Source organism: Fodinicola feengrottensis (assembly GCF_010993775.1).
GTDB lineage: Bacteria > Actinomycetota > Actinomycetes > Mycobacteriales > HKI-0501 > Fodinicola > Fodinicola feengrottensis.
Genome location: NZ_WOTO01000046.1, coordinates 1 through 55,556, shown reverse-complemented (window position 1 = coordinate 55,556; position 55,556 = coordinate 1). Strand labels below are relative to the sequence as shown.

60 protein-coding genes, 12 pseudogenes and 1 riboswitch (1 of these 73 running past the window's edge) are annotated in these 55,556 nt (G+C 66.6%); of the genes and pseudogenes, 24 read left to right on the top strand and 48 right to left on the bottom strand.

Annotated features, from left to right (window positions below; all coding sequences use genetic code 11):
* From GNX96_RS57250 to GNX96_RS57235, 24 genes and pseudogenes are all read right to left on the bottom strand, one after another.
* Positions 1-802: pseudogene (locus tag GNX96_RS57250) on the bottom strand (LLM class flavin-dependent oxidoreductase); it reaches 490 nt to the left of the window's first position.
* Positions 709-999: pseudogene (locus GNX96_RS57245) on the bottom strand (methyltransferase); the annotation flags it as partial. The pseudogenes GNX96_RS57245 and GNX96_RS57250, both read right to left, overlap by 94 nt.
* 76 nt (positions 1,000-1,075) lie before the next feature.
* Positions 1,076-1,390 (bottom strand): annotated as a pseudogene (locus GNX96_RS65485) (methyltransferase); the annotation flags it as partial.
* Positions 1,312-1,623, bottom strand: coding sequence for a methyltransferase family protein (locus GNX96_RS34055; RefSeq protein WP_163572030.1), 312 nt, complete (start codon positions 1,621-1,623; stop codon positions 1,312-1,314). The pseudogene GNX96_RS65485 and the gene GNX96_RS34055, both read right to left, overlap by 79 nt.
* Positions 1,624-1,696: 73 nt before the next feature.
* Positions 1,697-2,170, bottom strand: coding sequence for an SRPBCC family protein (locus GNX96_RS34050; RefSeq protein ID WP_163572029.1), 474 nt, complete (start codon positions 2,168-2,170; stop codon positions 1,697-1,699).
* The gene (locus GNX96_RS34045; RefSeq protein ID WP_163572028.1) at positions 2,170-2,418 is read right to left on the bottom strand and encodes an acyl carrier protein; all 249 of its coding nucleotides are present in this window, start codon (positions 2,416-2,418) and stop codon (positions 2,170-2,172) included. The genes GNX96_RS34050 and GNX96_RS34045 overlap by 1 nt, the downstream gene beginning before the upstream one ends.
* Positions 2,419-2,448: 30 nt before the next feature.
* Positions 2,449-2,532, bottom strand: a complete 84-nt coding sequence (locus GNX96_RS65480; RefSeq protein WP_390624206.1) for an SDR family oxidoreductase — start codon at positions 2,530-2,532, stop codon at positions 2,449-2,451.
* Positions 2,520-3,209 (bottom strand): SDR family NAD(P)-dependent oxidoreductase, encoded by a 690-nt coding sequence (locus tag GNX96_RS34040; protein WP_279582189.1) that lies wholly within the window; start codon positions 3,207-3,209, stop codon positions 2,520-2,522. Before GNX96_RS34040 ends, GNX96_RS65480 begins: the two co-directional genes overlap by 13 nt.
* 19 nt (positions 3,210-3,228) lie before the next feature.
* Positions 3,229-4,449, bottom strand: coding sequence for a ketosynthase chain-length factor (locus GNX96_RS34035; RefSeq protein WP_163572027.1), 1,221 nt, complete (start codon positions 4,447-4,449; stop codon positions 3,229-3,231).
* On the bottom strand, positions 4,442-5,710 hold the full coding sequence (locus tag GNX96_RS34030; RefSeq protein ID WP_163572026.1) for a beta-ketoacyl-[acyl-carrier-protein] synthase family protein: 1,269 nt from the start codon (positions 5,708-5,710) through the stop codon (positions 4,442-4,444). Before GNX96_RS34030 ends, GNX96_RS34035 begins: the two co-directional genes overlap by 8 nt.
* Positions 5,703-5,996 carry a cupin domain-containing protein gene (locus GNX96_RS34025; protein WP_279582188.1) on the bottom strand — a complete coding sequence of 98 codons (294 nt, stop codon included), beginning with the start codon at positions 5,994-5,996 and terminating at the stop codon, positions 5,703-5,705. Before GNX96_RS34025 ends, GNX96_RS34030 begins: the two co-directional genes overlap by 8 nt.
* 136 nt (positions 5,997-6,132) lie before the next feature.
* Complete coding sequence (locus GNX96_RS34020; protein WP_163572025.1) at positions 6,133-6,456, bottom strand: TcmI family type II polyketide cyclase; 324 nt, start codon at positions 6,454-6,456, stop codon at positions 6,133-6,135.
* Positions 6,457-6,601: 145 nt separating this feature from the next.
* Complete coding sequence (locus GNX96_RS34015; protein ID WP_163572024.1) at positions 6,602-7,954, bottom strand: acetyl-CoA carboxylase biotin carboxylase subunit; 1,353 nt, start codon at positions 7,952-7,954, stop codon at positions 6,602-6,604.
* Positions 7,955-7,957: 3 nt separating this feature from the next.
* Complete coding sequence (locus GNX96_RS34010; protein WP_163572023.1) at positions 7,958-8,398, bottom strand: acetyl-CoA carboxylase biotin carboxyl carrier protein; 441 nt, start codon at positions 8,396-8,398, stop codon at positions 7,958-7,960.
* A gap of 98 nt (positions 8,399-8,496) precedes the next feature.
* Complete coding sequence (locus GNX96_RS34005; protein ID WP_279582187.1) at positions 8,497-10,056, bottom strand: acetyl-CoA carboxylase carboxyltransferase subunit alpha/beta; 1,560 nt, start codon at positions 10,054-10,056, stop codon at positions 8,497-8,499.
* Between the two features lie 50 nt (positions 10,057-10,106).
* Positions 10,107-10,424 carry an antibiotic biosynthesis monooxygenase family protein gene (locus GNX96_RS34000; RefSeq protein ID WP_163572022.1) on the bottom strand — a complete coding sequence of 106 codons (318 nt, stop codon included), beginning with the start codon at positions 10,422-10,424 and terminating at the stop codon, positions 10,107-10,109.
* Positions 10,425-10,467: 43 nt separating this feature from the next.
* Positions 10,468-10,833 carry an antibiotic biosynthesis monooxygenase family protein gene (locus GNX96_RS33995; RefSeq protein WP_279582186.1) on the bottom strand — a complete coding sequence of 122 codons (366 nt, stop codon included), beginning with the start codon at positions 10,831-10,833 and terminating at the stop codon, positions 10,468-10,470.
* Positions 10,823-11,548: a SchA/CurD-like domain-containing protein gene (locus GNX96_RS33990; RefSeq protein ID WP_163572021.1), complete on the bottom strand. Its 726-nt coding sequence runs from the start codon at positions 11,546-11,548 to the stop codon at positions 10,823-10,825. Before GNX96_RS33990 ends, GNX96_RS33995 begins: the two co-directional genes overlap by 11 nt.
* Complete coding sequence (gene dapF, locus GNX96_RS33985; RefSeq protein ID WP_163572020.1) at positions 11,545-12,375, bottom strand: diaminopimelate epimerase; 831 nt, start codon at positions 12,373-12,375, stop codon at positions 11,545-11,547. The genes GNX96_RS33990 and dapF overlap by 4 nt, the downstream gene beginning before the upstream one ends.
* A complete protein-coding gene (locus GNX96_RS33980) occupies positions 12,266-12,997 on the bottom strand; it encodes an amidohydrolase family protein (protein WP_279582185.1) in 732 nt (243 codons plus the stop codon). Before GNX96_RS33980 ends, dapF begins: the two co-directional genes overlap by 110 nt.
* Before the next feature lie 13 nt (positions 12,998-13,010).
* Complete coding sequence (locus tag GNX96_RS33975) at positions 13,011-13,412, bottom strand: amidohydrolase family protein (protein WP_163572018.1); 402 nt, start codon at positions 13,410-13,412, stop codon at positions 13,011-13,013.
* Positions 13,413-13,443: 31 nt separating this feature from the next.
* Positions 13,444-13,830: a SchA/CurD-like domain-containing protein gene (locus GNX96_RS33970; protein ID WP_163572017.1), complete on the bottom strand. Its 387-nt coding sequence runs from the start codon at positions 13,828-13,830 to the stop codon at positions 13,444-13,446.
* Positions 13,831-13,968: 138 nt separating this feature from the next.
* Entirely contained in the window at positions 13,969-14,511 is a 543-nt protein-coding gene (locus GNX96_RS57240) for a hypothetical protein (RefSeq protein WP_279582184.1), read from the bottom strand.
* Complete coding sequence (locus GNX96_RS57235; protein ID WP_279582183.1) at positions 14,508-14,990, bottom strand: ParB/RepB/Spo0J family partition protein; 483 nt, start codon at positions 14,988-14,990, stop codon at positions 14,508-14,510. Before GNX96_RS57235 ends, GNX96_RS57240 begins: the two co-directional genes overlap by 4 nt.
* A 471-nt stretch (positions 14,991-15,461) precedes the next feature.
* Here GNX96_RS57235 and GNX96_RS33960 point away from each other — a divergent pair, with 471 nt between their 5' ends.
* Both GNX96_RS33960 and GNX96_RS33955 read left to right on the top strand, forming a co-directional pair.
* A complete protein-coding gene (locus GNX96_RS33960) occupies positions 15,462-17,159 on the top strand; it encodes an AfsR/SARP family transcriptional regulator (RefSeq protein WP_163572016.1) in 1,698 nt (565 codons plus the stop codon).
* Complete coding sequence (locus GNX96_RS33955) at positions 17,101-18,549, top strand: tetratricopeptide repeat protein (RefSeq protein ID WP_163572015.1); 1,449 nt, start codon at positions 17,101-17,103, stop codon at positions 18,547-18,549. Before GNX96_RS33960 ends, GNX96_RS33955 begins: the two co-directional genes overlap by 59 nt.
* Before the next feature lie 4 nt (positions 18,550-18,553).
* On the opposite strand, the pseudogene ettA reads toward GNX96_RS33955, so the two are convergent.
* Positions 18,554-20,235: pseudogene (ettA, locus tag GNX96_RS33950) on the bottom strand (energy-dependent translational throttle protein EttA).
* A 160-nt stretch (positions 20,236-20,395) separates the two neighbouring features.
* Between ettA and GNX96_RS33945 the strand changes: the two are divergent.
* The 6 genes from GNX96_RS33945 to GNX96_RS33930 all read left to right on the top strand — a co-directional run bounded on the left by GNX96_RS33945 (position 20,396) and on the right by GNX96_RS33930 (position 23,787).
* Positions 20,396-20,851, top strand: coding sequence for a GNAT family N-acetyltransferase (locus GNX96_RS33945; RefSeq protein ID WP_279582182.1), 456 nt, complete (start codon positions 20,396-20,398; stop codon positions 20,849-20,851).
* Positions 20,852-20,985: 134 nt separating this feature from the next.
* Entirely contained in the window at positions 20,986-22,416 is a 1,431-nt protein-coding gene (locus tag GNX96_RS33940) for an alpha,alpha-trehalose-phosphate synthase (UDP-forming) (RefSeq protein ID WP_163572013.1), read from the top strand.
* On the top strand, positions 22,413-22,547 hold the full coding sequence (locus tag GNX96_RS61630) for a hypothetical protein (RefSeq protein WP_313885844.1): 135 nt from the start codon (positions 22,413-22,415) through the stop codon (positions 22,545-22,547). The genes GNX96_RS33940 and GNX96_RS61630 overlap by 4 nt, the downstream gene beginning before the upstream one ends.
* 16 nt (positions 22,548-22,563) lie before the next feature.
* Positions 22,564-22,830, top strand: coding sequence for a trehalose-phosphatase (locus GNX96_RS61625; RefSeq protein ID WP_313885843.1), 267 nt, complete (start codon positions 22,564-22,566; stop codon positions 22,828-22,830).
* Positions 22,785-23,075, top strand: coding sequence for a trehalose-phosphatase (locus GNX96_RS61620; protein WP_313885842.1), 291 nt, complete (start codon positions 22,785-22,787; stop codon positions 23,073-23,075). Before GNX96_RS61625 ends, GNX96_RS61620 begins: the two co-directional genes overlap by 46 nt.
* A gap of 67 nt (positions 23,076-23,142) precedes the next feature.
* Entirely contained in the window at positions 23,143-23,787 is a 645-nt protein-coding gene (locus GNX96_RS33930; RefSeq protein ID WP_313885841.1) for a flavin reductase family protein, read from the top strand.
* Here the strand turns inward: GNX96_RS33930 and GNX96_RS33925 are convergent.
* The 6 genes and pseudogenes from GNX96_RS33925 to GNX96_RS33900 form a co-directional block, all read right to left on the bottom strand.
* The gene (locus GNX96_RS33925) at positions 23,736-24,023 is read right to left on the bottom strand and encodes a lactonase family protein (protein ID WP_279582199.1); all 288 of its coding nucleotides are present in this window, start codon (positions 24,021-24,023) and stop codon (positions 23,736-23,738) included. The genes GNX96_RS33930 and GNX96_RS33925 overlap by 52 nt on opposite strands.
* Positions 23,966-24,808 (bottom strand): lactonase family protein, encoded by an 843-nt coding sequence (locus tag GNX96_RS33920; RefSeq protein WP_163572052.1) that lies wholly within the window; start codon positions 24,806-24,808, stop codon positions 23,966-23,968. Before GNX96_RS33920 ends, GNX96_RS33925 begins: the two co-directional genes overlap by 58 nt.
* Positions 24,809-24,893: 85 nt before the next feature.
* Positions 24,894-25,487 (bottom strand): annotated as a pseudogene (locus tag GNX96_RS33915) (lactonase family protein); the annotation flags it as partial.
* A 43-nt stretch (positions 25,488-25,530) separates the two neighbouring features.
* On the bottom strand, positions 25,531-25,926 hold the full coding sequence (locus GNX96_RS33910; RefSeq protein WP_163572011.1) for a lactonase family protein: 396 nt from the start codon (positions 25,924-25,926) through the stop codon (positions 25,531-25,533).
* A 32-nt stretch (positions 25,927-25,958) separates the two neighbouring features.
* Positions 25,959-26,534, bottom strand: a complete 576-nt coding sequence (locus GNX96_RS33905) for an FG-GAP repeat domain-containing protein (protein WP_279582181.1) — start codon at positions 26,532-26,534, stop codon at positions 25,959-25,961.
* Complete coding sequence (locus GNX96_RS33900; protein ID WP_279582180.1) at positions 26,438-27,376, bottom strand: GDSL-type esterase/lipase family protein; 939 nt, start codon at positions 27,374-27,376, stop codon at positions 26,438-26,440. The genes GNX96_RS33905 and GNX96_RS33900 overlap by 97 nt, the downstream gene beginning before the upstream one ends.
* Positions 27,377-27,684: 308 nt before the next feature.
* Here GNX96_RS33900 and GNX96_RS57230 point away from each other — a divergent pair, with 308 nt between their 5' ends.
* Entirely contained in the window at positions 27,685-28,098 is a 414-nt protein-coding gene (locus GNX96_RS57230; protein WP_279582179.1) for a peptidoglycan recognition protein family protein, read from the top strand.
* Positions 28,095-28,286 carry a peptidoglycan recognition protein family protein gene (locus tag GNX96_RS57225; protein WP_279582178.1) on the top strand — a complete coding sequence of 64 codons (192 nt, stop codon included), beginning with the start codon at positions 28,095-28,097 and terminating at the stop codon, positions 28,284-28,286. The genes GNX96_RS57230 and GNX96_RS57225 overlap by 4 nt, the downstream gene beginning before the upstream one ends.
* Before the next feature lie 46 nt (positions 28,287-28,332).
* Here GNX96_RS57225 and GNX96_RS33890 read toward each other — a convergent pair whose 3' ends face one another.
* A complete protein-coding gene (locus tag GNX96_RS33890) occupies positions 28,333-29,292 on the bottom strand; it encodes a GlxA family transcriptional regulator (protein ID WP_163572051.1) in 960 nt (319 codons plus the stop codon).
* Between the two features lie 94 nt (positions 29,293-29,386).
* Between GNX96_RS33890 and GNX96_RS33885 the strand changes: the two genes are divergently transcribed.
* Positions 29,387-29,863, top strand: coding sequence for a DJ-1/PfpI family protein (locus tag GNX96_RS33885; RefSeq protein ID WP_163572008.1), 477 nt, complete (start codon positions 29,387-29,389; stop codon positions 29,861-29,863).
* A complete protein-coding gene (locus GNX96_RS33880) occupies positions 29,860-29,997 on the top strand; it encodes a hypothetical protein (protein WP_163572007.1) in 138 nt (45 codons plus the stop codon). The genes GNX96_RS33885 and GNX96_RS33880 overlap by 4 nt, the downstream gene beginning before the upstream one ends.
* A 256-nt stretch (positions 29,998-30,253) precedes the next feature.
* On the opposite strand, the gene GNX96_RS57220 is transcribed toward GNX96_RS33880, so the two are convergent.
* From GNX96_RS57220 to GNX96_RS33850, 6 genes and pseudogenes are all read right to left on the bottom strand, one after another.
* Entirely contained in the window at positions 30,254-30,508 is a 255-nt protein-coding gene (locus GNX96_RS57220; protein WP_279582198.1) for an HNH endonuclease signature motif containing protein, read from the bottom strand.
* Positions 30,509-30,556: 48 nt separating this feature from the next.
* Positions 30,557-31,455: pseudogene (locus GNX96_RS57215) on the bottom strand (DUF222 domain-containing protein); the annotation flags it as partial.
* Between the two features lie 369 nt (positions 31,456-31,824).
* Complete coding sequence (locus tag GNX96_RS33865) at positions 31,825-32,928, bottom strand: aromatic ring-hydroxylating oxygenase subunit alpha (protein WP_163572005.1); 1,104 nt, start codon at positions 32,926-32,928, stop codon at positions 31,825-31,827.
* Between the two features lie 14 nt (positions 32,929-32,942).
* Positions 32,943-34,091 (bottom strand): annotated as a pseudogene (solA, locus tag GNX96_RS33860) (N-methyl-L-tryptophan oxidase).
* 16 nt (positions 34,092-34,107) lie between these two features.
* A pseudogene (locus tag GNX96_RS33855) lies at positions 34,108-36,538 on the bottom strand (GcvT family protein).
* Positions 36,539-36,654: 116 nt separating this feature from the next.
* Positions 36,655-37,398, bottom strand: a complete 744-nt coding sequence (locus tag GNX96_RS33850) for an IclR family transcriptional regulator (RefSeq protein WP_279582177.1) — start codon at positions 37,396-37,398, stop codon at positions 36,655-36,657.
* Between the two features lie 167 nt (positions 37,399-37,565).
* Here GNX96_RS33850 and GNX96_RS33845 point away from each other — a divergent pair, with 167 nt between their 5' ends.
* Together GNX96_RS33845 and GNX96_RS33840 are read left to right on the top strand one after the other, a co-directional pair.
* Complete coding sequence (locus tag GNX96_RS33845; RefSeq protein ID WP_163572003.1) at positions 37,566-37,904, top strand: bifunctional 3-phenylpropionate/cinnamic acid dioxygenase ferredoxin subunit; 339 nt, start codon at positions 37,566-37,568, stop codon at positions 37,902-37,904.
* Positions 37,901-39,085, top strand: coding sequence for an NAD(P)/FAD-dependent oxidoreductase (locus GNX96_RS33840; protein ID WP_163572002.1), 1,185 nt, complete (start codon positions 37,901-37,903; stop codon positions 39,083-39,085). The genes GNX96_RS33845 and GNX96_RS33840 overlap by 4 nt, the downstream gene beginning before the upstream one ends.
* Here GNX96_RS33840 and GNX96_RS33835 read toward each other — a convergent pair.
* Positions 39,060-39,281, bottom strand: coding sequence for a hypothetical protein (locus GNX96_RS33835; protein ID WP_163572001.1), 222 nt, complete (start codon positions 39,279-39,281; stop codon positions 39,060-39,062). The genes GNX96_RS33840 and GNX96_RS33835 overlap by 26 nt on opposite strands.
* A 1-nt stretch (position 39,282) precedes the next feature.
* Entirely contained in the window at positions 39,283-40,314 is a 1,032-nt protein-coding gene (locus tag GNX96_RS33830; RefSeq protein ID WP_279582176.1) for a hypothetical protein, read from the bottom strand.
* Positions 40,315-40,832: 518 nt separating this feature from the next.
* On the opposite strand from GNX96_RS33830, the gene GNX96_RS33825 reads away from it, so the two are divergent.
* On the top strand, positions 40,833-41,240 hold the full coding sequence (locus GNX96_RS33825) for a YciI family protein (RefSeq protein ID WP_163571999.1): 408 nt from the start codon (positions 40,833-40,835) through the stop codon (positions 41,238-41,240).
* A gap of 5 nt (positions 41,241-41,245) precedes the next feature.
* Positions 41,246-42,398 (top strand): annotated as a pseudogene (locus GNX96_RS33820) (RNA polymerase sigma factor).
* A gap of 72 nt (positions 42,399-42,470) precedes the next feature.
* On the opposite strand, the gene GNX96_RS57210 reads toward GNX96_RS33820, so the two are convergent.
* From GNX96_RS57210 to GNX96_RS33810, 4 genes and pseudogenes are all read right to left on the bottom strand, one after another.
* On the bottom strand, positions 42,471-42,755 hold the full coding sequence (locus GNX96_RS57210) for a hypothetical protein (RefSeq protein ID WP_279582175.1): 285 nt from the start codon (positions 42,753-42,755) through the stop codon (positions 42,471-42,473).
* Positions 42,730-42,867, bottom strand: coding sequence for a hypothetical protein (locus GNX96_RS57205; RefSeq protein WP_279582174.1), 138 nt, complete (start codon positions 42,865-42,867; stop codon positions 42,730-42,732). The genes GNX96_RS57210 and GNX96_RS57205 overlap by 26 nt, the downstream gene beginning before the upstream one ends.
* Positions 42,868-42,880: 13 nt before the next feature.
* Positions 42,881-43,264 (bottom strand): hypothetical protein, encoded by a 384-nt coding sequence (locus tag GNX96_RS57200; protein WP_279582173.1) that lies wholly within the window; start codon positions 43,262-43,264, stop codon positions 42,881-42,883.
* Positions 43,265-43,334: 70 nt separating this feature from the next.
* Positions 43,335-44,676: pseudogene (locus GNX96_RS33810) on the bottom strand (aminotransferase class V-fold PLP-dependent enzyme).
* Between the two features lie 32 nt (positions 44,677-44,708).
* Positions 44,709-44,824: riboswitch (SAM riboswitch) on the bottom strand.
* Between the two features lie 70 nt (positions 44,825-44,894).
* Between GNX96_RS33810 and GNX96_RS33805 the strand changes: the two are divergent.
* Both GNX96_RS33805 and pgm read left to right on the top strand, forming a co-directional pair.
* Positions 44,895-45,188 carry a hypothetical protein gene (locus tag GNX96_RS33805; RefSeq protein ID WP_163571998.1) on the top strand — a complete coding sequence of 98 codons (294 nt, stop codon included), beginning with the start codon at positions 44,895-44,897 and terminating at the stop codon, positions 45,186-45,188.
* Positions 45,189-45,245: 57 nt separating this feature from the next.
* Positions 45,246-46,886 carry a phosphoglucomutase (alpha-D-glucose-1,6-bisphosphate-dependent) gene (pgm, locus tag GNX96_RS33800; RefSeq protein WP_163571997.1) on the top strand — a complete coding sequence of 547 codons (1,641 nt, stop codon included), beginning with the start codon at positions 45,246-45,248 and terminating at the stop codon, positions 46,884-46,886.
* 435 nt (positions 46,887-47,321) lie between these two features.
* On the opposite strand, the pseudogene GNX96_RS61615 reads toward pgm, so the two are convergent.
* Positions 47,322-47,444, bottom strand: a pseudogene (locus GNX96_RS61615) (hypothetical protein); the annotation flags it as partial.
* A 46-nt stretch (positions 47,445-47,490) separates the two neighbouring features.
* Complete coding sequence (locus tag GNX96_RS61610; protein ID WP_313885840.1) at positions 47,491-47,991, bottom strand: alcohol dehydrogenase catalytic domain-containing protein; 501 nt, start codon at positions 47,989-47,991, stop codon at positions 47,491-47,493.
* A gap of 35 nt (positions 47,992-48,026) precedes the next feature.
* Here GNX96_RS61610 and GNX96_RS33790 point away from each other — a divergent pair, with 35 nt between their 5' ends.
* The 4 genes from GNX96_RS33790 (at position 48,027) to GNX96_RS33775 (ending at position 51,414) form a co-directional block, all read left to right on the top strand.
* Positions 48,027-48,752 carry an MBL fold metallo-hydrolase gene (locus GNX96_RS33790; RefSeq protein WP_163571996.1) on the top strand — a complete coding sequence of 242 codons (726 nt, stop codon included), beginning with the start codon at positions 48,027-48,029 and terminating at the stop codon, positions 48,750-48,752.
* 26 nt (positions 48,753-48,778) lie between these two features.
* Positions 48,779-49,198, top strand: a complete 420-nt coding sequence (locus tag GNX96_RS33785; protein WP_163571995.1) for a hypothetical protein — start codon at positions 48,779-48,781, stop codon at positions 49,196-49,198.
* A 132-nt stretch (positions 49,199-49,330) separates the two neighbouring features.
* Positions 49,331-50,338 carry a sensor histidine kinase gene (locus GNX96_RS33780; RefSeq protein ID WP_163571994.1) on the top strand — a complete coding sequence of 336 codons (1,008 nt, stop codon included), beginning with the start codon at positions 49,331-49,333 and terminating at the stop codon, positions 50,336-50,338.
* Positions 50,339-50,592: 254 nt separating this feature from the next.
* A complete protein-coding gene (locus tag GNX96_RS33775) occupies positions 50,593-51,414 on the top strand; it encodes an LLM class flavin-dependent oxidoreductase (RefSeq protein ID WP_313885846.1) in 822 nt (273 codons plus the stop codon).
* Between the two features lie 120 nt (positions 51,415-51,534).
* Here the strand turns inward: GNX96_RS33775 and GNX96_RS33770 are convergent, their stop codons facing one another.
* Positions 51,535-52,260, bottom strand: coding sequence for an SDR family oxidoreductase (locus tag GNX96_RS33770; protein ID WP_163571993.1), 726 nt, complete (start codon positions 52,258-52,260; stop codon positions 51,535-51,537).
* A gap of 70 nt (positions 52,261-52,330) precedes the next feature.
* Positions 52,331-53,319, bottom strand: a pseudogene (locus GNX96_RS33765) (sigma-70 family RNA polymerase sigma factor).
* 241 nt (positions 53,320-53,560) lie between these two features.
* Between GNX96_RS33765 and GNX96_RS33760 the strand changes: the two are divergent.
* Together GNX96_RS33760 and GNX96_RS33755 are read left to right on the top strand one after the other, a co-directional pair.
* A complete protein-coding gene (locus tag GNX96_RS33760) occupies positions 53,561-54,517 on the top strand; it encodes a carbohydrate ABC transporter permease (protein ID WP_163571992.1) in 957 nt (318 codons plus the stop codon).
* A gap of 5 nt (positions 54,518-54,522) precedes the next feature.
* Positions 54,523-55,353, top strand: coding sequence for a carbohydrate ABC transporter permease (locus tag GNX96_RS33755; RefSeq protein WP_279582172.1), 831 nt, complete (start codon positions 54,523-54,525; stop codon positions 55,351-55,353).
* The last annotated feature ends 203 nt before the right edge of the window (positions 55,354-55,556 follow it).

Below are 55,556 nucleotides of genomic sequence, written 5' to 3'. Positions count from 1 at the left end.
GGCACCAGCTCCCACGGATACCAGCCGTCCGCGTACTTTCCAGTCAGGCAAGCATTCGTGGACCGTTGGCTCCCAGCCACAGCTGAGGTGCTCGGTCCGGACGCGGCGGACGCAGGTCCATGACCGCCTTGTCCAGCTGGAAGAACTTCCCGTCGAAGTCGACCGAACCGTCCGCGTCGAGGCAGGCACGGAGAACTTGCAGTGCCTCCTCGACGCGGCTCACCGGCTGACTGTGCTCGATTCCGTACGGGTCCAGGTTTTCCCTTTCACCAGCTCCCAGCGCGAGGATCGGGGCCCTTTTTGTCAGGTGTGACAGCGTGAGGAAGGTCTGGGCCAGCAGTGCCGGATGCCGGCGATGTGGGTCGGTGACGCCCACGCCCAGGCGCATCCGGCCGGCCTTGCCGGCCAGATGCCCCAACATGGTGGCGAAGTCGTACGCCTCGTCCGGCGTCGACGTTTTCTTCGCCAGGAAGGTGAAGTCCGGGTCCCACACGGCTTTCGGAAACGGGCTGATCAGGTGGTCGACGGCCCAGAAGGAATCCAGCCCACCGGCCCGCGCGAGGCCCAGCTGGGCCCGGCCGGCCGGGATCGGCGCGCTGGTGCTCCACACGATGCCGGCGGACACCCGGGGTCGGGTCATACCGGCCTGCACTCGAGAATGTTGTTCGGTGGCACCGCCCGGGTCACCTTGACCAGCTCGAATCCACTGGCCGCCAGCAAAGTCGCCCAGCCGCGCTGGGTGCGCTCCTGGCCACCGACGTTGACCAGCATCTCCAGGTCCAGGATCCGGCTGAAGTCCCAGACGTTGGCCTCGGTCATCACGGCCTCGATCAGGAACAGCCGAGCATCGGTGTTTTCGCCGATGGCCTTGCGCACATTGCGCAGGATCGTGCCGCATTCGCCGTCGTCCCAGTCGTGCAGGACGCTCTTCAAAATGTACGCGTCCGGACCTTCGGGCACATTGCTGAAGAAGTCGCCGGAGACCACGGTCGTACGATCGGCGACGCCCGCCTTTTTTCAGCAGGGCCGGCGCTCCCGGGGTGACCTCGGGACGGTCGTAGAGCAGGCCGCGGACATTGCTGTGGTGCTTGAGAATCTCGGACAGCATCAGGCCGTGGCCGCCGCCGAGATCCGCCACCACACTGAAGTCGCCGAATGGGCCAAGCTTCGCGAGCTCCGTCGCAGCGTGCCCGGAGAAGGAGGTCATCGCCCGGTTGAACGGCGCCGAAAGCTCCGGCTTGTCCGCGAAGTAGTCAAAGACCGGCTGTCCGTGTACCCGGTTGAAGGCCGTCTCGCCGGTCCGTACGGTGTTCAGCAGCTCACCGTACGAGTGCAGGCGGCTGACGTTTCCGATGTGGACGGCGAAGTCCTTAACGCTGCCCCGGAACATCTGAGCGGAGGAACTCCGCCTCGGCGGTCATCTCGTACTTGCCGTCCGGCTGCAGCCGAAAAAACCCCGACCGCGGTCGCCGCATCCAACACCCGGGCCAGCGCGGCCGTGTCCGTACCGGTCTCGTCGGCCAACTCACCACCAGCGGTCTGCGGCTTGGCCGCCACCTTGTCGGCGATGCCCAGCTCCGCGATCACGTGCATGACGTGGGAAATGTGGTGCGCGGTGACCATCGTCAACATCCGCACCCGCGGCGGAAGCTGAGCCAGGTGGGGAAAACAGCCTGCGGGGTTGGCGGAGCCTGAGTCATCGGAAAGCCCCTTCAGACAGCTCTGCGGCGCGCTTTTCGACCGCCCGCTTGATGTGGTTCATCTGGATCACCGTGTTGGTGTTGAGCCGGTTGGTCATCGCCTCGTCGTCCACCGGGGCGGTGTCCAACATGTGAAAGTCCTGCACCCAGCGCATCTGAACGCCATCGGAAAGCTCGGTATATTCCCAGAAGATGTCCATGAACTCGAAGTTGCCGGTCTCCACACGGTGTGCACGGACCGTGCGGGTGGCCGGATTGGACGTACGATCGGAAACCCAGCTCCACGCGGTGCCGTTCTGGTCCGGCTTCAGGGTGAGCCGGAATCGTACGGTGGGACCAATCCGGCGCAGGACCTCGACAGATGCGTACTCGGTGAACAGAGCCGGCCACGACTCGATGTCGTTGGTCATGTCCCACACCAGGTCCAGCGGGGCCTCGATGACGACACTGTTTTCGGTGTGCCCAGCCATTATCGCTTCGCCTTCTGCTGCTCGTTGACGTAGTCCATCAACTCGGCCGGCGTGGACAACCCGTTTTCCGGAATGGTGACGTGATACTCGGTTTCGATCCTGGCCTTGACCTCGATCAGACCAAGGGAATCGCAGCCCAGCTCGGCAAAGTCGGTGTCCCGCTGCTCGCCGTCCAGCGGCGGCGGATCGGTGACCCCGGCATACTGCCGCATGATGCGTGCCAACTCGTCCGCGGTGAACTCACTCATCGCACTTCTCCCTTCTAGAACCGGCGACGACTACATGCCGCCGTCGACGTTGATGGTTTCGCCGGTGACATACCGGGAGAGATCGCTGGCCAGGAAGAGCACTACACCGGCAATCTCATCCGGGGTGCCGAGCGGCCCAGCGCGGCCATCTTCTTGTAGTGCGCCAGCCGCTGTTGCATTTGCTCGTACTCCTGCGGGGTGGTCCGCTCAGCGAGATCCGCGGCTTCGATGATTCCCGGTGCGATGACGTTGACGCGGACGCCGCGCGGGCCCAGTTCTTTGGCCAGCGAACGGGTAAGTCCGATCAGACCGGCCTTCGCGGCGGTGTAGTGCGCGCGCATCGGCACCCCAACCAGGGCGACCTTCGAGCCGATATTGATCACCGAGGCTGACTCGCCCAGCAGCGGCAGGGCGCGCTGGATGACCAGAAAACTCGCGGTCAGGTTGGTGTCCAGCACCAGCCGCCAGTCGTCGAGGCTGAGCTTCTCGAACGGGATGTGGCTGATCGCGCCGGCATTGTTGACAATCACATCCAGTGCACCAAAACGCGTACCGGCCTCGTCCACCAGCCGCTGCACCTGGTCCGGCTGGCTGATGTCGGCGCGGATCACGTGGTGCTCGCCGGGGGTGTCCTTGAGCTCTCGGATCAGACTCTCGACCGAGTCGGATTCGTTGCGGTAGCAGGTGATCAGGTTGGCACCGGCCTGCGCCAGCGACAGCGCGATGCCACGACCGATACCCCTGGTGCCGCCGGTGAGCAGGATCTTCTTGCCAGTCAGGTCGATTTCCATAAATTCCTCCGAAAGAGTGTTAGATCGCACGTACCACAAGCGCGGCGTTGAATCCGCCATATCCACGGGCGACGATCAGGGCGGTACGCACCCGCGCCGGCCGGGTTTCGGTGACCAGGTCAATCGGACAACCGGTCGCCACCTCGCCGACATTGACCGTCGGCGGGATGACGTTGTCGCGGATGCTCAGCAGGGCGGCCGCGAGGTCCAGCGAGGCGCCACCGGCATAGAGCCGGCCGGTCATCGTCTTGGGCGCGGTCACCGGCACCGCGTACGGACCGAAAACCGCCGCGATCGCACCGGCCTCGATCCGATCCAGCTCGGGATCTCCCGCCGCGTCAGCGAAAACCACGTCCACGTCGGCCGAGGTGAGGCCGGCGTCGGCCAGCGCACCCTCGATCGCGCGCCGCAGCGACGGCGGCCGCGGCGAGCCGGGCGGCGGGTCGAAGGTCGCCGCGTAACCGAGAACTTCGCCATATCGCTGCGAAGCCCCGCGCGCTTTCGCCTCATCCGCGCGCTCCATCACGAAATGCGCGCCGCCCTCACCCGGCACATATCCAGCGGCGTCCGCCGTGAACGGTTGGTACGCCCGCTCCGGATCGACCGCCTTACTGAGCCGTCCGGTGCTCGACTGGGCCACCATTCCGTACGGGCAAAGGGCATGGTCGGCGCCCCCGGTCAACACGGTCGTGGTGTCCGGCCGCCGCAACAGCCGGCGGGACTGCGCGACCACGTCCAACCCACCGGCCTGCTCGGAGGCCAGCACGCCACAGGCGCCACGCATTCCGTGCATAATCGACAGTTGGCCAGTGGAAGCCGCATAAAACCAGGCAATCGACTGGTACGCGCCCACGTGTTGCGGACCGTTGCTCCAGAGCTTCTGGATCTCCCGCTGGCCGAACTCGCTGCCGCCAGACGAACTGGCGGTCACCACGGCCATCTCGTATTCGCGCATACCAGCCGGATCCAAACCTGCGTCGGCCAGTGCCATCGCCGCGCCGGCGAGCGCCAAATGCGTCCACCGGTCGGTCTGCACCATCACTTTCGCCGGGACATATTGGGTCGCGACGAACTCCGGCACCTGGCCAGCGACCTGGGTCGTGTAGTTCGCCGGGTCGAAACTCTCGATTTCCCGGATACCACTCTTGCCGTCGAGCGTCGCCGCCCAGTACGCCTCGGTGCCGAGCCCGTTCGGCGCGGTGGCACCAATTCCGGTGATGATCGCGCGGTCGTCAGACATGAATCTCACCCGCCGGTTTGCTCAACACCATCGCGGACTGGAATCCACCGAAGCCGCTGCCGACGGTCAGAATCGTCTCCAGTTCCCGCTCGCGAGCGACTTTGGGGACATAGTCCAGATCGCATTCGGGGTCGGGCTCTTCCAGGTTCGCCGTCGGCGGCACCACCTGGTTCTGCAACGCCAGCGCACATGCCGCGATCTCCAGCGACCCGATGGCGCCCAACGAATGGCCGATCATCGACTTGATCGAGCTGACCGGCACCTGGTGGGCTCGTTCTCCCAGCGCTCGCTTGAAAGCCGCCGTCTCATGCCGGTCGTTCTGCTTGGTTCCCGAGCCGTGCGCGTTGACGTAGTCGATGTCCTCGGGGTTGGCGTGCGCCCGGTCCATCGCCACCGCGATCGCCTCGCTGAGCTCCCGGCCGTCCGGTTTCAGGCCGGTCATGTGGAAAGCATTGCTGCGGGTCGCGAAACCACCGATTTCGACGTACCCACGCACACCACGGCGGCGAGCGTGTTCGGCGCTCTCCAGGACGAAAATCGCCGCGCCTTCACCGAGGACGAAGCCGTTGCGGCGCCGGTCAAACGGTCTGAGGGCGTGCTCGGGGTCCTCGTTGTTTGGCGAAGTCGCTTTGATGGCGTCAAAACACGCGACCGTGATCGGGGAGATCGGCGCGTCCGTCGCACCGGCGAGGACGATATCGGCGGTGCCCTCCTCGATCAGCCCGACCGCGTGACCGACAGCGTCCAATCCGGACGTGCAACCGGTCGACACCACGGCGACCGGACCTTCCGCGCCGACTCGCCAGGCCACCTCGCAGCCCAGCGAACTTGGCGCCATGTACGAATAGAGGTGCGGCACCTGGTACGTCTCGTCCACCAGCCAGTTCTTGCCGGTGTCGCTGAGCACGACATACTCACGCTCGAGGCTGACCGTGCAACCGACCGCGCTGCCAATCGACACGCCGATCCGGCCAGGGTCGATGCCGGCGAAGTCGAGGCCACTGTCAGCGATGGCTTCGTCCGTACACACCGCGGCGAACTGTGCGGCGCGGTCCATCCGGCGAGTTTCCTGATGGGTGAGCCCGGAATCGGCCGGATCGAAGTCGACTTCGGCGCCGATCCTGGACCGGAAGCCGGTGGTGTCGAAATGGGTGATCGCACGGGTAGCCGTCCGGCCGGAGGACAGCAGGTCCCAGAACGCCCTGGTGCCAATCCCGCCCGGCGCGACCACGCCGATCCCGGTGACGACAGCTTTACTCATGGGAGACCGACAACTGGGGCTCCTGCTGGTTCGGCTGCTCTTCGGTGTCGACGTGCCCCAGCTCCGGCCGGGGCGCCAGTGGGCTGAGGAAGAACACGCCTTCGGCCGGCTCGGTGCCACTGTTTTCCAGCCGGTGCCGGGCATCGATCGGCACCATCAGCGACTCGCCCGGCCCGAGGTCGATTTTCTCGTCGTCCAAACGCATCTGCAGATGGCCGCTGACCACGTACAGGAACTCCTCGGAATACGGGTGGTAGTGCTCGGAAATGGACTCTCCCGGCGCCAACCTGACAACGCCCATGAATCCGGAGGTGGAAGCGGCCGTTTTGGGGGCTCAGCAAACACCCGCAGTTCGCCACCGCGGCGGCGGTTCGGCTCAACACTGTCAACGTGGATTTTCGGCATGATCGTACGACTCCCGACTACTCGGCGTGCCATGAATAGAACTGCTCGGCCATGGCGTCTTTGGGCTCTTTCCAGTTCGGGTCGTACGGCCGCATGTATTTCGCCAGCCCGCTGTTCAGCTGCTGGTAGAGCGGGTGGCTGCGGGCCTGGTAAAGCCGCGGGGCGATGTTCTCCTGCGCTTCCACCAAGTGAAAGTAGAGGCCATGGAACCGGAACAGCGAACGGCGCTGCACACCCACCATATGCGGTAGTTCGGTCGCGTCCGACTCCGCGAACAGGTCCGCCACCGCGTCGGTGTCGGCCGGATCCATATGCGCGACAATCAGTGTTCTATGCGCCACTGTCCCGCTTTCCTTTCCTCAGATTTATCAGAATCAAAAGGCATTTACATCGTGGCAATAACTTTAACCCGGTGCGATCCCTGTACAACACCCGCGACTTTTCCTTGAATGTAACGAAACAGCTCACAGGAGACGTAACCGTTCGTCACATTCGGGTGAGGTGATCGATGAGGGCGGTGGTGTGTTTGGCCCCGACAAAGAGCGGATCGGCGAGGACGCCGCGGAGAAACTCGATGGTGGTGCAAAGGCCGGGACCGGTGACGCGGAATTCGCCGAGGGCGCGGTCCATGCGTGCGATGGCGGCGGCCCGAGTTGGCGCCCAGACGACGACTTTTGCTAGCAGCGAGTCGTAATCCGGGCCGAGCGACCAGCCAGGATAGCCGTGGGTGTCGACGCGTACGAACGGACCGCCGGGCGGTTCGAATTCGGTCAGCGTCGCCGGCGTGGGCAGGAATCCACGGGCCGGATCCTCGGCGACCACCCGGCATTCGATGGACACCCCGCGTGGCACCACGTCCTGCTGCCGCAGAGCCATTCGCCGGCCGGCGGCGATATTCAGTTGTTCGGCGACGATGTCGACGCCGGTGACCATCTCGGTGACCGGATGTTCCACTTGAATCCGGCCGTTGATTTCCATGAAGAAGAAATCACCGCGTTCGTCGACCAGGAACTCGAACGTGCCGGCGCCGATCAGGCCGGCGGCCGCCGCACCACTGACCGCGGCCCGGCCCATTCGCGCCAGCAAGTCGGCCGGCAGATCCGGAGCGGGAGTCTCCTCGATGAGTTTCTGGTGCCTACGCTGGACGGAACAGTCACGCTCACCGAGCGAGACCGCATGTCCGAACGCATCCCGCAACACCTGGATTTCCACATGCCTTGCCTGGTCGAGAAACCGTTCGACATAGACCCGGCGGTCGCCGAAGACGGCTTGTGCGTTGGCCTGGCAGTCCAGATACGCCCGCGAAAACGAGCCCGCATCGCGTACGATCGCCATCCCCCGGCCACCGCCACCCGCGGCCGGCTTCACGATCACCGGAAATCCCACCGACTCGGCGAAACGCAGAGCCTCATCGGCGCTGTCGAGGGTTTTTTTTCGGCTGCCTGGCAGCAGCGGAAGACCCGCGTCGGTCATCAACGCACGCGTACGCGCCTTGTCGCCCAGCAACGCCATGCTCTCAGGCGGCGGTCCGACGAAGGCGATGCCGTTCTGGGCGCAGATTTCCGCGAAGTCCGGATCCTCGGACAGAAAACCATAGCCGGGATGGATCGCCTCCGCGCCAGTACACAGCGCTGCCTCGATAATGGCCGGCACGTTCAGATAGCTGCGCCGATGCGTGGGCGGTCCAATGTGGACCGCTTCGTCGGCGAACCGGACCACGGCGGTGTCCCGGTCCGCTGTCGAATAGACCGCGATGACCCGGATTCCCAGCTCTCGGCAGGTACGCGCGACCCGCAGGGCGATCTCGCCGCGGTTCGCGATCAGGACGCTGCTGAACATCGCCTACGCTCCGGCCGGCGCGAGCAGCACCAGCGGCTGGTCGTACTCGACGAAAGTGCCGTCCGGTACCACGATTTCCAGTACCCGGCCGGCGATGATGTCCGCCTCGACCGGGTTCATCAGCTTCATCGCCTCCAAAATCCCGACCGGCTGGCCGATCTCGATGACGTCACCCTCGCCGATGAAAGGCGCGCTGTCCGGAGTCGCCGCGTGATAGAAGGTGCCGACCATGGGCGAACGCAGATAGCGGAGCTCGGCCTCGGCTTCGGTGGGACCGGCAGGGATTTCCGGCGCGGCGGTCGTCGTAAGAGCCCACTCCAGCTCGACGACGGTCTCGCCAGTACGTACGGTCAGCCGGCTGAGCGGCCGGCCGGATGCCTGGGCGAGCTCGGCCGCGTGGGCGCAGAGCTGCCGAAGGATCTCGGGGTCGTCATGCGGTGGCATCCAGCCTCCTGCTTTCGGTGGTGGGCTTCGGGCGGCCGACGGCTCGGAACCGCTCTCGCCGGCGGCGGACGATTTCGGCCGGAGACAACGGAAGAAGCTCATCCAGTGCTGCGCACAGAGCGTCGCCGAGCCAGCCGCTGGCCAGCGCCGGATCCTCGTGTGCACCCTCCGGCGGGCTCTCGTACGACCCCGTCGGCCACGCCGAATTCCAACAGTGCGCGGGCATCCACCCGCAACGCCTGCGCGGCTCGCGGCGCATGTGCCCGGCTCTTCCAGAGAATCGCCGCACATCCTTCCGGGCTGATCACCGAGTAGACCGCGTTTTCGGCCACCAGCAGGCGATCCGAGACTGCCAGTGCGAGGGCGCCGCCGCTGCCGCCCTCACCGGTCACCGCCGCCACGATCGGCACCGGCAGGCCGGACATCAGTCGCAGGTTCTGCGCGATCGCGACCGCCTGGCCGTGTTGTTCGGCGGCCACGCCGGGATGCGCGCCCGGAGTGTCCACCAAGGTCACCACCGGCCGGCCCAGTTTGGCGGCCAGCCGCATCAACCGGGCCGACTTGCGATAGCCCTGCGGCGACGCCATCCCGAAGTTGCGGTCCACCAACTCGCGGGTGCTGTGCCCCTTCTGATGGCCCATCACCACCACCGGGCGGCCCCGCAGCAGTCCCAGGCCACCAACAATCGCCGGACAGTCGCCGGAGGCACGATCGCCATGCAGTTCCACAAAACCATCTATCAGCTGGCCAATGTGGTCCACAGTGGACGGCCGATCGAGATGGCGAGCCAACTGCACGACATCCCACGCGAGTCGGGCCGGCAACTGGTCGGCCTGGGTGACAACCGGCTCGCCCGTACGACGCGGTACGGCCCGACCGGGGCGGCCGGCTTTGCCACTGTCCGCCACCGCGAGAAGTTTCCCGAGCGTCGCCCGCATCAGGGCCCGTGGACGTACGTCGTCAATCAGCCCGTTGGCCAACAGAAACTCGGCGGTCTGGAAACCCTCGGGCAGCGTTTCCCCGACCGTCTCGGCGATCACCCGCGGACCGGCGAATCCCAGCCGCGCGCCCGGCTCGGCCAGGATCACGTCCGTGAGCGTCGCGAAAGAGGCCGCCACGCCGCCATACGTGGGATCGGTGATGACCGAGACGGTCAGCAGGCCGGCTTCGTCCAGCTCAGCCAGCGCCTGGCTGGTACGTGCCATCTGCAGCAGGGAAATCACGCCCTCCTGCATCCGCGCGCCGCCGCCGCCGGCGGTGACGATCACGAACGGCACTCCGTCAGCCAGCGCGCGGGCCGCCGCGGCGACGATCAGCTCGCCGGCACCGGCGCCAAGGCTTCCGCCCAGAAAGCGGAAATCCATCGCCGCGACGACCACCGGCCAGCCCTGGATCCGGCCGCGTACGCACACCACGGCCTCGGCCAGCCCGGTTTTGCGCCGCGCTGCTTCCAAACGTTGCGGATAGGGCATCGAATCAACGAAACCAAGCGGATCCGCGGCCCCGATGGGTCCCGCCAACACCGGCTGCGCACCCGGGTCGACCAGCAGGTCGAGCCACTGCGGCGCGGTGAGCCGGTGATGCGACCCGCAGTCCGGGCAGACGTGCAGGTTCCGCTCCAGCTTTTTCGCATAGATGAGCTCATTGCAGGACGGCACCGGTGCCACGGTGTCGAAGTTTTGGTCAGTGCTGCCACCATGACTCCTCCTCAGCCGCTGACGAACGACTCGGCGACCTCGTACAACTCGTACTGCGGGTCACGGTCGAGGTCTCGGTACGGCCGCAGGCCCGCCGTGGTGCCCCGATGATCGGGCCCCTGCTCCCAAGCCAGAAACGCGTCCATGTCACGCCATTCGCTCATCACCGCGACGGTTCCCGGGCGGGACCTGGAATAGAGCAGCTCGTTGGCCAGCAATCCGGGCGTACGTGCCAAATCCTCGCTGATGCCGCGATAGATCTCCGGAATGCGGTCGGGGCCGTCCTGCGCGATGCGGTGCCAGACCAGCACTCGAACCCGGTTGCTCACCGCGCCGCACACCCCTGCAGCGCATACACCACGTTGACGGTCGTCATGGATCCGCCGGAACGGAACGGGTGGAGCTTTTGCCGGTGCTCGATGTGCTGGTCGGACCGCTCAAAAGCACGGAACCGCGCGGCTCGTCGATCCAGTCACTCATCACGTGGTAGACGTTTTCCTCGTCGGCGCTGCGCATCAGCCACTGCCCGAGGTTCGCCGGGTGGTCGGTGATGACCTTCCCGACCTCCAGCCAGGTCTGCTCGAAGCCCGCTGTCATGCCGGGTTTGATCTCGAACCGCAGCATCACCCGGAATGCTTCCGCCATCGTTATTTCCCTTTCCAGATCATCGATATGCCAGACCCCACCGAGGTGTCGCAGAGAGGCCAGCCAGGTCAGAAGAAGTGCGTTAGTCGCCACCGGCCGTCCCCACCCGGTCGGCCACCGAAAACTGCGAGATCGACGGCATCACTCTGGTCGCCAGGGATTTGCCCCGACCGGGCTCGGCCAGCAGGTCACTCAGTTCACGCTCCAGGTCCCTGCGTCCAGGAAGCGCCAGCAATTCCTCAATCGCCGCGGCCGGCTCACCCTCGTGCTGAATAACCTCGACAAGGTCGCCGTCCCGTACGAAAGCCGCCACCGCGTGCAGGCGCTCAGGCTCGCCGATACCGGTTTCCGTTGCGAACAAAGCACAAACACGGTCATCCCCGCCCGGTCGTAACCGGCGGTGGACGGCGGTGATCGCGGACACTCGGTCCTGGTACGTCCGGTTGGCCACTGGAGTCATGGTGTTTCGCCGGAAGTTGGCCAAAAACTCGTCCGGCGTGCCGCCGCAGCGGCGGCCCGGTTCGTCCAACCAACCGGCCAGCGCCTCCTCTGCCCGCCGCGCTCCCGGCAGCCGGGCGATGTGCCGGCCAAGGTCGTCGAATTCCCCTTCGTACTGGGAAATACGCACCATGGTGGTGTCCTTGAGAAAAAGCGCGGTGGCGGCCATGTAGCCGACCTCCCGGCCAGCGGCGTCCACCACCGCGGGCGAAGCGGCCCGTTGGAAGCCCTGCGGCGAGAAGATCCGCCGTACCTGGTCGGTGGCGCCGGCCCGGACCCGATAGCTCAGCGCCGCGAATCGCAGGCTCACCGGGCCGCCGCCGTCGCCAGCCGGTCCAGCCACCGCTGGTTCACCACACCCTGCGCGACCAGTGCCGCGGTGCTGCTGAACCGGGTCCGCTCGGCGGTGAACTCGACCTGCACGGTGCCGCCGACCGCGTCAACTTGCGTTGTCTTCGCGGGCAAAGCGCCACCGAGGCGACGGACAACCCCGGCCGCCGCGCAGACCGCGGTGGCACAGGACCGGTCCGCGCCAATGCCCGCCTGGTGCACCCGTACGGCGATCCGGTCCGGCCCGATCTCGTTGACGAACGTGACGTCCAGGTCGGCACCGAAGCGATCCTGGTCGAACTCCGGCCGGCGGCTCAGATCCAGCTCGGCCACCGGGGTGTCGATGACGCAGACCAGATGGGTGTTGCCCAGGGCCACAATCTCGCCGTCGTAGCCGACGCCGTCCACGCTTGCCTTGGCGGTGTCCAGAAAACGCGGCGACCGTAGCTCTACCGACACCGCGTCGCCGTCGACGAAGGCGCGAGTTGTGCCGCCAGGGGTGGCAATCCACACCTCCCCCGGTTCAGTACGCCGTTGATCGACCAGATATAATGCGGAAAGTCCGAAACCGGTGCCGCACATCGGCGACGCGGAGCCGTCGGCGTTCCGGCAGTCCATAAACCAGGCTGCCGCGGAATCCGTTGACTCCACTGGGACCAGACGCAGGATGCCGTCGGCGCCGAGGCCGGTGAAACGGTCACAGATCGCGCGTACGGCAGCTGCGGTCAGCTCGATCCGGGCGTCCTGGTCGAGCAGCAGGAGGAAGTCGTTGCCGCCGGTGTGCCCTTTGGCATAACGGATTTCCATTACCGGCTCGCAGCGGTGACCGGCTCGGTCGCCGTGATGTCCTGGATGTCGAACATTTCCAACGCGTTGCCGCTGAAAATCCGCTCCTGCTCGGCGACCGTGATGGGAAGCGCCCGGATGGAAGCCACCTTGTCCCTGAACACGGTGGGCATCGGCGGCGCGTCGGTGCCGAAAGAATGTGCTCCGGACCGAAAACACGCAGGTTGGCCAGGTGCAGCTCGGGGCCGTCCGCGGTGGTGTCGACGAAAAGCTTGCGCACCATTTCACTCGGGGCGGTGTTCGTACGCCCGCCGACGCCGAGCCGGGCTGGCGGACCACTGGGCAGGTCGCTGGTCTTCTTGCTGCGGCGCTGGGCGCCGATCCAGTCGTCCCAGTGCGCCGGCTTCCAGGCGAAGTCGATCCGGTCGGCGAGCGCGCTGGTGGCGCCACCGCTGCCGGACGAAATGAACCTCAGGTTCGGATATTGCTCCAACCGCCCGGAAAGCACGATCGCCGCGAGGCCGAGGGTCGCGTCGCAGGACCGCGCGACCATTTCCAGCATGCCGTAGTCGGTGACCCCGTTGCCGCAGGCCGGTGTCGGCCCGGCGTGCAGCAACACCGGCACGTCGACCTCGGCGAGCATCGCGAAGAAGTCGTCACAGCGAGACGAGTCGAGATACCCGTCGGCACCCACTGAAGTTCGCAATGATGCCGACAAAAGCCGGGTCCCTGAGGATTTCCGCGGTGCTCTCCAACGACTTCTCGTCGGCGTAGACATCGCAGTACGCGTACGCGCGAAGGTTGCGCGGATAGCTTTGGACGGTGCCGCCGAGCCAGTCGTGATACGACCGCAGTTGGTCGAACGGCCGCTGGTATCCGTCCACGCAGTCAGCCGGCACCATCGTGCTGGCGCCGCTCGGGCTGCCGACAATGGTCAGGTCGATGCCGGCGTCCTGCTTCGCCTCGATCGCGCCCTCGATGTCGCCGAGGCTGGCCGGCATCGGCGATCGGCGGACGATCTCCGGCGAGATGATATGGCTGTGTACGTCAATGATCACGGGAAAATCTCCTGGTCAGGCGGTGACAGCGTCAGCGGCGCTGCGGACGTAGAGCATCTCCATGGCGGACTCCCCATAAAAACTGTCGGAATCCGTCCGGAGTGGTCAGGTCGACCGGGTGCTCCAGGTATCCAGGTATTTCCTGTAACGCGATGTCGACGCTGAAGTCGCGGTTTTCGGTCGACTTCTGCTTGAGCAGCGCGTGCAGCGGGCCGGTGAACTCCATGATCCGGACCACCTGGTTGTCCCGTACGAAGACCGCGGTCCGCACCATTGAGCCAACCACAGTGCCGGCCTCGTCCCGAATCTGCGCGGACTCGGGTCGCGGATACTGCAGCAACAACTCCCGGACCTCCCGCGCACAGCCGGGCCGGAACCGCCAGGAAATAACCGCCAGTTGGGTGTCCGTTGCAGACAAAGGTCTTCCCCTTCGCATTAATTTCGGCAGTAGAACATGAAAAGGGTCTGGCCAGAATCTACCCTGGCCAGACACTTTTACCGCTAACTGCGTGTCAGGAGGCCGAAAACGCGAACATATTCGTCGCTGAATTCGACCCTACAGGACGCGCTCCATTTCGACTTGCCGCTGTTCCACCTGCTCGGCGAAAGACAACCAGGACTGGGAAAGCCGGCGGGCCACCGACGCGACAATGTCGCCGCAGTGACTGGGCACCGCGTCGGCCAGCCTGCGCCAGCCATCGACGGACAGCGAATGCGCGTCGAACAGCCGGAGCAACATCCGGCCGGACTCGGAGAACCGCAGCGACGGATCTTTCTTCAGATCCTGCAAAAAGGCCGAGAGATCGACCGGCAGCACGACCTCCCGCGGCCGCGGCACCGGGCTCACCATCGGCGCCGCCGGCCGGACCGCACCCCCCTGCCGATGCTCGGAGGTGCGCTGCTGCGGCGGCACCGGATCCTTCCCCGCCTCCACCCGCATCCGCACATCTCTGGCCGTGCCCAACGAAATTCCCGACTCCCTGGCGATTTGCCGCAGGCTCGCACCGGGCCGGGCACGAATCAGGTCACTCGCGACCCGGCGCCCATGCGCCGTACTCAACGGCCGAGCACACCCGTCCTTTCCGGTTCGCACGTTCAACCGGGGAATGTCCTCAGTCGTACGCCGGCGAATCGCGCACCGACTGTCTTCGCTGACAAACCGGCAAAAGATGCGATCGAGCGGTCCGACCACTCTGGATGCGTACGAATAATCCGGGCCGCGGCCGCACTCCGGTCGGCTTGCGAAAGCGGCAGGCCATGCCGGGAATTCAGCTCGACCGCGAGAACGAAGGCCTCCCGCTCGTCACCGTCGAAGAAGCGAACCTCGATCTGATCCGCTCCACGCAGCACCGCCGCCCGCAGCCGATGCATGCCGTCGATCACCGTCATCGTCGAACGGTGCACGACAATCGGCGGCGCCTGCGCCTCGGATTCGACGAGCGCCTGAATATGCGCCTGATCCTCACCGTCCACCCGCAATGAGTTCGTCATCGACAGCGATCCCATCGCTACCCACTCCGTAGGGCAGGTCTCCAGGCCGAACCCGCCAACCAGCGGGAAATCGATTATCTCGGTCATTCTTTCCCCTCGCTATCGGAACGGCGGCGAGTGTGAGCCAGCCGTCCCCGCACCACCGGAACTAGCCCTCAACAACTGGAGGGCACGAAGAACACGCGTTGTCGGGTCATTACAAGCTGCGAAAATTTCCTACGAGACGACCACAACGCTAGCCAGAGACTTACCGAGCGGCCATCCGACTTAAGTCGCCTATTTTGCCGCTATATAAAGAGGTAGTGAATTCAAGTAAAGACCAGGTAAAGCATTCATCGTTTCTTCTTGTCCTATCTGGGAACGTTCTCAGAACATCCAACGATCCCCACCCATCGTCGATGGACTTTACGGAGACAGCCTTACCCAGCGCTTACCGCGCACTGTCAGCACCTGACAGCGGCTGACAGTAGGACCGCTAAACAAGTCGGGACCTCGGCGTTTGTGCGGTTGTGCGACTCTTTGTGAGTGGAGTTCCGGTTACTGGGTCCGTTGGAGGTCATGGACGGCACCCGACTCATCCAGATCCGCCAGCCACGGCAGCGGGCTCTGCTGACCGCGCTGCTGGTACGACCTGGCCAGATCGTGCCAGCCGACTCGTTGATCGAGCGGCTGTGGCCCCAGATGTCGTTAGTGCACGCCCGCCGTGCGCTGCACACCGCGATCAGCCGACTACGGCAGGTGCTGGGCGACACGGACAGCATCTTGATTCGTACGCAAACACCGGGCTACCTGATCGATGTCAGCGTCGAACAGCTTGACACCGGGCAGTTCGAGGGACTGTTGCAGCGCGCGGCTCACCACCACCACGCCGACCCGGCCGCCCGCGGCGAACTGCTGGCGGCGGCACTGCGGCTCTGGCGCGGACCTCTGCTTGCCGACGTCGATGTCGACCTGCTGAGCCAGGACGAGCTGGTCGGCATCACCGAGCGCCGCGAACTGGCCCTGGAATGGCGGATTCAGGCCGACCTGGAGACCGGTAAGCACGCCGCGATGATTCCGGAGCTGAGCCAGCTCACCACGGAGTTCCCGGCCCGCGAACGATTCTGGGAGCACCTGATGGTGGCCCTCTACCGGGTCGGGCGGCAGGCCGAGGCCCTGGAGGCGTACCAAACGGCCCGCCGGCGGCTGGCCGAAACCCTCGGCATCGAACCCAGCGCCGCCCTGCGTACGCTGGAAAAAGACATCCTCAACCACGCCGACTGGCTGGCTGCCCCGGCCGGCGGCGCCGAACATCCGTGGCGGCTGCAGCGCCAGCTCCCGCTGCGCGACCCGCTGTTCAGCGGCCGCACCGACCTGATCGCGAGCATCGCCTGTCGGCTCACCAGACTCTCCAAGACAGTGTCCATCGTCGCCGTACACGGCGGCCCAGGCGTTGGGAAATCAGCGTTCGCCCTGCAAGTCGCCCACGATGTCACCCGGCACTTCCCGGACGGCCAGTGGTACGTACGCCTCGACGGCGCCGGTCGAGCGCCCCGCGATCCAGCCGAAGTGCTCGCCGAGTTGCTCTCCTCCTCCGGTCTGCACGCGGCTTCGATACCGGCCGGACTGGACGCGCGCGCGCGGCGTGGCGGACCCCGGATCGCCGACCGGCGGGTGCTGCTCGTCCTGGACGACGCGAGATCGGTGGAGCAGATCGAGCCGCTGCTGCCCGGTGCACCTGGCAGCGCCGTGCTGGTCACCAGCCGGACGGACCTGCGGGCGCTGCGGGTCTCGGCCGGCGCGGTCTCCGTGCCGTTGGACATACTCACCGCAGCTGAAGCGCGCGCCCTGTTACGAGCCGCCCTGGACGCACCCGATGCCTGCGGTACGGACATCGACGATCTCACCGAGATCTGCGCGATGCTCCCGCTGGCGTTGCGGATCGCCGCCGCGAACCTGGCCAGCCGGCCCGGCCACACGGCCGGTCAGCTGGTCGCCGAGCTGCGCGCCGGCGACCTGCTCGGCCAGCTCGCGGTGGTCGACGACCAGCGCGCGGCCGTACGAGCCGCCTTCCAGCAGTCGTACCAGCGGCTCGACCCGGTCGACGCGACGCTGTTCCGCCGGCTCGGGCTGGTGCCGGGGCCGCACGTGACGGCGGAAGGCGCGGCCTCCTCTGCTGGCCACCACCAGCGCCGACGTGGCCGCCCACCGGTTGGACGTGCTCGCCACCGCGAGCCTGCTCCAGCACCACGAGGCCGGTCGTTATCGGCTGCATGACCTGTTGCGCCGGTACGCCGGCGAGCAAGCGGAGAAGGAGGACACCGCCACCGATCGGGAGCAGGCCCGGGACCGCTGGTACGCGGACCTGCTGGCGCGTACGCGTGCGGCCGTCCTGATCGGACACCAGAACCCGCACTTCGCCTGTCCGTCCGCCGCCCGCGGCTGGCTGGACGCCGAGCGTCCGACCCTGGTGGCCGCCGCCCGCGTCGCCGGTCAGCTCGGTCCGCTGCCGATGGCCTGGCGGCTGGCCAGCGCCGCGGCCGGTTACCTGAGCGGCAACAACCACTCCGAGGAGTGGCGGTCGGTGGTCACCGATGGCCTGCGGGCCGCCCGAAAGGCCGGCGTGGTGCCGGCTCAGGCCGAAATGGAGGTCTGCGTGGCACTCCTGGAGACCAATGCCGGCCGCTATGACCTTGCTCTCCAGCATTACGAACGCAGCCTGCGGCTGCGGCAGCAGGACGGGCAGGACCTCGTCGCCCGTACGCCCTATCCGCGTCCCGCGCCTATCTTTGTCAACAACGGAACTCTGGCCGACGCGGTCGCCGCCACCCAACGCGGGATCGCCGCCGGCCGCCGCTACAACGATGTGTACGGGATGGCCGGAATGTTGGCCTTCTACGCCATGCTTCTTTTGGATCAAGGGAAAATTTCGGAGGCACTGGACCACCTGCGACAGGCCGCGGCCATCCGGCGGACGGCCGGTGGCGATGGCGCCACCGCGCACGAGCTGTGCCTGCAGGGCGCCTGTCTCTTCCTGCTCGGCCGCGCTCCCGAGGCGCTGGAACACCTCACCGTCTCGTACCGACTGAGCCAGCTGCACGGCGACCGGCCGACCGAGGCATGTGTGCTGCTCACTCGCGCCGAGATGGCCGCCAGTGGAGGACATTTCGACGAGGCGGTCAGCCTTGGCCGGCAGGCCGTCGCGGTCGCCGAAAACTGCGACAGCCACGCGCACATCGACGCCCTTGGCGCCCTCGGCCGTGCTCACCTGGTCAGCGGTGAGCACACCTTCGCCATCGAGGTTCTCGGCCGGGCCTGGGCGCTCGCCGACGCGCACGGCCACCGCCGGCCGGGCCTGCAAGCCCGTACTCGGCTCGCCGCCGCGCTGGTCGCCGCCGGTCAGCTCAGCACCGCGGCCGTCCATGTCGGCGCGAGCCTGCGTGCCTGCGGCGACCACGGATATCGGCTTCAGGAAGCGATCGCGCTGACCGTGCTCGCCGAGCTGCGGCTCGCCGAAGGCGACTTCGCGGCCGCCGCCGAGCAGTCCCAGCGGGCGCTGAACCTGCAGCAATCCCTGGGCTGCCTGGCCGGCGTACGCAGTGCCGATGCGGTGATGGCACGCGTACGCCAGCGGACTCCCGTGGAGAGATCCCTCAGCCTTATCTAGGACGCTAGTCCCTGGTCAACCGGCGGTAGGTGACCGAGTGCGGGCGGGCCGCTTCCTGGCCGAGGCGTTCGATCTTGTTCTTCTCGTACGAGTCGAAGTTGCCCTCGAACCAGAACCACTGCGCCGGGTCCGCCTCGTCACCTTCCCAGGCCAGGATGTGGGTCGCGACGCGGTCCAGGAACCACCGGTCGTGGGACGTGATGACGGCACAGCCGGGGAATTCCAGCAGCGCGTTTTCCAAGCTGGACAGCGTTTCCACGTCCAGGTCGTTGGTCGGCTCGTCGAGCAGGATCAGGTTTCCGCCCTGCTTCAGGGTCAGCGCCAGGTTGAGCCGGTTGCGCTCGCCGCCGGACAGCACGCCGGACAGTTTCTGCTGGTCCGGGCCCTTGAAGCCGAAGGCGCCAACGTACGCGCGAGACGGCATTTCGACCTTGCCGACCTGAATGAAGTCCAAGCCCTCGGAGACCACTTCCCAGACGTTCTTTTTCGGGTCGATGCCCCCCGGTTCTGGTCCACATAGGACAGCTGAACGGTGTCACCGATGCGTACGGTGCCCGAGTCCGGCTTCTCCAGCCCGACAATCGTCTTGAAAAGCGTCGTCTTACCGACGCCGTTCGGGCCGATCACCCCGACAATGCCGTTACGCGGCAGGGAAAACGACAGGTCCTTGATGAGTACGCGACCGTCGAAGCCCTTGTCCAGGTGATCCACCTCGACCACCACGTTGCCCAACCGCGGGCCCGGCGGGATCTGGATTTCCTCGAAGTCGAGCTTGCGGGTCTTGTCGGCCTCGGCGGCCATTTCCTCGTACCGGGCCAGTCGCGCTTTGCTCTTGGTCTGCCGGGCCTTGGGATTGGACCGTACCCACTCCAGCTCGTCCGCGAGCCGCTTCGCCTGCTTCACGTCTTTTCGTCCCTGGACGGCCATCCGCTCGGCCTTCTTCTCCAGATACGTGGTGTAGTTGCCCTCGTAGCCGATCGCGCTGCCGCGGTCCAGCTCCATGATCCAGCCGGCCACGTTGTCCAGGAAATACCTGTCGTGGGTGACGGCGAGAATGGCGCCGGGGTATTTCGCCAGGTGCTGCTCCAGCCACTGCACGGACTCCGCGTCCAAGTGGTTGGTTGGCTCGTCCAGGAGCAGCAGATCGGGCTGCTGCAACAGAAGTTTGCACAGCGCGACCCGTCGGCGCTCACCACCGGAAAGCACTCGTACGTCCGCGTCGCCGGGCGGGCAGCGCAACGCGTCCATCGCCTGGTCGAGCCGACTGTCCAGCTCCCAGCCCTCGTGCGCCTCGATTTTCTCCATCAGGTCGCCCTGCTCGGTCATCAGCGTGTCGAAGTCGGCGTCCGGGTCGCCCATCGCGTTGGAGACCTCTTCGAAGCGGGTCAACCAGCCGCGCAGCTCGGAAACGGCCTCGTCAATGTTCTCGCGGACCGTCTTGTCCTCGGTCAGCGGCGGCTCCTGCTGCAGCATTCCCACGGTCGCGCCAGGCGCGAGCAGCGCGTCACCGTTGGACGGCTGGTCCAGGCCGGCCATGATCTTCAGCACACTGGACTTGCCGGCGCCGTTCGGGCCGACGACGCCGATCTTCGCGCCCGGCAGGAACGACAGCGTCACGTTGTCGAGGATGACCTTGTCGCCGTGCGCTTTGCGTAGATTACGCATGGTGTAGATGTACTGAGCCACTGAAGTGGTTCCTCCCCTGCCGCCGCCGGAGAACCCTGGCGGCGGCGCGTCTGCTTTCGTCTCACTCCCATTGTCCCAGGCGGGCAAGGTCGGCTGCCGGTTGGTGCGGCCTCGGCGCGAGTAGGAGCCGGTGGCGCCGCGGGCCGGGTAACGTATGGACGTGCGATGGAGCGTGAAGCCGGTGGCCTGGGACGACCCGGTCGGCGTGGAGTTGCGTGCCGACCAGGAGGCGGAGCTGCTGGCCCGGTACGGGCAGGACACCGAGCCGGGCGCCAAGCCGACCGCGGCGACCATCAGCGTGTTCCTGGGTTTTTCCGACGCGTTCACGGGGGAGCCGGTGGGATGTGGCGCGTTGCGCGACCTCGACGAGGAGGCTGTCGAGATCAAACGCATGTACGTCGTACCAAAACACCGCGGCCGCGGTGCCGGCCGGGCGGTGCTGGCGGCGCTGGAGCAGACCGCCCGGAGCCGCGGCGCGACCGTCGCCCGGCTGGAGACCGGCACCGAGCAGCCGGAAGCGATCACGCTCTACGAGCGTGGCGGATACGACCGTATAGATGCTTTTGGATCGTATGTCGATAATCCGCAAAGTGTCTGCTATGAGCGGATTCTCTAGCCTGCACCGGACAGTGATCTAGTCGACGAAACCCGGTTAGCCGTACGGCCGTTAGGTAAAGTTTGAAGCAAGACGAACCGGGAAATCCACACCTGGGGTCCGGTCCCACAAGGACCCGCCAAGGAGGGCTTCGGTTGGGCAGCAGCATCGCAGCAGGCACCGCGGATCGGGATTTCGTCGTCGTCGCCAACCGGTTGCCGGTCGACCGGGTCGTCCGGCCGGACGGCGAGGTGGAGTGGCGACGCAGCCCGGGTGGGCTGGTGACCGCCCTGGAACCGATCATGCAGAGCCGGGACGGCGCGTGGATCGGCTGGTCCGGCGATGTCGACCACGCACCCGAGCCGTTCGAAAGCGACGGCATGCTCCTGCATGCGGTTCCGCTGTCCAGCAAGGAAGTCGCGCGCTATTACGAAGGTTTCTCCAACGCGACGCTGTGGCCGCTCTACCACGACGCGGTGGCACCGCCGGAGTTCCACCGGTCCTGGTGGGACACGTATGTGACGGTCAACCGCCGGTTCGCCGAGGCGGCGGCCGCGGTGGCCGGCCAGAACGCGGTCGTCTGGATCCAGGACTACCAGCTGCAGCTGGTGCCGGCGATGCTCCGGGCTCAGCGCCCTGACCTGCGGATCGGCTTCTTCCTGCACATCCCGTTCCCGCCCACCGAGCTGTTCATGCAGCTGCCGTGGCGGACCCGGGATGTGGAAGGGCTGCTCGGCGCCGACCTGATCGGCTTCCAGCTGCCCGGCGGCGCGGCCAACTTCCTGCGGCTCGCGCGCCAGCTCTGCGGGCTGCAACCACATGGCCGTACGGTCGAGGTTACGGACGCCGACGGCGAGCCCCGGGTCGTACGGGCCGAGGCCTTCCCGATCTCCATCGACACCAAGGGCATGTCCGACCTGTCGGCCTCGCCGGAGGTCGTGCAGCGCGCCAAGGAGCTGTATTCGGAGCTGGGCGAGCCCAAACACGTGCTGCTCGGCGTGGACCGGCTGGACTACACCAAGGGCATTAGTACGCGTCTGCAGGCTTATCGGGAGCTCCTGGAAGACAGCTCGATCACCGTCCCGGACACCGTACTGATCCAGGTCGCCACCCCGAGCCGGGAGCGCGTCGAGCACTACAAGGCGCTGCGCAACCGGATCGAGCTGCAGGTCGGCCGGATCAACGGCGACTTCGGCACGCTCGGGCACCCCGCTGTGCAGTATTTGCACCAGTCATACGGACGCGACGAGCTTTGCGCGCTTTACCGGGTCGCCGACGTGATGCTGGTGACGCCGCTGCGGGACGGCATGAACCTGGTCGCGAAGGAATATGTGGCGGCGCGTACCGATCACGGCGGCGCGCTGGTGCTGAGCGAGTTCACCGGCGCGGCGGCCGAGCTTCGCCAGGCGTACCAGGTGAATCCGCACGACATCACGCACCTGAAGGAGACGATTGTGGCCGCGCTCAACCAGGACCCGGCCGAGGGAGCCCGCCGGATGCGCGCGATGCGCCGGCACGTGACCAGCCACGACGTGAACCACTGGGCCGCGTCTTTCCTTGACTCACTGCGAAAGACCAACGCATGAAAGACCTCGCACAGACGACCAGACTGCTGGTCGCGACCGATTTCGACGGCGTGCTGGCGCCTATCGTGTCCAATCCCGCGTCCGCGCGCGCACTGCCGGAGTCAGTGGCCGCGCTGCGGCGCGCTGGGTGACCTGCCCGAGACCGAGGTGGCCATCATCACCGGCCGCTCGCTGGAGGTCCTTCGCCGGCTGCTCGACCCACCGCCGCAATGGCACCTGGTCGGCTCGCACGGCGCCGAGACCTCGGACCACAGCCTCGATCTGGACGCGTTGCAACCGGCCGTGATCAAGCTCGCCGCCCGGCTGGAGCACCTCGTCGGTGGCCGTCCGGGGGTAGCGATCGAGCCGAAGCCGACCGGCGCGGCGGCGTGCACGTACGCAATGCCGCCCCCGAGGTCGCGCAAGCGGTCCTGACCGAGGTCCGCGAGGGACCGGCGGCGGAGCCGGGGATTTTCACCACAGAGGGAAAGTGCGTGATCGAGCTGGCGGTGGTCGACGTCAGCAAAGGCGCGGCGATCACCCAACTGCGCGCGGATCTGGGCGCGACCGCGGTGCTCTACGTCGGCGACGACGTGACCGACGAGAAGGCGTTTTTGGCGCTGTCAGAGGGTGATGTGGGCGTCAAGGTCGGGGGCCCGGCGAGACCGCCGCGACGGTAAGAGTGGCGGATCCGGAGGCGGTCGCTACGCTGTTCGCCGAGTTGGCGGCGCTGCGGAAGGGATAGTCGTGACCGACGACCGGACCGAGATCGACGTCAGCACGCTGCCGCCAGGGGGCACCTACCCTTGGCTGACCGCGACGGTGATTCCGCGGCCGATCGCGTGGGTGTCCTCGCTTTCGGCCGACGGCGTGGAAAACCTCGCGCCGCATTCGTTTTTCACGGTCGCCAGCGCCGAACCGCCGGTGGTGTCCTTCACTTCGGTCGGTGAGAAGGACACCATCCGGAACGTACGAGCCACTGGTGAGTTCGTGGTGAACTTCGCTTCCCGCTCGCTGGCCGAGAAAATCAACCTCACCTCGACGAACTTTCCGCCCGAGCACAGCGAGGCGGCGGTCGCGGAGCTGGCTTTGACGGACAGCACGGCGGTAAGACCGCGCCGAGTGGCGGAATCACCGGCGGCGCTGGAATGCCGCTTCGTCGGCGAGAAATCCTTCGGGGACAGCACCGTGGTTTTCGGTCAGGTGCTGCATCTTTCCGTCGCCACCGCCAGTTTGTTGGCGGACGGCAAGCCCGACGCCCACCACCTCGACCCGGCCGCGCGACTCGGCCGGGACGAGTGGGGCACCCTCGGGGAAATCTTCAGCCTCCGCCGGATCCCCTACCGGGAATGGGCCGGCAGCACGAAAGACGGCGACCCGAGCGCCAGCTGACTCGTGTAGGTCGGCAGGCCGGTCAGCGGATCGCGGTCGAAAGCGGTCAGGTTGCTGGAATTCTGGTTCGCCACCCAGATCCGGTCCGCGGTCACCGCGAAATGCCGTGGCCACTGGCCGTGCACCGAGACATCCGACAGCACTCTGGGCGTACCGGTGCTGATGTCGAAGGTGGTGATCACGTCACCGCCGCGATTGCCGACATAGCAAAAGACATTGTCCGGTGAAAGCGCGATTTCCGAGGGATAGTTGCGAACGCTGTAAGTGTCCTTTGTGGCCCGGGTTGGACATGGCGTTGGGTTAGCGCGCCACTGACAGGGTTGTAGGAGAAAGTCCGCAATGACGAGTCGGACTCACCGACCAGGTAGACCGTGTTTCCCGGCGCGAACCGGAAATGCCGCGGCCCGGTTCCGGTCGGCAGCGCGGTGACCGCGGTCTGCTTGAGTTTGCCGCCCCGCAGCTGGTACGCGAACACCTGATCGGTGCCGAGATCGCTCACCAGCACGAACCGGCCGCTGGGCGCGAACCGCGCCATGTGCGCGTGTGGAGTGGCGCCCTGATGGCGTACGAGATCGGTGGACGCGCCGACACTGCCATCCGCGTTCAGTGCGTTGACGCCAACCGTACCGTCGCCGTAATTCGCTGTCAGCACATACTTTCCGGTCGGATCCACCGTCAGCTGCGCCGGACCGTTGCCGCCACACGAGACGGTGTTGAGCTGGGTGAGAACGCCACCGGCCCCGATGGTGAAGCCGGTGACCGTGCCGGCGGTCTGTTCGTCGACCGCGTAAAGGAAACGGCCGTTGGGATGCACGGTCAGATACGACGGCGAGGCGAGGCCGGCCGCCGAGCTGACCGTGGACAGGTCGCTGCTCGCGAGCGTGGTGATGGCGTGCGCGTACGAGCCGATGTAAAGCAGGCACCCGCTCGCCCGTTGTGCGTACGCGGCAGTGGGTAGTGCGACGGTCGCGGCCGCGACGGCGGCACCGGTGAGTTTCAGGAATCCCCTGCGGTCGGGCATGGCTTGACGCTCCCAAGTCTGCGGAATGCTGCCATTCAGCTAAACGGAAAACAACAGCTCAGGGCGACACACTGACCACTACCGGTCATTTGCGCACTCTATTTCCGCACCATGGGCAGAATGCACGCGGGCGCCTCCACCTGCAAGGACTTCCCGGATGGCCGCGGAATTGCGAACCTGTCAATAACGAATGCGGCGAGGTCCCCGAATTCTGGTTGGCCACCCACAGCCGGTCGCCGGCGACCGCCAGATGCCGCGGCCATTGCCCGCCGGCCGACACCTCCGCCTTCGCGCTCACGCTGCCACCGGCGATCCCGAAGACGGTGACCACGTCGTCACCGCGATTGGCGACATAGCAGAACCGACCATCGGCCGAGAGGGCGATTTCGGATGGGTAATTGCGAACACCGTTCCCGGCGACGCTGGCCGGGCAGGTGTCTCGCTCGGTCAGCGCACCCGTTTCCGGGTCGTACGCGAAGCCGTGAATGGTCGAATCCAGCTCACCCACCGCATAAACGCTTTTGTCCGGCCCGAAAACCAGGTGTCGGGGACCCGTGCCCGGCGGCAGTTTCGTCGCGCTGACCCGCTCCAGCGCGCCACCTGGCAACGCGTACGTGATGATCTCGTCCGTACCCAGATCCGCCACCAGCGCGTACCGGCCGTCCGGCGCGAACCGTACGACGTGCGCGTGCGGCCCCTCCTGGCGCTCCTTTTCCGGGCCGCTACCGTGATGTTGGGCGAAGCCGGGTCCGCTCCCCCAGGCTGCCGTCCGGGTTGATCGGGTGCACGACGACGCTGCCTGACCCGTAGTTGGCCGACAGCACGAATTTCCCGCTCGGGTCGACGGTGAGGTGGGCGGTGGTGCTGCCATCGGCCGGACGCGCGTTGAGGCGCTCCAGGTCGTTGTCCGGCCGAATCGCGTACGCGACCACGCTGCCCTCGTCGCCTTCATCGACGGCGTAAAGGAAATCACCGCTGGGATGCGCCGCGAGGAACGAGGGACAGGCGGTGTCCGTCGTACTGCCGATGGCGGTCAGGTCACCGTCGGGTCCTATCTCGACAGTGGTGATGGCGCCGGCGTACGACCCGACGTAAAGCAGGTCCGGTTGGCTCGTCATGCGATCACCGTAACGTCCATCGCCCGGGATGATCAGAAGCCAGGAGTGATCTGGCCCTCGTCGATCCAGCCGCCGTGCCCGTCGCCGCCATTCCACAGCCAGCCGTTGACCGAGCCGTTCGCGTTCGTACGCAGGCAATCCGCGTGCGCGTCAGCGTCGATATCGGCGAACTGGACCTGGCTCGCGTCGGTTGTCACGCCAGTGGCGACCTGCCCCACCGCGACCCAGCCGCCGTGGCCGTCACCGCCCCGGTTCAGCCAAACGCTGAACGAGCCGTTTTGGTTCATAAGAACGTAATCCGCCCAGCCGTCCCCATCGAGGTCCGCCAGCCGGACCCGACTGGAGTCGCTCGTCAGGCCGGCCGCCACCTGACCGAGATCCACCCAGCCGCCGTGCCCATCGCCGCCGCGGTTGAGGAAGGTGCGGATGGATCCGTTGGAGTTGAACAATATGTAGTCCGCGCGGCCGTCGCCGTCGAAATCGGCGAACCGTACCGAAGTGGCGTCGCTGGTCAGGCCCGTGGCCACCTGACCCAGATCCAACCACCCACCATGGCCGTCCCCGCCACGGTTGAGGAAGACGCGTACGGATCCGTTGGGATTGAACAACAAGTAGTCCGCACGGCCGTCGCGCCGTCGTCGAAATCAGCGAAGCGTACTAGCCCGGCGTTTGTCGTCAGCCCGGTCGCAACCTGACCGAGCGCCTGCCAACTGCCGGTGTGGTTGAGCCACACCGAAACCGAGCCGTTCGCATTGATCACGACATAGTCAGCGCGACCGTCACCGTCGAAATCCGCCCACCGGACGCGGCCACTTTCGGCCACCTCGTTCGCCGCGCCCTTTGACCGTACCGAAGTCGCCCAGCCGTCGGTGAAAGCCTGGTCAAGAGCGGCAAAGAAAACCTGGCCGAGCTTGGCGTGGCCGCTGTCGTTCGGATGCAGCCGATCGGCCATGTCCGCGCTGGTAAACGCGGCCGGGTCGACATACCGGAGGTGGTGGCCGGCCTGCTGTTCGCTGGTCGCGAGCGCACGGGCCGCGTTGTTGTACGTCACCGGATCGGACTGAAGGCCTTGGGTGATAGGAATAAGTCCCTGCAGGATCACCGTCACGCCTGGTTTGTCAGCAAAAATCTGGTCCAGCGTGTGCAGGCGATCCGGCGCGTGGGTGGGATCCGGCGAGCGGTCCAGGTCGTTGATGCCAATGTGCAGCAGCACCACATCCGGGCGCGCCGCCGCGAGCCAACCGTCCACACCGTTGCGGATGTCGTCGATCAGGAATCCGCTGTGGCCCTCGTTGTCCGGATCCGGAATCGCGGCCGCTCCCGAGGTCTGCGAACCGACGAAATCGATCCGATAACGCGACTGCGCGGCGGCCAGATTCCGCAGCGGGAGCCGATAGCCCGCACCCGTACTGCTGCCCACGCCGTACGTGATTGAGTCTCCCAACGGCATCACCCGCAGGACCGGTGGCGGCGCCCGCTACGGCCGCGGTGGCCGCGGCTGGCGCCATTGCGACCGCCAATCCCATTGCCGCCCCAAAAACCAGCGCGCGAATCCCTGCACCCATGGCGTTCCTCTCCGGCCGAGTCCAGCGCTGGACCGTAACGATTGGCGGGCATTTACGTCAACGCCCCATTCAGGTCACACGTCGTACAAATCGCGGATGTATGTCTCTTGTATGTCTCGCTCCCATACTTCGTCCCATGGATGCTGATTCGAGGTCGTTGAACCGACGTGGCTTTCTGCTCGGCGCGGGCGCCGTGGCCGGTTTGGGCATCACCGGGCTGGCGCTTCCCAGCAGCGCCCAGGCCGCCGCCGCGCCGCGTATCTACAGCTGCGCCGAATGGGGTGCGCGTCCGCCGGCTGATCCGCTGGTGACGCTCAACCATCCGGCCAACCGGATCCTGGTGCACCACATCGCCGACGCGAACAGCACCGACTATTCGCAGGCGCACGCCTTCCAGGTGGCCCGGGACGAGCAGGCCGACCACATCGACAACAACGGCTGGTCCGACACCGGCCAGCATTTCACCATCAGCCGCGGCGGCTACGACCTGGAAGGCCGGCACGGCAGCCTGGCCGCATTGCGCAGTGGCAACACGATGATCCGCGGCGCGCACTGCCCCGGCCAGAACACAACGCGATCGGTATTGAGAACGAGGGCACCTACATGACCGTGGAGCCGCCCGCGGCGCAGTGGAACGCCCTGATCGCGATGTGCGCGTACGTCTGCACCCAGTACGGCATCTCGCCGGACGAAATCAAGGGCCACCGCGACTACTACAACACGCTCTGTCCCGGCGACAAGCTCTATGCCAAACTGCCGGCGCTGCGGACCGCTGTTCGCACTGCCATCGGCTGACTTTTCCGGTAGCCGGCCCGGTGATCTGCGGTCACGGGGCTCGCTATCACAGGGCCGTTTCCTGGAATGCCCGGCGATAGGCGACTGGAGCGGTTCCGAGCGTACGCACGAAATGTTGCCGAAGGCCCACCGCGGAGCCAAAACCGGCGTGCTGGGCGACCTGTTCGATCGACAAGCTGGTCGTCTCCAACAGCTCCCGCGCGCGACTCAGTCGCTGGCCAATCAGCCACTGCAACGGCGTGGCGCCAATCTGGTCCTTGAATCGGCGGTTGAGCGTACGAACACTCGTGCCCGCGTGTCGCGCGATGTCGTCGAGAGTCAGTATTCTGTCGAGATTTTCCCGCATCCAGCACATCGTCGGCACCAACGTGCCAGTGTCGGCGGCCGGATCCTGATGCACGATGAACTGCGCCTGACCCCCATCGCGCTGTGGCGGCATGACCACACTGCGGGCCGTATTCGCCGCGACGGCGGCACCATGGTCGGTCCTCACGATATGCAGGCACAAATCGAGTCCGGCGGCCACTCCCGCCGAGGTCAGCACATCGCCCTCATCCACGTAAAGAACCGCGGAATCCACCTCCACCAACGGATGCCGCCGCCCCAGCGCCGCCGCGAACGCCCAATGCGTGGTCACCCGCCGGCCATCGAGTAACCCGGCAGCGGCGAGCACGAACGCACCCGTACAAATGGCGGCTATGCGCGTTCCCCGCCGCCGCACTGTCCGCAAAATGTCCAGCGCTTCCGCCGAAAACTCTTCGTCAACGGACACTCCGGGCACCAGGATCGTGTCGCAGTCAGCCGCCGCGGCCAACGGAAAAGGCGGCTCGATCCGGAAGATATCCACGCCCGAGGCCCTGGCCACGACACCCCGCGCCGGACCGCAAACCCGCACCTCGTACGGCCGCTCGCCGGTCGCCAGCCGGGTCGCGTTGAAGACCTGACAGGGAATCGAAAGATCGAAGCCGACCACGCTGTCCAGGGCCAGCACCGCCACCTTGTGCACCATGGCCAGATTCTATCGAACGTAGTCGTTCTTGCCACTGTTGATCGCATCTCAGTCGTACGACCATGAAGTCAGACCAACGAAGGGAAGCTCCATGCGAGTGGAAGTGCTGATTTACGACGGTTTCGACGAACTGGACTCATTGGGCCCGTACGAAGTCTTCCGGCACGCAAGCCGCGCCACTGAATTCGACCTCTCTCTGGTCACTTCCACCGGCCAAGCCGAGGTCACCGGCGGCAAACGGAGTCACCTTCAGCCACCTCCGCGCGAATGGACTCCACAAGACGCCGACATCCTGGTCATCCCCGGCGGCGGCGCCGGTCGCCCCGGACCTGGTCTGCGGGCCGAGTTGGAAAAGGGCGTTCTCCCCAAACAACTCCGCGAAATCAAGGACAATGCCAGTGACGACTTCATCCTCGCCTCAGTCTGCTCCGGCTCCGTTCTCATAGCCGCCGCCGGCCTGCTGGAAGGCCGCCCCGCCACCACCCCACCACTCAGCCCGCGAAAAAACTCGTCAGCTACGGCGCCGTCCTCACCAACGCCCGCGTCGTCGACGACGGCGACATCGTGACGGCCGGCGGCATCACCTCCGGCTTCGAGTTGGCTTTGCACCTGATAGATCGAGAACTCGGCTCCACGTACGCGATCCAAGTCGAAGCCACCATGGAATACGAACGCCGCGGCACAGTCTGGCGCGCCTCCTGACTCGACTTCAGCGGATTGGCGCATGGTCCGGGTTTATGGTCCGTTAAGGGCCATGAGCCCTGGCCAGCGGGGTTGCTGGCCTAATTCCGCAGAAAGCTCCCCACCGTCGTCACCGCCAACCGGACATCGAACTCCCGGGCGATCACATCGGCGACCATATCCCTGGCCCACAACGCGAAACTCGAAGTACAACGTCGGTGGGCGGGCAGGGTTGTGGGCCGCCGGGTGTGGTGGTGCCCGGCGGGGGGTGGTTTGTTTATGCGGCGAGTTGGTTGATTCCACGGATGGGTCTTCGTTCGGGGTCCCGGTATGCGGGTGGGATGAATTCGACGATTCCGTCGATGATGCGTACTTCCCAGTCGCTGTGGTGGATCAGGCGATGGCAGGCATCGCACAGGAGCACGCAATTCTCCAGGCAAGTATCGCCACCATCGGCCCAGTGGACCACGTGGTGACCGCGGCACCAGCGGGGTGGTCGACCGCACCTGGCGCAGCCTTTGTCTCGCGCTATGAGTGCTTTTCGTAGGTGGGCGGGGATGAGTCGTTCGGTGCGGGCGACGTTGAGCGGTACGCTGTTGCGGCCCAGGAGCATCGGGGTGATGTCCGCGTCACAAGCGAGCCTGCGGCCGGATTCCGGAGAAATAGCGATGCCAGTGTGCGCGTACGCGACACCGAGACGTTCCCGGAGCATTTCCCAGTCCAGGGTAATGGTGAGGTGGGGCCGTTCTTGGCCTTGGATGGGGAGTTTCCCGGTGTCCGCGACAAGGTTGAGTGCGTCGGCGAGCGCGTCGCCGTTGCGTTGGGAGACTGACCGTTCATCTGGGTGGCCGTCTTGGGTGGGGCGGGGTTTGGCCAGTGGGCTGAGGATTTCAGTGAGCAGGGTGCCCGTTTCGCCGTCGAAGGAGCCCCGGAAGTTCAGTCGCCCATCACGACCGGTGTGTAGGGACGGTTCGCGGCGCGGTTTCTCGTTCTCCCGTTCGGATGGTGCTGGGCCGTCGGGGTCGAGGTGGTCGTGGATGCGTTGGCCAAGTTCGACGAGGCGGCGGGCGGGGGGCTCTTCGCGTGTTCCACCAGGGAAGCTTCGGCGCCTTCGCGTTCTTCGATGTTCACTCTGGCGGGGAGTTTGTTCACGATCGCCAGGATCGTGTCGATTTGGGAATCCGCGAGTTCACCTCTGCGCATAGCGTCACTGACAAGACCGAGTTTGGGTGCGAGGGTTTCACCGGTGAGGGCTTGGCTGCTGCACAGGTTCAATGCGCGTTTAAGGCGGCGACCAGCTTCGGTCGGGGACAGCAGGAGATTATCTTGCAGCATCCTCATGGTGTTGTCATGCCCGAGCGCCTTGCCGACCCGGTTCCGATGAATCGCCGCGACAATATCCAATGCCCGCGCCTGCCGTCGTCGAATGTCCTGCTCGGCTTCACGCAGCAAATCGGCCAACTGTCGGGGTTTACACATCCAGAGCTCTGGATCTGTGCCTTCATCGCCGGCGGCCATGACACCATTCTACCGCTATCACCGTCAAAAAGATCGAGTTCGTACGATCGGAACGTGGTCATTTTCTCAATCACATCAGCAAAATGCGGAGCGCGCGCGTTCAAGCCCTAAGCAATTTTCGATGATCGAGGTAGCGAAGATCCACGCGCGGGACCACCAGCCCCTGTTGCCACCGGCCGCCGCGAGCGTCATCCCTGTCTGCCGGGCATGGCACTGCACCGAGAGCTGGCCGTGCACGTGCACTGGACGCACATGACTCAACATCCACAAATGACCGTAGTCACCCTGCGTGCGATCACCACTCGATCTGCGGTACGGATGTGACCGCAGTCAGAGCAGAGCCTTTACCCAGTCGTGGAACTCGGCGATGTGGTGTTCGGTTGGTACGAGCACGCCGCCGTCGGCGTAGGCGCGAGAGGCCATCGCGGGTTGGCAACGCTCACAAGCGGCGAAGTCCTGCTCGTTGACGCGGTGGAAGAGCTCCACCGAGCGTGAGACGTCACGGCCGGCGGCGATCACTTCGGGGGCGAACAGCCAGTCGCATTCCACCATCGTACGGTCCACCGCGAGTGGGAACATTCGGTGCAGAATCACATGGTCGGGAACCAGGTTCAGGAACACCTGCGGTCGTACGGTCGCGGCATAGTAGCGGCGGTGCTGATCGGTCGAAACACCTTCCAGAACACCGAAACCAGCGCTCCCGTCCACCGTGAAGCCGGCGATCTCCGGGCCGAATTCGGCTCCGTGGCCGACGTAGTACTGCGCCGCGTAGCCCTCGGCGAATTCGGGCAGCACCTCGGTGAGTTCCGGGTGGATCGTCGCGCAGTGATAGCACTCCATGAAATTCTCCACGACCAGCTTCCAATTTGCCTTCACGTCATAGCGAATCCGCCGGCCAAGTGCGAGGTCGTCCAGGTGATAACTGTCGACCACTGCGGCCGCACCGAGTCGAGCGGTCACCGAGTCGATCACGGTTTCGGTAAAAGACGGTGGATCCGCGGCCAGACAGAGCCACACATAACCCAGCCATTCGTACGCTCGCACCGGTCGCAGGCCGAACTCCAGACGGTCAATGTCCGGCATATTGGTCAGGTTGGGAGCGGCCACCAGCTTCCCGTCCAGGCCGTACGTCCAGGCGTGGTACGGGCATTGAAAAGATCGCCTCACCGAACCGGTCTCCTGGGTGCACAGCTGGGCGCCGCGATGCCGGCAGATATTGAGAAATCCGCGCAGAACACCGTCGCGGCCGCGAGTCACCAGCACACTTTCCCGGCCGATCTGTGCGGTCTGGAAATCACCCGGCCGCGGCAGGTCGGCGGCCCGGACCGCGCAGAACCACATCTCCTCCAGGATTTTCCGCTGTTCAGCGGCGAAAATCGCCGGATCCGTGTAGTAGCGGCCAGGGAGCGTCGACACCAGGGAGCGGGCGGTCATCTTCGGCTGGCCTCTCAGACGGCGAGTTGGGTCAGGCGGGCTGGGTCGAACAGGGCGATCGGGTGCCGGGTGGCGCCGTCGATGCTCAGGTCGGCCAGGATCTCGCCCACTACCGGCACGAACTTTGAGCCGTGGCCGGAAAAACCGCACGCCACCACGACCTGCGGGTGCGCCGGATGCACGGAAATCACGAAATGCTCGTCCGGGGTGTTGGTGTACATGCAGGTGGCGGCGCGGAGAAAAACTCGCCCGGCAGGTCCGGGATGTGGCGGCCGACAAAAGCGGCCATCGCGGCCACTTCCTCGGGTCGCACGGTCCGGTCGATCGTCTCGGGCGTGCAAGTGGCGCCGCCGCGGAAAAATGCCACCTTTACTCCCGGCTGTTCCCGATGGTGTACGCCAAAACCGTAGAACTGCCGGCCTTCTCCGCCTTCCCAAACAAAAAAATCGGATGCCGGTCGACAAGGAACGCATCGGTGCCGCCGCGCGGCCGGAACCAGAACTGCACCTGCCGCTCCACCCGGAAGGGCAGCCCAAGATCGGCCAGCACGTCCGCTGCCCATGCGCCCGGACAAATCACCAACCGATCCGCGGTGTAGACACCATCTGCCGTGGTCACCCGCACGCCGGCATCGCCGGCATGCCACGACAAAACCGGCTCCTCGAAATGCAGCTCAGCGCCCGAACGCGCGGCCAACGCGAGGTGCGCGGCCACACTCGCTTCCGGCACCACCAGGCCGGCGTTGGCTTCGTACAAGGCGATCTCGTCCGGCTCTGGACGCATGGTCGGGAACCGGCGACGAATCTCTCCCGCGTCCAGCATTTCGTGCGGCAGGTCCCATTCCTCGGCGCTGCGCCGGCTGCCGGACACTGTCAGGCTGTCCGGCCGACCGATCATCACCCCGCCGGTACGGTAGAAAATCCGCCGGCCGGACTCCTTCTCGATCGACTCCCACATTTGGGTGGCCCGCAACAACAGCGGCACATACGCGGGATCCTCGAAATAGGCCTGGCGGGTGATCCGCGAGCCACCGTGGCTGGAGCCGCGGTTGTGTGCCGGGCCGTAGCGTTCCAGCCCGAGCACCCGCTGGCCGCGCCGAGCCAGCTGATACGCGGCGGCGCTGCCCATCCGCCGAGGCCGATCACGATCACATCGAAAGACATGGCCACTCCCGAAAAGTCAGCTGCGCAGCCGGGCCATGCCCGGATCGAACAGTGGTTCGGCGGCCACCGTGGCCGGCACCCGCTCGCCGAAATACTCGACCTGCACGGTGGTGCCAGCCACCGCCTCGACCGGAAGCCACGCGTACGCGATGCTCTTCCCTATCGTGTAGCCGAAAGCGGCACTCGTCACATAGCCGGCCGGTTGGCCGCCCACATACACCGGTTCCGATCCCATCACCACCGCGTACGGATCGTCAATGGTCAGACAGGAAAGTCGTCGCGATGATGGCGGCTTTCCCTCCAAAGCCTCACGTCCAACGAAAAATCCCTTGTCCATCTTCACCGCGAAACCGACACCCGCCTCGTACGGGTCATGTTCGGCTGTCATGTCCGTGCCCCACAGTCGATAGCCCTTTTCCAGCCGCATGCATGTGTTGAAGGCGCTCCGCCCGGCGGCGATGATCCCAGCCGACTGGCCGGCCTCGAACAACGTGTCCCATAGCAACCGGCCGTATTCGGCGGAAGTGTAGAGCTCCCACCCGAGCTCACCGACGTACGACAGCCGCAACGCCGTCACCGGCACCCCGCCGACATACGCTTGCTGGCCTTTGAAATATCCCAGCGCCCGATGCGAGAAGTCCTGTTTTGTCAGCGGTGCCAACACTTCCCGCGCCCTCGGTCCCCATAGACCAATACAGCAGGTGCCGCCGGTGAGATCCCGGACCTGCACGGATCCGTCGGCCGGCAGCTGCCGGCGCAGCCAGTCCAGGTCCAGCTGCGAATTCACTCCGACTTGGAAGGTGTGGTCGGCGAGCCGGGCCACCGTGAGGTCGCTGCGGATGCCGCCGTCCTCGCCAAGCATCAGCGTGTACGTGACAGCGCCCGGCTTCTTGTCGACCTGGTTCGTTGTCAGCGTCTGCAGGAAAGGCAGCGCACCCCGGCCGGTCACTTCCAGCCGTTTGAGTGGGGTCATATCGAACATCGCGACCCGCTCGCGGGCCACCAACGCCTCGGCGCCGGCGATCGGTGACCAGAACCGAGAGGCCCACTCGTTGCGGGCGGGGATGCCAGCCACCTCGGGGAGATCGGCATTGGCCTCGTACCAGTGCGGCCTTTCCCAGCCGGCCGCCTCCAAGAACACCGCACCGAGGTCTTTTTGCCGCTCATAGAAGGGCGTTGTCCGTAGGGAGCGATATTTTTCGGCGGGCTGCAACGGGTGCAGGATGTCGTAGACCTCGACGAAGCTCTGACAGCTGCGGGCGTGCACGTAGCCGGGCGCGAGTTGCGCGGTCTCGAACCTGTTCAGGTCGCAGCCATGCAGGTCTGTCCGCGGCGCGCCGTCCACCAGCCACTCGGCCATCGCGCGCGCGACACCGGCCGAATGGGTGATCCACACGGCCTCGGCCACCCAGAATCCGGCCAGGTCGGGGTGCTCGCCAAGCAGCGGATTGCCATCCGCGCGTGAAGGAAAAGAGGCCGTTGACGCCCTCTTCGACCTTGCTCGACGCGAGCGCCGGCAGCAGGTCCGCGGCGTCGGCCCACGACTGCTCGAAATCCTCCGGGGTGAACGGCCATTCGGACGGCATCCCTGGCAGTGAGCCAATCTCGGCCGGCTCGATGGGCATCGGCCGATGCCCGTACGCGCCAATGCCCAGCCGATCGCCGTGCTCGCGAAAATACAGGTCGGCATCCTGATGGCGCAGAATCGGCAGGGTTGCCTCAAGAAAACCGTCACTGCGCAGGTCCGGCAGCGGCGTGGTTTTGGCGTACTGATGGGCCATCGGCACCAACGGTACGGTCAAGTCGACGAGCGCGCCGATCAACGGCCCCCACATGCCGGCCGCGGAGATCACCACGTCCGCCCGGAACTCGTCCGTTTCAGTGCGTACGCCCCGAACTCGGCCGGCGGTACGATCGATCGCCGTCACCTTTTGCTGATCCAGGAAGCGCGCGCCGCGGTCGATGGCCCGACGAGCCTGTGCCTGCGCCGCCCGGACTGGCTTGGCCAACCCGTCGGTCGGGGTGTGGAAACCGCCGAGGATTCTTTCCGGATCAAGCAACGGATGTAGCTCGGCGCACTCGGACGGCGAGAGCAGCGAGCTTTCCACGCCCCAGGAGGTCGCCCAGCCACGCCGGCGTTTCAGCTCGACCAGCCGTGCCTGGGTGGTCGCCACCTCCAGGCCGCCGACCTGCCGGAAACACCAGGCGTCGTCCAATGTCAAGGAAGAATACTTTCGCACGGTGTAGCTGGCGAACTCGGTCATCGTCTTGCTGGGGTTGGTCTGGAAAACCAGCCCAGGCGCGTGTGAGGTCGACCCGCCGGTGGCGAACAGCGGCCCCTGCTCCAGCACGGTGAGATCGGTCCAGCCGCGCTCGGTCAGCTCATCGGCCAGCGCGCAGCCAACAATGCCGGCGCCGATGATGACAACACGGGGCTGCACAGCCATTCCGAGCTCCTAGCCGGCCGGGGAGGGTGTTGCGTACAGAGCGCCCTGTTCCGCTATCAGCAACACGGTGCGCGATCGAGGACGCCCCTGTCAAGACCGCGAACGATAAATCAGAATTAGGCCAAATAGCCGAGCTGCTCGGACAGCTGGCCGGCCACCTCGGCCAGCTCGTCGGCGACCTGCCGGATCCGCCGCCGGGGCAGCCGGTAGGCGGGGCCGGAGGCGCTGATCGCGCCGACGATTTCGCCGCGCTGGCCCAGAACCGGCGCAGCGACCGCGTGCATGCCGAGCTCCAGCTCCTCGAAACACGTGGCATAGCCGTCCGAAACCACCCGTTCCAACTCCTGTTTGAGCTGGTCGGCGTCGGTGATCGTCCGCGGCGTGAACTCCTCCAACTTGCGCCGCAACAGCCGTCGGCGGCGGTCGACCGGCATGTGCGCGAGCAGGACTTTCCCACTGGAAGTGGCATGCAGCGGCGTCCGCTGGCCGATCCAGTTCTGCGCGGACACCGCGGCCGAACCGTGCGCCTGGGTGATGTTGATCGCCGAATCCTCGTCCAGGATGGCGATGTTCACCGTTTCGCCGAGCTGGTCGGCGAGTTCCTGGCAGCTCACCTGACCAAGCCTGGCCACATCGATCCGACCGGTGGCGGCGCCAGCGAGGCGTACGATCCCGAACCCGATCACGTATTTCCCGCGGTCCCCCAACTGCTCGACCATGCCGCGACTTTCCAGCACGGACAGCAATCGCGACACCGTCGACTTGTGGACGCCCAGCTCGGTGGCGATCTCGGTAATGCCGGCCTCACCGTGCTTGGCCACCAGCTCCAGGACCGTCACGGCCCGGTCTACGGACTGCACCAAAGCGGCGGGATTTCGCCCGGAGTCCGAATTGCTCATAGCGCAACAGTAACCGCAGTCCGCATCAGACACATTTTGAGGGCTTGACGGGACCGGTAAGGCTGCCGCACAGTGTTGCGGAGCGCGAACTGAGTTGTCGACTACGCAACGGTCTTGTGAGGTATGCCATGATCCGCGCCTGCTCCCTCACCGATCTGCCACCAGGTGAGTCGGTACGGGTGGTCGGACCGGTCCCGGTCGCCGTCTTCAACGCCGACGGCGAGCTTTACGCCATCGACGACACCTGCACCCACCAGGACGCCTCGCTGTCCGATGGCTGGTTGGAGGGCTGTTTCGTGGAGTGCCCGCTGCACGAGGCGTGCTTCGACCTGCGTACTGGCGTGCCGACCGGACCACCGGCAAAACGGCCGGTCCGCACGTATCCTGTGGTGGTCAGCGACGGTGACGTGTACGTCAGCGTCGCCGACCAAACAGCGGCCGACAACGGGACAGCCGAGGTGGCGTGAAGAGAATCGCGGTGGTGGGCACTTCGCTCGCCGGGCTGCGGGCCGCGCAGGCCCTACGCGAGGCCGGTTACGACGGCGCCCTGACAATGGTCGGCGCCGAGCCGCACCAGCCGTACGACCGACCACCGCTGTCGAAGGAGTTCCTCCTGCAGGGCAAGGCCGAGCAGGACGGCATCGCGCTGGCCATCACCGATGATGTGGCGGCGCTCAACGCCGATTGGCGACTCGGTGTGCCGGCAACGAAGCTGGACACCGCCGCTGGCACGGTCGTGCTGGCGGACGACACCGACATCCCGACCGACGGCGTCGTCATCGCCACCGGTGGCCATGCTCGGCACCTTCCGGGGCCTTCGGTCGCCGGCGTCCACGTGCTGCGAACCCTCGACGACGCCATCGCCTTACGTCAAGATCTCCAGGCAGGGCCCGAAAATGTTGTCATCATCGGCGCCGGGTTCATCGGCTCCGAGGTCGCCGCCAGTTGCCGTGCCCTCGGACTTCGGGTCACCGTCGTGGAAGCGTTAGCGGATCCTCTCGCCCCCTTGCTCGGGCCAGAACTCGCGCAGGTATGCGCACGACTGCACCCTGAAAACGGAGTTTCTGTCTTGTACGGCACGAAAGTCACCGGCCTGTCCACTGTGGACGGACGGGTGTCCGGCGTACGGCTGGCCGACGGGCGCCTGCTGCCGGCCGAAGTGGTCGTGGTCGGGATCGGCATGCGACCGGCCACCGACTGGCTCACCGGTTCCGGTCTGCATCTCGACAATGGGGTTCTCACCGACGCGGGTTGCGTGACGCCGCTGGCAAATGTGGTCGCCGCCGGGGATGTCGCGCGCTACTGGTCGGCCGAGCACGACGCGTACGTCCGGCAGGAGCATTGGACGAACGCCAACGACCAGCCAGCCGTCGCGGTCGCAAATCTGCTGGCCGGTCGTACGATCACCCACTACCGCGCCAGCGGCTATTTCTGGTCGAAGCAGTACGACGCCTGGATTCAGTACGCCGGCCGGACGGCTCCTACCGACGAGATCCGAATCATCGACGGCTCACCGGAAGAACGCAAGTTCGTCGCCACCTACCATCGCGGCGACCGAATGACCGGTGCGTTCGCCATCAACAGCCCGAAAATCTTCACTCGTACGCGCAAACAGCTGCGAGCTAACGCGACTGATCGTTCATCTTGACCTCGACCATTTCCGGGGTAGCGAATTTTCCCTTACCCGGAGAGTATTTGAGCTGCCCGACCAGGGTCATCGTGCGAGCCCAAGCCACGTCGCCGTCGTTGCCCACCAGCATCGCCGAAACCTGGCAAGAACCGATGTAGCGGATCCCCGGCGCACCGAGAAACCGTTTCTTCACCACGGTTTCGCCGCCGGCCACATCAACTCCGACATACAGCACATGGGTGATCGCGTTGTCCCCGCTGGCATGCAGCCGCTCTCAGCGTCGCGGCCACCGCGAGCGGCGGCAACCCACCGCCGGCCGGCACGGTGGTGACGGTCGTCTCGAAGGTCGAGGCCCGGGTCAGCGACGCGGCGGCGAGATCGGCGACTTGTTGGGCCAGCGTCTGCGCCTGCTGCGCCCGGGAGAGCCGATCGGCGGCCTCCTCGGCGGCGGCTTCGGCCAGCTTTTCCCTGACCTGGTCCGGCGGCTGAGCCGCGCGGGCCGCGGTGACCTCGGCCTGAGCCGCCATCAGCGCGGTGTTCCCCTTGGCCACCTCAGCGATCGCCGGCGACAGCTTCTGCTGCACGAAAGTCAGCCGAGACACCGTCAGGTCTCGTTGCAGGTGCTGGAAATCGGAGAAAGCCGCGAGGCTTGCGGTGGTGGCCGGGAAAGTATGGAAACCGTCCACTTCGGACCGTACGCCCTGCTGCCGGAGAGCCCGGGCCACCGCGGTCACCAAAGCGGTGGACTTCACGGTGAAAGCGCGGCCGGTGATGGTGTAGTCCGTACGCAGGTAGCCGATGGTGTCAGCGATCGCGCCAACCACCGCCGGAACGGCGTTCGCAACCCCGAGCGCGGCGGTCGCCGCCGCGGCCACTTCGGCCAGCAGGCCTTCCTGGCCAGGATGGACCGACGCCGTCGAAGATGGTGACGGCAACTGTTTCGGCGGCGCGGAAGCCTCGGCGACTTTCTCGCTGGCTGGCCGCCAGTGTTGAGCTGAGCTCTCGGCGCTCAGTCGGCCCATCTGCTCGGTGACCGCGTGATAAGACCAGTCGGTGGCTGCGAGCGTACGGTCCTCGACCACCAGGACTCGCCACGGCGGCACCGCCGCCACCCCTTCGGCGATCTGCTGTGCGGCATGGTTGAGCAGCGAATACGCCACCAGCTCAGCGACCACCCCGGCGGCCGCGTCCTGCTGGACGCTGCCCCCACCCGGTGTGAGCGCGGCCACGTTCCCCGGTTGCGCCATCACGCCTCTCAGCCGCTGCCCATCAACTCGTCATCAATACCGACTGACACTCTGTCCCCACAAGGGACCAAACGGACGATCTTTCGCGCATCGCCGCCACCAACCCCATGTCCGCAACGCCCCGATGCGCCGAAAACGCTTCGGTAACTGAGATTCGTTGTTGATCTTGTTCACTTTGCCTACCCAAAACGGACATAGGACTGAATTGTCCTTTTTGGGTAGGCAAAGTGAACAAGATCAACAACTTCGACACCCATTCTGAGCAGGCGAAACGTTTACCTTAAGGGCATCGACCGCCCCACCCGCTTGGGGTGACGGCAACAGCGGCTGACCATGCCCGCCTACGCATGAACGTTACATAGGATGCTCTTTACCGATGCTTTGTTGTGTTGGACCGACACCTGAGGTTCAGAACCGGGCCGAAAAGAATCTCGTGCAGGATGTCGAGAACCCGTTGTCGTCTCCGTCCCTGGCGTGAACCTGACGACAATGGGTCGTACTGCACTGAGGAGAAATCGATGGCCAAGTACTTGCTGCTCAAGCACTACCGCGGCGCTCCGGCGGCGGTCAACGACGTACCGATGGACCAGTGGACGCCGGAGGAGGTTTCGGCCCATGTGAAGTACATGCGCGACTTCGCCGATCGGCTGCAGGAGTCGGGCGAGTTCGTCGACTCCCAGGCGCTGTCCGCGGAGGGCACGTTCGTACGCTCCGACGGCGAGGGCCGCCCGCCGGTCACCGACGGCCCGTTCGCGGAGACCAAGGACGTGATCGCCGGCTGGATGGTGATCGACACCGATACGTACGAGCGGGCGCTCGAGCTGGCTGGCGAGCTGTCCGCGGCGCCGGGTGCCGGTGGCAGGCCCATCCACGAATGGCTGGAGCTGCGGCCGTTCATGGGCGCATCGCACACCATCACGGAGTGACCACCATCGACGAGGCCCTGCTGCGGCCCCTCATCCCCACCGTGATCGGCATCCTCGTTCGTCGCGGGGCCGACTTCGCGGCGGCCGAGGACGCCGTTCAGGAGGCTCTCGTCGAGGCGGTGCGTGGCTGGGCCGATCGCCCACCGCAGGACCCCAAGGGCTGGCTGGTCACGGTGGCCTGGCGCAAGTTCCTGGACGCCGCTCGCGCCGACACGTCCCGGCGGCATCGTGAGGTACGTGTCGACAGTGAACCCGAAGCCGGTCCGGGCGAAGGTGTGGACGACACCCTCCAGCTCTACTTCCTGTGCGCGCACTCGTCGCTGGACCCCGGCTTCGGCCGTCGCGCTCATCCTGCGCGCGGTCGGCGGCCTGACCACCCGGCAGATCGCGGCGGCTTACCTGGTGCCCGAGGCGACCATGGCCCAGCGGATCAGCCGGGCCAAGCGGACCGTCTCCGGTGTCCGGTTCAACCAGGTTGGTGATCTGGGCACTGTGTTGCGGGTGCTCTACCTGGTGTTCAACGAGGGCTATTCCGGTGACGTCGACCTTGCCGCCGAGGCGATCCGGCTCACCCGCCAGTTGGTGGGCAAAACCAGGGACGAGGAGGCCGCCGGCCTGCTGGCGCTGATGCTGCTGCATCACGCCCGCCGGCCGGCCCGGACCGCCCCCGACGGCAGCCTCGTCCCGCTCGCCGACCAGGACCGCGGCCGCTGGAACACCCACTTGATCGTCGAGGGCGTGGACGTACTCCAGAGCGCCTTGGCCCGCGACCGCCTGGGCGAATACCAGGCCCAGGCCGCGATTGCCGCGTTGCACGCGGACGCTCGGACGGCCGAGGAGACCGACTGGGTGCAGATCGTCGAGTGGTACGACGAGGTGGTACGCCTGACAGACAGCCCAGTGGCCCGCCTCAATCGGGCCGTCGCGGTGGGCGAGGCCGACGGTCCGCGAGCCGGCTTGGCCGCTCTTGACGGGCTTGACCGCACGTTGCCTCGTCACACCGCCGTACTCGCGTACCTGCACGAACGTGACGGCGATCCGGTGACCGCGGCGCGGCTCTACGCCGAGGCGGCCCCGCTGGCATCCAGCCTGCCCGAGCGGGACCACCTGACCCGTCAGGCCGCGCGGCTCAACGCTCAGCTTCGGGGACGCGGCTGAGGCGGCGCGCAGAGTGCTCGCCATGGAGCGCAACGTACGCCCGAAATGTCCAAATCAACGACTCGAAGGTGGTCAGTCCAGCAGCCGGAGGCCCGTCGGTACGAGCGTCGCGGACAGCAGCAACTCGATCAGCAGATTGTGGTTCAGCGCGTTACCGACCGACGGTTCGCCGACCTCGTCCCGTACCAGCCCGGGCACGCCTTTCTTCCGCAGCCGCTCCCGCACGTTCATCACCACATGGGCGACGCCTTTGGGCCCCCAGTTCTCCTGCGCGCCCAACACGTTCAGCTCGCTCGCCACCTCGGCCCACGCGAGCGGCCGCGGATGCACCTCATGCCGCAGGTAGCGCTGGCCCACGACACACCAGCACCAGCCGCTCTCGATCGCTCAGCGGCCAGGCCGGCACGTGCCGCGTACTCATCTCCGGCACGCTCGTGGACGCCGGCAGCTGCCGGTCCGCGACTCGCACCTCCAGCAGGTGTTCACGTTCCTGGCAAACAACAAACAGCGGTGTGTACGCGATCGGCAGCACTTCCCGGTGGCCCTTGAGCAGCAGCCGCGCGCCCGGCAGTCGGATCGGCGCCCGGCCCAGGTTTTCCAGCACCCAGCGGGATCCGTCGTAGCTGATGTCCCTGCCGGCGACTCACCCGCGGGTCGTCGACGCCGACACAGACATGCACTTCCGGCTCGTTGCGGCCAAAAACCAGGGTGAACCGTGAATTCGGCGAAACGCTCATGCCACCGTGCACGCCCAGCACGAACAGCGTTCCCGGCTGCACCGGCGGCACGCCCCGAGCCAGGCTCCCGGTGCCCTGGGACAGCAGGTTGACCTCACTGGACAGGCCACCAGACGCAGCGAACCCCACGACCGCTCCTCCATCCGCCTGACCTGCGAAAACGCAGTCTACAGCGGCGGCGGCGAGACCCCCTCCCGGATCAGTTGGCGCAGGGCGAGGTGCCGGCGGTGGAACCCAGCGCCCAGTCCGGTCGCGGCCGCGGGTCCGGGGACGGCGTCCAACGGCCGTCGACCTGCGCGTACGTCCACTTCGCGCGCGGATTCCAGGAACTCCGAGAGCGCCCTGACCAGCCGGTCCACGTCGTCCGAGCAGGACCCGACGCCGAGGCTCGCGCGGATGGCGCCGGCTGCCAGCCCAAGCCGGGACAGCAGCAGCGGGTGCGCGCAGAATTTCCCATCGCGTACGCCAATGCCGTGCTCGGCCGACAGGTACGCGGCGACCAGCCCCGGGTCGTATCCGGGCAGGCTGAAAGTGACCACTCCGATCGCGCCGGGGCTGTCCGGGAAGATCCGGTGCACTCGTACGCCGTCGAGCCCGGCCAGACCGTCCAGCAGCCGCTCCTGAAGGGCGGCTTCGTGGGCTTCCTGCGCGCCAGCCGGCAGCGCGGCGAGCAGCTGGCACGCCCTCGCGAGCGCGGCCGCGCCGAGCACGTTGGGCGTGCCGCCCTCGTGCCGGGCCGGCGCTGGCGCCCACGCGGTGTCGGTCAGGGTGACCTGGCGGACGGCACCGCCACCGGCCAGGTACGGCCGACCGGTGTCGAGCCAGTCGCGGCGCCCGACCAGCACGCCCGCACCGAACGGCGCATAGAGCTTGTGGCCGGAAAACGCCAGGTAGTCGATGCCGGCGGCGGCCAGGTCGATCGGCCGGTGCGGGCGAGCTGGGCCGCGTCGACGGCCAGCCGGGCGCCGTACCGATGCGCGATGGTGGCGATCTCCTCGAGCGGCAGCAACTCGCCGGTCACGTTGGACGCGCCGGTGACGGTGACCAGCGCGGGCGGGCGCCGCGGCGAGCGCCGAGTCGAGATCTTTCAGCGTCTGTTCGAGCGTCGAGGAGACCGGCAGGCAGCGGTAGTCGCGGTCCCGCCAAGGCAGCAGGTTGGCGTGGTGTTCGAGGTCCAGGACCAGCACATCGCCGCGGTCCGCGGGCACACAGCCGGCGAGCAGGTTGAAGGCGTCGGTGGTGTTGCGGGTGAAGACGACGACATCGTCATCGCGGGCGCCGAACGCGTTCGCGACGATCGCGCGAGCCGACTCGTACACACCCGTACTCACCTGGGACGCGTAACCGGCGCCGCGGTGCACGCTCGCGTAGAACGGCAGAAGTTCGTTGACGTGACTGGCGACTCCGGCCAGCGCCGGGGCGCTCGCCGCGTAGTCGAGGTTCGCGTACGGGCGACACTCGCCGGTCACCAGCGGCGCGGCCAGATCGCCGCCCACGACGGGCAACAGGGCATCGATCTGGCGGGAGATAACGGCGGTCATGGCAGGCCCCTCGGGTCATGGACCCGCTGCGGGGCCCGCGCTTGCCGTCGCCGATATCGCCGACAGCCCGGTCCTCACCCGGGGCACCCCACCGCGGTTGGAGGGTTGCCGGCCAGCAAGCCGGGGCTACGCGCTGGCACTCATGACCTGTCCAAGACGGTAACCGATCACCCGCGCTGGGGGCAATCACGTTCTGATGTGACGCGTACGATGGGCGCATGCCGCAGGGAACGGACTGGCTTACCACCGCGGAGGCCGCTGCCCGCCTGCATGTGCCGCCCGAGGTTGTGGTGTCGACGGTGCTCAGCTACGGCGCCGACCCGGACATCCACATCATCACCACCGTCGGCGGTCCGATGATCAGCCGCTGCGCGGTGGCCTTCGCGGTGGCCCACCGGCAGCTGAACGAGGCCACCCGGTCCGTCGACCCGACCGAGACGGCCGCCTTCGGCCCGTCACTGGGCCGGCCGTACAGCATGAAAGCCCGCAACCAGGGCCCGTCCGCCCAGTAACAGCCGTCGCACGACCCGGCCCGGGTGTGACTTTTCCGCTGACCTCAAGGAGATCCCATGCCGACAGACCCGCGCGCCGGCCAGCCGGCCCGGCCAGCAGACCTCATCGACGTCGCCGCCGTCGTCACCGCGTATTACACCGAGCACCCCGACCCTGCGGTGCCGAGCCAGCGAGTTTCCTTTGGTACGTCCGGACATCGCGGCGCGTCGCTGAACACCGCCTTCAACGAGGACCACATCGCGGCCACCAGCCAGGCAATCGTGGACTACCGCACCGGGAAGGGCATTTCCGGGCCGCTTTTTCTGGGCAAGGACACCCATGCGCTGTCCGAGCCGGCTTTTTGGACCGCGCTGGAGGTCTTCGCCGCGAACAAGGTGACGGTCGCGATCGACGCGGCCGGCCGCTACACCCCGACACCAGCCGTTTCGCACGCCATTCTGCGGCATAACCGGGAATCCTCCGGGATCGCCGACGGTGTGGTGGTGACGCCTTCCCACAATCCGCCCACCGACGGCGGCTTCAAGTACAACCCGCCGAACGGTGGCCCGGCCGGCAGCGCGATCACCGACTGGATCGGCAAGCGCGCCAACGAATATTTGGCCGCGGGACTGGAAGGTGTAAGGCGGGTTACGACGGCTCGCGCGCGTACGGCCTCGACCACGCACTCGTACGACTTCATGGGGTCCTATGTGGACGACCTGCCGTCCGTCGTCAACATCGACGCGATTCGCCGTGCCGGCGTACGCATTGGCGCCGACCCGCTGGGCGGCGCCTCGGTCGATTATTGGGCGGCTATCGCGGAAACCCACCATCTGGAGCTGACGGTCGTCAATCCGTTGGTGGACCCGACCTGGCGGTTCATGACGCTGGACTGGGACGGCAAGATCAGGATGGACTGCTCATCCGCGTACGCGATGGCGTCGCTGATCTCTCGTCGCTCGGATTTCGACCTGGCCACCGGAAACGACGCCGACGCCGACCGGCACGGCATCGTCACACCGGCCGCCGGCCTGCTGAATCCGAACCACTACCTGGCCGTCGCTATCGACTATCTGTTCCGGAACCGGTCCGGCTGGCCTTCTTCGGCCGCTGTCGGCAAAACGCTGGTTTCCTCCAGCATGATCGACCGGGTCGCCGCCGAACTCGGTCGGGACCTGATCGAGGTGCCGGTCGGGTTCAAGTGGTTCGTACCCGGACTTTCCGATGCCTCGGTGGGATTCGGCGGCGAGGAAAGTGCCGGCGCGTCTTTCCTGCGGATGGACGGATCAGTGTGGACGACCGACAAGGACGGCATCCTGCTGGATCTGCTGGCCGCCGAGATCCTCGCCACCACGCAGTCCGATCCGGGCGAGCACTACCGCCAGCTCACCACCGAAAAGTTCGGCGCGCCGTCGTACGCGCGAATCGACGCGCCAGCCACCCCGGACCAGAAGGTCGCGCTCGCCCAGCTGTCCGCGGACCAGGTGACCGCGACCGAACTCGCCGGCGACAAGATCACCGCCACCCTGACCCGGGCGCCCGGAAATGACGAGCCGATCGGCGGACTGAAAGTGGTCACCGCATCCGGCTGGTTCGCCGCCCGCCCGTCGGGCACCGAGGACGTTTACAAGATCTACGCGGAAAGTTTCCGCGGCGACGACCACCTGGCCGCCCTCCAGTCCGAAGCCCGCGCTCTGGTGACGTCCGTGCTGTCCTAGCGCTCCTTGGTGTCCAAAACTGTCACCCCCACAGACTTGACTCGAGTTCGGGGGCGCCATTTTTAGGTAGTGCTCAGCGAAGGCGCGATCATGGTGATGCCGGTGGGGCTGGCGGTGCTGAGGGCGACCAAAGCCGCCGGAGCCTCGTCGAGAGAGATAGACCGGGTGATGAGCAGGTCCGGGCGGAGCTGACCGGAGGCGACGAGAGAGAGAGCATGCCCGGGTAGGCCTGCGCGGCCATGCCGTGGCTGCCGACCACGGACAGTTCGTACGCGAGGACCCGGCCCATCGGCAGGTCGGGGGCCCCGCCGGGGAGCAACCCGACCTGAACGTGCCGGCCGCGGCGGCGCAGGCTCGCGACGGCGGCGGCGCAGCAGTGCCGGGACTGCCGAGCGCGTCGAGAGACAGGTGGGCACCGCCGCCGGTCGCCTCGATCACCGCATCAGGCGCGTCACCAGCAAGAACGGTGACCGAAGCGCCGAAGGACCGGGCCAGCTCCAGAGCCTGGACCGACACGTCGACGGCGACCACCCGCAGGCCGCGGGCGACCGCGATCATGACGGCCGACAGGCCCACGCCTCCGCAGCCGTAGACCACCGCCCACTCACCGGCGGCGGCACGTCCCTGGGCGACGACGGCTCGGTACGCGGTGGCGAAGCGGCAGCCGAGGCTGGCGCCGGTCCAGGTCGACCGCGAGCGGCAGCGCCACCAGGTTGGTGGCCGCGTCCGTCACGACGACGTAGTCGGCGAAAGAGCCGGGCAGGCTGAACCCGGGCTGCTGCTGCCGACGACACACCTGATGGTCGCCGGCCACGCATTCCGGGCAGGCCCCGCAGGCGAAGACGAAGGGCGCGGTCACCCGGTCACCCTCCTGCCAGCCGATCACGCCAGCGCCGACGGAGGCGATCACACCGGCGAACTCATGCCCGGGAATATGCGGAAAAGTGGAGATGTCCGAGTCGTGGCCCTGCCAACCGTGCCAGTCGCTGCGGCACAGCCCGGTGGCCTCCACGCGTACGACCACACCGCCGGCTGGCGGCACCGGGTCGGCGACCTCCACCAGGGACGGTGGCTCGGCAAAACCCTGATACACGACGGCCCGCATGTGATCATCCTGCCAAACGGCGATAATCAGCCGCTATGGAGCTGAAAATCATCGGCGGCGACGGCGCCTTCCCGGCGCCCGGCGGTGCCTGCAATGGCTATGTCGTGGAGCACGACGGCTTCCGGCTGCTGATCGACCCCGGTTACGCGGTGTTCCCGCGGCTCACCGAAGAGGTCCACGCCGTCTTCGTCACGCACGGTCACCCCGACCACTGCGCAGACCTCAACCCGCTGCTGCGCGCCCGGTCGGCGGTCAACGCGCCGCGACTGAAGGTGCATGCCCTCCCCGGTGCGCTCACCGCGGTACTAGCTCTGGACCGCCCCGGCTGGCTTGACTCCGCGTACGAACTGGTCGAGTTCAGCGCCGACGACGCCTTCGACATCGGGCCATTTTCGGTGCGTACGACCAATCTTCCGCATTTCCTGCCGAACGCGGGCGTCCGGTTGACGGCCGGCGGGCAGACCATGGCGTACACCGGCGACACCGGTCCAAGCCCGGCGCTGCCCGCGTTCGCCGCCGGCGTCGACCTGCTGCTGGCCGAGGCGAGCTTCGCCGACGAGGTGCCGGCGGCCAGCGCCGAGCATCTGTCCAGTGCCCACCAGGCGGGCCAACTGGCCGCCGAGGCGGAGGTCGGGCAACTCATACTCACCCACCTTTTCCCAAAGACTGACAACGAAGCAGCCGTACGAGCCGCCGCGGACTCCTACTCCGGACCGATCGCGGTGGCCGCTCGGACGCGGGGCATCCCATTCGTCGTGTGATCATTGCCCGAGTGGGAAGGGGAATCGTGGACATCGAACCGGTGGTGGTCAAGGGTGCGCGGCAGGGCTCGGTGGGGGCACTGCTCGGCGGTGCCCTCGCCTGCCTGGTGCTCGGGCCGGGCGCGATCTGGCAGGCCATCACCAACCACGTGGATCCGGCGCACCCCATTGGCACCGCGCACACGAATTACCTCCCGCCGGCCGGCCGGGTGATCATGTTCATTATCGGGGCGCTGCTGTCACTTCTCGCGCTGATCCTGCTACTGGCCGCGGCTGTGCAGGCAAACCAGCGGTCGAAGGTCACTTTTACCCGCCGGTGGCGTGCGATTCGAGAACTCCGGCACGACCGTCCAGCTCGGTTGGAAGGACGTGACCGCGATCGAGGTCGGCACCGGCGACGATGTGGCACTGCTGATTTCCTCGCCCAAGAAGCACCAAGATCTTGAAGAACTGTCCCCCGACTGGTACCGGATGAAACTCGGCCGTGGCGAGCGTCTCGCGGCGGATCTCGGTGCGGGCGTACGAAAATTCCGCCCAGATCTGTTCCGCGGTGTCGTCCAGCAGAAATCCGGACAGCCGTGACCGCGGTCGACACCACCGACCACGAGAAAATCGACTCGAGAATCTCGCCGTACGCACTGATGCCCTGGGTGGTCATCGTGCTCGGCGACATCACCGACCTGTTCGACGCGAAGATCCATCCGCTGTGGTTCGGCGCGATCATTCTGCCGGTCTTCATCGCTCTTTACCTGCTGGCCGTGTGGTTCGGCGTTCGCGACGCCGCGGGCCGATCGCGCCCTGTCATCCTCGTCGTCATCCTGCTGGCGCTCACCACACCGTTGATGATCATCGCCTTCGGCGGCAGCGGCTTTGGCCCACTCGCGCTGCTGTCCATCGGAATGGCGACGGGACTGCCATGGCGGCAGGCGTACGTCTGCATTTTCGCCCTGACAGTGGGATCGGTTGCCATCGCGCTGTTCTGGTCGATCGACAACGCGCTCGCGATCGGTTACACCACCCTGATTTCCGGGGTAGTCGTGACCACGATGCGGCGGTTCCTGGCCGCCATCGGCGAGCTCCGGGCGGCCCGCGAGGAGCTGGCGCAGGCGGCCGTCGAGCAGGAGCGGCTGCGGTTCGCCCGCGACCTGCACGACCTGCTCGGCCAGACGCTGTCACTGATCGTGATCAAAGCCGAGCTGGCCGACCGGCTCGGCCGCGACGATCCGCGCGGGCAGGAACAGGTCGCCGACATCCAGCGGATCGGCCGGGACGCGCTGCGCGAAGTTCGGGAAGCCGTCAGCGGCTACCGGGAAAGCAGCCTCGCCGAGGAGATCACCAGGTCCGCGCACGCGCTCGAGGCCGCCAACATCCGCCCGACGATCACCCACGAAGGGTCCGCTCCGCCGCCGTCAGCGGCCGCCGTAGTGGCTTGGGCCGTACGCGAGGCCGTCACCAACGTGATCCGCCACTCCAAGGCCACCACCTGCGAAATCACCGTACGGACCGGAGACCGCACGGTGGTGCTCACGGTCGCCGACAACGGCCGCGGTGCCGCCGCCGGACCGGGAAACGGGCTGCGCGCCTGACCGAGCGGGTCGAGCTGGCCGGCGGCAGCGTACGGATCGGCGATGGCGACGGTTTCCAGCTGACCGTCACCGTGCCGTTGGGCACCCCACCGGCGGAGAATCCGCTGGCCCGCCTCGCCGGGAAGATTGCCTCGCTGCGGCGGGTTATGAGCTGACGTGGCTGACCTGTCGAACGTCCCGCTGTCCGTGCTCGACCTCGCGCCGGTCGGCGCCGGCCGGCCGTACGTACGTCCGCCCAGGCGGTCCGCGACACCATCGAACTGTCCCGGCACGCCGAGCGGCTCGGCTACCTGCGCTACTGGCTGGCCGAGCATCACTCGATGCCCGGCATCGCGAGCTCAGCGCCGGCAGTGCTCATCGGCGCGGTAGCGGCCGCGACCACCACCATCCGGGTCGGCTCCGGCGGGGGGGTGATGATGCTGCCGAACCACCCACCGCTGGTGGTCGCCGAACAGTTCGGCACCCTGGAGGCGCTGCACCCGGGCCGAATCGACCTTGGCCTCGGCCGAGCGCCCGGCACCGACCCGAACACCGCCCGAGCGCTGCGCCGATCCGCCGACCCGCTGTCCGCGGACGACTTCCCGCAACAGCTCGGCGAGCTGCTCGCCTTCTTCGGCGGCGACTTCCCGGCCGACCACCCGTACGCGCCGATCGTGGCCACCCCCGGCCGCGGCAACCAGCCGGCGATGTGGCTGCTCGGTTCCAGCGGCTACAGCGCGCAGGTGGCCGGGATTCTAGGGCTGCCCTTCGCCTTCGCCCACCACTTCAGCGCCCAGAACACCCTGCCGGCGCTGCGTCTCTACCGCGAGCGTTTCCAGCCGTCCGAGGTTCTCAAGGAACCGTACGCGCTGGTCGCGGCCTCGGTGGTGGGCGCGGACAACGACGAGCGCGCCGAATACCTGGCAGCTCGCGCTCGCGCTCGCGATGATGTCGCTGCGGCGCGGCCGGCCGATCGCCTTCCCGACCCCAGAAGAAGCCGCCGCGTACGACTACACCGCCGAAGACCGCGCCTTTATCGAGAACCTGACCTCGCATTACATCGTCGGTGGGCCCTCGACCGTACGCGCCGGCCTTGACGACCTGCTCGCCACGACCGGCGCCGACGAGCTGATGGTGACCACCAACCTGAGCGCGCTGTCGGACCGCGTACGGTCGCTGGAGGTCATCGCCGCGCTCCGGGACGTTTCCCAACCCGTCTAGAGAGCGGCGAGTTTTTCCGCCGTCAAAAGGTAAGCGGCCTGATCCTTGCCGGCATCAGCGACCAGGTCGGCGATGGTTAGGCCGACCTGGTCCGGAGTCAGCACCGGACCCATGTTCGCTATGAAGGTCGGCACATCGACGCCCTGCCTTTTGGCGTACGCGGCGACCCCCGCCGACCCGACATCGGTCCCCGGAGTCAGCTGCGGGAGCAGCGCGACGAACCTGATACCCAGCCCGGCCCGCGCGGATTCTTCGCCCGCGTACGAGGAAACAAACCGGATCGCCGCCTTGGCGCCGGCATAGCCGCCACTCATCGGCGAGCCTTTTACCGCGGCACCGCTGGACATTGTGACGACCGTACTGCCCGGCGCCAACGGCCGCAGCAACGCCTCCCGGGTCCAGTGGAAAACGTGCTGCACGTCAACTTCCCAGTTATGGCTGAAAGTCTGCCAGGTCTGCTGGTGGATCGGCCGGGTCAGCGGGACCCCGCCGGCGTTCAGGACGAGCGTCGTCGGCTGGTACGTGTCGAGCAGCTGACCAGCGACGGTGGGATCGGTGACGTCGGCGACCACCGGAGTCACCGCCGGGCCGACTTTCGCCCGTAGTTCTTCGAGAAGAGCGCGGTCACGCGCCACCGCTACCACGTCGTGACCCGCCTCGGCCAGCGCGATCGCAGTGGCTCGACCAAAACCCCGGCTCGCGCCGGTGACAAGAGCGACCATCAGGTTGTCCTCTTTCGACCTCAGGAAGTGGGTACGAATACAGACCGGACAGCCGCCGGAAAGGGAGCGGTCAGCGTTGGACGGCCAGCTCGTACGGGTGCACCGAGGGTAGATCGAAATCCGGAAACAGCCCCGTGCCAAGGAAAGTCACGATCCGACTGACGCCGTCCGCGCGGGCGGTGACCACCTGGATCCCGTGCGCATGATGCCGGCCGTCCGTTTCCCGTTTGTAGATGGCGAAAGCCGGCTGCCCGTTCGCACTCGTACGCACCAGTCGCAGGTCGCCGGGCGCCGGAAGGACGTAGTCGCGATGAAGCGGACGACCTCGTCCCGGCCACTGAACCAGGTCGGAATGGGGGGCATTTCGAACTCGACATCGTCACGGAGGGTGTGCAGGAGCCCCGCGATGTCGGAGTTCTCGAAGGCCGCCGCATAGCGGTCGAGCAGCGCCCGCTGATCCGGGCCGGCGAGGTCGACGCTGGCCCGCTCGTTCGGTGCGGCCGCTTTGAGTTGCGTACGCGCGCGCTGCAACGCGCTCTTGACCGCCGCGGTCGTGGTGCCGAAGAACTCCGCGACTTCATCGGCCCGCCATGCCAGCACGTCCCGCAGGATAAGGACCGCGCGCTGGCGCGCCGGCAGGTGCTGCAGCGCGGCTATAAGTGCGAGCCGCAAGCTGCCCCGCTCGGCGACGATGGTGGCCGGGTCGGTCGCGTCGGTGCCGAGCAGCCGGTCTGGGAAGGGCTGCAGCCACGAAACCTCCGCACGGGCCGCGACCGGCGCCACGACCGGTTCATACGTCGCGTCCATAAGACCGGACGGCAGGGACCGCCGGCTGCTGTGCTCCAGCGCGTTCAGGCAGGCGCCAGTGGCGATCCGGTAAAGCCACGTACGCACCGAGGAACGGCCCTCGAAGCCGTCGTACGCGCGCCACGCCCGCAGATAGGTCTCCTGCACCAGGTCCTCGGCGTCGTGCACCGAACCAAGCATCCGGTAACAGTGCGCGAGCAGCTCACCCCGGTACGGGCTGGTCTCCTGGACGAACTCCACACGTTGCGCCATACGAATACAGACCGACCGCGGAGGCAAAACGCATCGGTCCGGAAGGGGCGATCTGCGCGTCAACTGATGCCCGGGGCGCTAGACTGCGCCCGCGTTGACCTGAGGAAACGATGATTACATCGAGAAAAAGGCAAAAAGGGTGAATTCTGCGGACCACGACCGCACCAGCCGTTCCGGCAGCCGTCATGCCACGGACAGCGCTGATTCGTCGGCCAGCCCGGTCACTGACCCAGACTCGCCAGTGCCCGTATCCGTAACCGCCTCCCCCACCGCCGCCCCGGCACGCTCGGTGCCGGTCCCCGCCCGCCGGCGGCGCCGTCGCTGGAGTCCCCGCGAGCTCGCGCTGGCGCTGCTGTTCGTCCTGCCCGCGCTGGCCGGCGTCGGGACGTTCGTGATCTTCCCGCTCTTCCAGGCGGTGTTCCTGTCCACCCGGGGCAGCGACATCCTCGGCAACCCGACCCGGTTCGTCGGTCTGCAACATTTCGAGCAGCTACTCACCCCTCAGTTCGGCCACATCCTGCTGCAGACCGCCGAATTCACCCTGATCGTGGTGGTCGCCGGGGTGGTTCTGCCAATGCTGCTGGCCGCCCCGATTTCGCAGCCGCTGCGCGGCATGCGGGTGTTTCGTACGCTCTTCAGCCTGCCGTTCGCCTACTCCGCCTCCACCGCGAGCGTGGTCTGGCTGCTGATGCTGAACCCGGCGATGTCGCCGATCAACTGGGCGTTGCGGCTGGTCGGGATCGCCGCGCCGGGCTGGACCACCGACTCGAACTGGGCGATCGTCACGGTCGCCGGCGTGACAGTCTGGATGGTCTCCGGGTTCAACATCCTGGTGCTTGGCGCCGGCCTCGCCGGCGTCGACGAGGACGTGCTGGAGGCCTCCACCATCGACGGCGCCTCGGGCCTGCGGCAGTTCGTCAGTGTCATATTGCCGATGATTTCGCCGAGCGTGTTCTTCGCGATCGTCACCACCACGTTGACCGCGCTGCAGAGCCTCGGCCAGGTGCAGGTGATGACCGACGGCGGCCCGAACGGCTCCAGTGCGACGCTGGTCTACTCCGTTTTCGACAACGCTTTCCATAACAACAACAGCAACTACGGCCTTGCCAGCGCTCAGGGGCTGGTGCTGCTCGTCGTCGGTGTTCTGCTGGCGGTCGTGCAGTTCGGGGTCATCGAAAGGCGGGTGCACTACCGGTGAGTCGGGTGACCCAGCCGAGCAAGGTCTCGGCCACGATCATCTACGTGTGGCTGGTGATCGCGGCCATTGTCCTGCTCTTCCCGGTGCTGCTGACCGTGGTCGGCGGTTTCCTGCCGTCGTCGGATCTGCTGCAGCAACCGCCCAACCTGCTCGGCCATTTCACCCTGTCGAGCTATCTTTCCGCGCTGCAGCAGACCACTGTGCCGCTCGGGCCGGCATTCGCGAACTCGCTGTTCGTCGGCATCACCATGATGGTGGCGCAGGTGGTCACGTCCTGCCTCGCCGCGTACTCCCTGGTGTTCCTGCGCAACCCCATCGGCAAGCTGCTGTTCTGGGTGTTCATGGCCACGATCATGGTGCCGTACGAGGCGATCGTGGTGCCGAACGCGTTGTTCGTACGCAGCCTCGGAATAGGCGACAACCGGCTGAGCCTGGTGCTGCCCTTCCTGGCCGTCGGCTTCGGGGTTTTCCTGATGCGGCAGGCCTTCAAGCAGTTCCCGAACGAGCTCCGGCAGGCCGCCGAAATCGACGGTTGCGGCCATCTGCGATTTCTTTTCACCATCCTGTTGCCGGCCGTACGCCCGTCGCTGACCGCGTTGGCGGTGTGGTCATTCCTGCAAGGCTGGAACATGTATTTCTGGCCGCTGATCATCGCCTCCGGCGACAATTCACTGAACACGCTGCAAACCGCGGTTTTCGCGCTGAAGAGCAATGAGTTCGGCGACCCCGGCATCCTACTGGCCGGAATTACCATTACCCTGGTGCCGACTCTGTTGTTGGTCATTTTCGGCCAGCGCTGGTTGATCCGGGGGTTCACCGCCGGTGCGGTGAAATGAGATCCACCCAATTTTCGGAGGGAAAAGTGCGTCGACTCACTCGCGGCAAAGGTGCCGTCCTGGTGGCCGCGTTCGCCGCGGTCGCCATGCTCGGGGCCTGCAGCTCAGCCGCGTCCAACGGGGGCTCCGGTGCACTCGACCGAAGGCCCCGGCGCTGAGGGCTGAACGGCAAGGGCCCCTGTCCCACTCACCTTCTGGCACGC

Coding starts and splice junctions, on each gene's coding strand:
- GNX96_RS34055 (WP_163572030.1), bottom strand. CDS start 1,623: ATGGTCACCGCGCACCACATTTCCCACGTCATGCACGTGATCGCGGAG.
- GNX96_RS34050 (WP_163572029.1), bottom strand. CDS start 2,170: ATGGCTGGGCACACCGAAAACAGTGTCGTCATCGAGGCCCCGCTGGAC.
- GNX96_RS34045 (WP_163572028.1), bottom strand. CDS start 2,418: ATGAGTGAGTTCACCGCGGACGAGTTGGCACGCATCATGCGGCAGTAT.
- GNX96_RS34040 (WP_279582189.1), bottom strand. CDS start 3,209: ATGGAAATCGACCTGACTGGCAAGAAGATCCTGCTCACCGGCGGCACC.
- GNX96_RS34035 (WP_163572027.1), bottom strand. CDS start 4,449: ATGTCTGACGACCGCGCGATCATCACCGGAATTGGTGCCACCGCGCCG.
- GNX96_RS34030 (WP_163572026.1), bottom strand. CDS start 5,710: ATGAGTAAAGCTGTCGTCACCGGGATCGGCGTGGTCGCGCCGGGCGGG.
- GNX96_RS34015 (WP_163572024.1), bottom strand. CDS start 7,954: ATGTTCAGCAGCGTCCTGATCGCGAACCGCGGCGAGATCGCCCTGCGG.
- GNX96_RS34010 (WP_163572023.1), bottom strand. CDS start 8,398: ATGCCACCGCATGACGACCCCGAGATCCTTCGGCAGCTCTGCGCCCAC.
- dapF (WP_163572020.1), bottom strand. CDS start 12,375: ATGGAAATCCGTTATGCCAAAGGGCACACCGGCGGCAACGACTTCCTC.
- GNX96_RS33980 (WP_279582185.1), bottom strand. CDS start 12,997: ATGCTCGCCGAGGTCGACGTGCCGGTGTTGCTGCACGCCGGGCCGACA.
- GNX96_RS57235 (WP_279582183.1), bottom strand. CDS start 14,990: ATGACCGAGATAATCGATTTCCCGCTGGTTGGCGGGTTCGGCCTGGAG.
- GNX96_RS33960 (WP_163572016.1), top strand. CDS start 15,462: ATGGACGGCACCCGACTCATCCAGATCCGCCAGCCACGGCAGCGGGCT.
- GNX96_RS61630 (WP_313885844.1), top strand. CDS start 22,413: ATGAAAGACCTCGCACAGACGACCAGACTGCTGGTCGCGACCGATTTC.
- GNX96_RS33920 (WP_163572052.1), bottom strand. CDS start 24,808: ATGCCCGACCGCAGGGGATTCCTGAAACTCACCGGTGCCGCCGTCGCG.
- GNX96_RS33910 (WP_163572011.1), bottom strand. CDS start 25,926: ATGACGAGCCAACCGGACCTGCTTTACGTCGGGTCGTACGCCGGCGCC.
- GNX96_RS33900 (WP_279582180.1), bottom strand. CDS start 27,376: ATGCCGTTGGGAGACTCAATCACGTACGGCGTGGGCAGCAGTACGGGT.
- GNX96_RS57225 (WP_279582178.1), top strand. CDS start 28,095: ATGACCGTGGAGCCGCCCGCGGCGCAGTGGAACGCCCTGATCGCGATG.
- GNX96_RS33885 (WP_163572008.1), top strand. CDS start 29,387: ATGCGAGTGGAAGTGCTGATTTACGACGGTTTCGACGAACTGGACTCA.
- GNX96_RS33865 (WP_163572005.1), bottom strand. CDS start 32,928: ATGACCGCCCGCTCCCTGGTGTCGACGCTCCCTGGCCGCTACTACACG.
- GNX96_RS33845 (WP_163572003.1), top strand. CDS start 37,566: ATGATCCGCGCCTGCTCCCTCACCGATCTGCCACCAGGTGAGTCGGTA.
- GNX96_RS33830 (WP_279582176.1), bottom strand. CDS start 40,314: ATGGCGCAACCGGGGAACGTGGCCGCGCTCACACCGGGTGGGGGCAGC.
- GNX96_RS33825 (WP_163571999.1), top strand. CDS start 40,833: ATGGCCAAGTACTTGCTGCTCAAGCACTACCGCGGCGCTCCGGCGGCG.
- GNX96_RS33805 (WP_163571998.1), top strand. CDS start 44,895: ATGCCGCAGGGAACGGACTGGCTTACCACCGCGGAGGCCGCTGCCCGC.
- pgm (WP_163571997.1), top strand. CDS start 45,246: ATGCCGACAGACCCGCGCGCCGGCCAGCCGGCCCGGCCAGCAGACCTC.
- GNX96_RS61610 (WP_313885840.1), bottom strand. CDS start 47,991: ATGCGGGCCGTCGTGTATCAGGGTTTTGCCGAGCCACCGTCCCTGGTG.
- GNX96_RS33790 (WP_163571996.1), top strand. CDS start 48,027: ATGGAGCTGAAAATCATCGGCGGCGACGGCGCCTTCCCGGCGCCCGGC.
- GNX96_RS33770 (WP_163571993.1), bottom strand. CDS start 52,260: ATGGTCGCTCTTGTCACCGGCGCGAGCCGGGGTTTTGGTCGAGCCACT.